Annotated in this window: 46 protein-coding genes, 2 tRNA genes and 1 pseudogene (1 of these 49 running past the window's edge); 19 read left to right on the top strand and 30 right to left on the bottom strand. The window is 59.9% G+C overall.

Going from position 1 to position 57671, the window contains the following annotated elements; genetic code table 11:
- Positions 1 to 485, bottom strand: partial view of a 3-dehydroquinate synthase gene (gene aroB / locus NW862_RS08705; RefSeq protein WP_414334192.1) — the 5' end (the start) only. 640 nt of this gene lie to the left of the window's left edge; the window shows 485 of its 1125 coding nt (coding positions 1-485); its start codon is at positions 483 to 485; the stop codon falls past the left edge of the window.
- A 202-nt stretch (positions 486 to 687) separates the two neighbouring features.
- Between aroB and NW862_RS08700 the strand changes: the two genes are divergently transcribed.
- The 3 genes from NW862_RS08700 (at position 688) to dnaN (ending at position 5427) form a co-directional block, all read left to right on the top strand.
- Positions 688 to 918: a DUF4327 family protein gene (locus tag NW862_RS08700; protein ID WP_414334190.1), complete on the top strand. Its 231-nt coding sequence runs from the start codon at positions 688 to 690 to the stop codon at positions 916 to 918.
- Between the two features lie 150 nt (positions 919 to 1068).
- The gene (locus NW862_RS08695; RefSeq protein ID WP_414334189.1) at positions 1069 to 3351 is read left to right on the top strand and encodes a RelA/SpoT family protein; all 2283 of its coding nucleotides are present in this window, start codon (positions 1069 to 1071) and stop codon (positions 3349 to 3351) included.
- A gap of 717 nt (positions 3352 to 4068) precedes the next feature.
- Positions 4069 to 5427 (top strand): DNA polymerase III subunit beta, encoded by a 1359-nt coding sequence (gene dnaN / locus NW862_RS08690; RefSeq protein ID WP_414348229.1) that lies wholly within the window; start codon positions 4069 to 4071, stop codon positions 5425 to 5427.
- A gap of 67 nt (positions 5428 to 5494) precedes the next feature.
- Here the strand turns inward: dnaN and NW862_RS08685 are convergent, their stop codons facing one another.
- The 5 genes and pseudogenes from NW862_RS08685 to rpsB form a co-directional block, all read right to left on the bottom strand.
- Positions 5495 to 6697 carry an AAA family ATPase gene (locus NW862_RS08685; RefSeq protein WP_414415414.1) on the bottom strand — a complete coding sequence of 401 codons (1203 nt, stop codon included), beginning with the start codon at positions 6695 to 6697 and terminating at the stop codon, positions 5495 to 5497.
- 216 nt (positions 6698 to 6913) lie between these two features.
- A complete protein-coding gene (queG, locus tag NW862_RS08680) occupies positions 6914 to 7915 on the bottom strand; it encodes a tRNA epoxyqueuosine(34) reductase QueG (protein WP_414334183.1) in 1002 nt (333 codons plus the stop codon).
- 8 nt (positions 7916 to 7923) lie between these two features.
- On the bottom strand, positions 7924 to 9339 hold the full coding sequence (locus tag NW862_RS08675; protein ID WP_414427095.1) for an amidohydrolase: 1416 nt from the start codon (positions 9337 to 9339) through the stop codon (positions 7924 to 7926).
- 327 nt (positions 9340 to 9666) lie between these two features.
- Positions 9667 to 10323: pseudogene (gene tsf, locus NW862_RS08670) on the bottom strand (translation elongation factor Ts); the annotation flags it as partial.
- Between the two features lie 158 nt (positions 10324 to 10481).
- On the bottom strand, positions 10482 to 11273 hold the full coding sequence (gene rpsB / locus NW862_RS08665) for a 30S ribosomal protein S2 (protein WP_414334179.1): 792 nt from the start codon (positions 11271 to 11273) through the stop codon (positions 10482 to 10484).
- Between the two features lie 299 nt (positions 11274 to 11572).
- On the opposite strand from rpsB, the gene NW862_RS08660 reads away from it, so the two are divergent.
- A tRNA-Pro gene (locus NW862_RS08660) sits at positions 11573 to 11646 on the top strand.
- Between the two features lie 31 nt (positions 11647 to 11677).
- Here NW862_RS08660 and NW862_RS08655 read toward each other — a convergent pair.
- From NW862_RS08655 to NW862_RS08600, 12 genes are all read right to left on the bottom strand, one after another.
- On the bottom strand, positions 11678 to 12877 hold the full coding sequence (locus NW862_RS08655; RefSeq protein ID WP_414334178.1) for an aldo/keto reductase: 1200 nt from the start codon (positions 12875 to 12877) through the stop codon (positions 11678 to 11680).
- Positions 12878 to 13027: 150 nt separating this feature from the next.
- Positions 13028 to 14107, bottom strand: a complete 1080-nt coding sequence (gene rsgA, locus NW862_RS08650; protein ID WP_414334177.1) for a ribosome small subunit-dependent GTPase A — start codon at positions 14105 to 14107, stop codon at positions 13028 to 13030.
- Positions 14104 to 14367 carry a sulfurtransferase TusA family protein gene (locus NW862_RS08645; protein WP_414334176.1) on the bottom strand — a complete coding sequence of 88 codons (264 nt, stop codon included), beginning with the start codon at positions 14365 to 14367 and terminating at the stop codon, positions 14104 to 14106. Before NW862_RS08645 ends, rsgA begins: the two co-directional genes overlap by 4 nt.
- Complete coding sequence (gene dnaJ / locus NW862_RS08640) at positions 14364 to 15548, bottom strand: molecular chaperone DnaJ (protein WP_414334175.1); 1185 nt, start codon at positions 15546 to 15548, stop codon at positions 14364 to 14366. Before dnaJ ends, NW862_RS08645 begins: the two co-directional genes overlap by 4 nt.
- 126 nt (positions 15549 to 15674) lie before the next feature.
- Entirely contained in the window at positions 15675 to 17483 is a 1809-nt protein-coding gene (gene dnaK, locus NW862_RS08635) for a molecular chaperone DnaK (protein ID WP_414334173.1), read from the bottom strand.
- Between the two features lie 178 nt (positions 17484 to 17661).
- On the bottom strand, positions 17662 to 18390 hold the full coding sequence (gene grpE, locus NW862_RS08630; protein ID WP_414334171.1) for a nucleotide exchange factor GrpE: 729 nt from the start codon (positions 18388 to 18390) through the stop codon (positions 17662 to 17664).
- A gap of 151 nt (positions 18391 to 18541) precedes the next feature.
- Positions 18542 to 20203: a bifunctional metallophosphatase/5'-nucleotidase gene (locus tag NW862_RS08625; protein ID WP_414348216.1), complete on the bottom strand. Its 1662-nt coding sequence runs from the start codon at positions 20201 to 20203 to the stop codon at positions 18542 to 18544.
- Positions 20204 to 20266: 63 nt separating this feature from the next.
- Positions 20267 to 21487: a DUF445 domain-containing protein gene (locus tag NW862_RS08620; protein WP_414334169.1), complete on the bottom strand. Its 1221-nt coding sequence runs from the start codon at positions 21485 to 21487 to the stop codon at positions 20267 to 20269.
- Positions 21488 to 21551: 64 nt separating this feature from the next.
- A complete protein-coding gene (locus NW862_RS08615; RefSeq protein WP_414334167.1) occupies positions 21552 to 22496 on the bottom strand; it encodes a hypothetical protein in 945 nt (314 codons plus the stop codon).
- Between the two features lie 135 nt (positions 22497 to 22631).
- A complete protein-coding gene (locus tag NW862_RS08610; protein WP_414427094.1) occupies positions 22632 to 24188 on the bottom strand; it encodes an S-layer homology domain-containing protein in 1557 nt (518 codons plus the stop codon).
- 146 nt (positions 24189 to 24334) lie between these two features.
- Positions 24335 to 25369, bottom strand: coding sequence for an NADP(H)-dependent aldo-keto reductase (locus NW862_RS08605; RefSeq protein ID WP_414332807.1), 1035 nt, complete (start codon positions 25367 to 25369; stop codon positions 24335 to 24337).
- 83 nt (positions 25370 to 25452) lie between these two features.
- Positions 25453 to 27258: a hypothetical protein gene (locus NW862_RS08600; RefSeq protein WP_414427093.1), complete on the bottom strand. Its 1806-nt coding sequence runs from the start codon at positions 27256 to 27258 to the stop codon at positions 25453 to 25455.
- A gap of 371 nt (positions 27259 to 27629) precedes the next feature.
- On the opposite strand from NW862_RS08600, the gene NW862_RS08595 reads away from it, so the two are divergent.
- A complete protein-coding gene (locus NW862_RS08595) occupies positions 27630 to 28751 on the top strand; it encodes a PP2C family protein-serine/threonine phosphatase (RefSeq protein WP_414332810.1) in 1122 nt (373 codons plus the stop codon).
- Here the strand turns inward: NW862_RS08595 and NW862_RS08590 are convergent.
- Positions 28748 to 30904, bottom strand: a complete 2157-nt coding sequence (locus tag NW862_RS08590) for an NAD(P)H-quinone oxidoreductase subunit 5 (RefSeq protein WP_414332811.1) — start codon at positions 30902 to 30904, stop codon at positions 28748 to 28750. The two genes, NW862_RS08595 and NW862_RS08590, sit on opposite strands and share 4 nt — an antisense overlap.
- A gap of 371 nt (positions 30905 to 31275) precedes the next feature.
- Between NW862_RS08590 and NW862_RS08585 the strand changes: the two genes are divergently transcribed.
- Positions 31276 to 31632, top strand: a complete 357-nt coding sequence (locus tag NW862_RS08585) for a single-stranded DNA-binding protein (protein WP_414332812.1) — start codon at positions 31276 to 31278, stop codon at positions 31630 to 31632.
- Here NW862_RS08585 and NW862_RS08580 read toward each other — a convergent pair.
- Entirely contained in the window at positions 31629 to 32405 is a 777-nt protein-coding gene (locus tag NW862_RS08580; RefSeq protein WP_414332814.1) for a cobalt-precorrin-6A reductase, read from the bottom strand. The genes NW862_RS08585 and NW862_RS08580 overlap by 4 nt on opposite strands.
- 64 nt (positions 32406 to 32469) lie before the next feature.
- On the opposite strand from NW862_RS08580, the gene NW862_RS08575 reads away from it, so the two are divergent.
- On the top strand, positions 32470 to 32985 hold the full coding sequence (locus NW862_RS08575) for a bifunctional nuclease family protein (protein ID WP_414332815.1): 516 nt from the start codon (positions 32470 to 32472) through the stop codon (positions 32983 to 32985).
- Between the two features lie 249 nt (positions 32986 to 33234).
- Complete coding sequence (gene ispG, locus NW862_RS08570) at positions 33235 to 34476, top strand: (E)-4-hydroxy-3-methylbut-2-enyl-diphosphate synthase (protein WP_414332881.1); 1242 nt, start codon at positions 33235 to 33237, stop codon at positions 34474 to 34476.
- A 221-nt stretch (positions 34477 to 34697) separates the two neighbouring features.
- Here ispG and NW862_RS08565 read toward each other — a convergent pair whose 3' ends face one another.
- A complete protein-coding gene (locus NW862_RS08565) occupies positions 34698 to 35090 on the bottom strand; it encodes a hypothetical protein (protein WP_414332816.1) in 393 nt (130 codons plus the stop codon).
- Between the two features lie 106 nt (positions 35091 to 35196).
- Between NW862_RS08565 and NW862_RS08560 the strand changes: the two genes are divergently transcribed.
- Both NW862_RS08560 and NW862_RS08555 read left to right on the top strand, forming a co-directional pair.
- Positions 35197 to 35868 carry a hypothetical protein gene (locus NW862_RS08560; RefSeq protein ID WP_414332817.1) on the top strand — a complete coding sequence of 224 codons (672 nt, stop codon included), beginning with the start codon at positions 35197 to 35199 and terminating at the stop codon, positions 35866 to 35868.
- A gap of 86 nt (positions 35869 to 35954) precedes the next feature.
- Entirely contained in the window at positions 35955 to 36251 is a 297-nt protein-coding gene (locus NW862_RS08555; RefSeq protein WP_414332819.1) for a DUF2470 domain-containing protein, read from the top strand.
- Positions 36252 to 36268: 17 nt separating this feature from the next.
- On the opposite strand, the gene grxC is transcribed toward NW862_RS08555, so the two are convergent.
- The 4 genes from grxC to NW862_RS08535 form a co-directional block, all read right to left on the bottom strand.
- Positions 36269 to 36529, bottom strand: a complete 261-nt coding sequence (grxC, locus tag NW862_RS08550; RefSeq protein WP_414332820.1) for a glutaredoxin 3 — start codon at positions 36527 to 36529, stop codon at positions 36269 to 36271.
- A 71-nt stretch (positions 36530 to 36600) separates the two neighbouring features.
- On the bottom strand, positions 36601 to 39384 hold the full coding sequence (gene polA / locus NW862_RS08545; protein WP_414332822.1) for a DNA polymerase I: 2784 nt from the start codon (positions 39382 to 39384) through the stop codon (positions 36601 to 36603).
- 216 nt (positions 39385 to 39600) lie between these two features.
- Positions 39601 to 40200, bottom strand: coding sequence for a recombination mediator RecR (gene recR, locus NW862_RS08540; RefSeq protein ID WP_414332824.1), 600 nt, complete (start codon positions 40198 to 40200; stop codon positions 39601 to 39603).
- Between the two features lie 13 nt (positions 40201 to 40213).
- Positions 40214 to 40549 carry a YbaB/EbfC family nucleoid-associated protein gene (locus NW862_RS08535; RefSeq protein ID WP_414332825.1) on the bottom strand — a complete coding sequence of 112 codons (336 nt, stop codon included), beginning with the start codon at positions 40547 to 40549 and terminating at the stop codon, positions 40214 to 40216.
- 199 nt (positions 40550 to 40748) lie between these two features.
- On the opposite strand from NW862_RS08535, the gene NW862_RS08530 reads away from it, so the two are divergent.
- Together NW862_RS08530 and NW862_RS08525 are read left to right on the top strand one after the other, a co-directional pair.
- Positions 40749 to 41645, top strand: coding sequence for a carbohydrate ABC transporter permease (locus NW862_RS08530; protein ID WP_414332827.1), 897 nt, complete (start codon positions 40749 to 40751; stop codon positions 41643 to 41645).
- Between the two features lie 49 nt (positions 41646 to 41694).
- Entirely contained in the window at positions 41695 to 43203 is a 1509-nt protein-coding gene (locus tag NW862_RS08525; protein ID WP_414332828.1) for a UbiD family decarboxylase, read from the top strand.
- Here NW862_RS08525 and NW862_RS08520 read toward each other — a convergent pair.
- Both NW862_RS08520 and NW862_RS08515 read right to left on the bottom strand, forming a co-directional pair.
- Positions 43200 to 44411 (bottom strand): ABC transporter permease, encoded by a 1212-nt coding sequence (locus NW862_RS08520; RefSeq protein WP_414332830.1) that lies wholly within the window; start codon positions 44409 to 44411, stop codon positions 43200 to 43202. The genes NW862_RS08525 and NW862_RS08520 overlap by 4 nt on opposite strands.
- Positions 44408 to 45775: an efflux RND transporter periplasmic adaptor subunit gene (locus NW862_RS08515; RefSeq protein ID WP_414332832.1), complete on the bottom strand. Its 1368-nt coding sequence runs from the start codon at positions 45773 to 45775 to the stop codon at positions 44408 to 44410. Before NW862_RS08515 ends, NW862_RS08520 begins: the two co-directional genes overlap by 4 nt.
- A 156-nt stretch (positions 45776 to 45931) precedes the next feature.
- Between NW862_RS08515 and rplS the strand changes: the two genes are divergently transcribed.
- The 4 genes from rplS to NW862_RS08495 all read left to right on the top strand — a co-directional run bounded on the left by rplS (position 45932) and on the right by NW862_RS08495 (position 48151).
- Positions 45932 to 46324 carry a 50S ribosomal protein L19 gene (rplS, locus tag NW862_RS08510; RefSeq protein WP_414332833.1) on the top strand — a complete coding sequence of 131 codons (393 nt, stop codon included), beginning with the start codon at positions 45932 to 45934 and terminating at the stop codon, positions 46322 to 46324.
- Between the two features lie 50 nt (positions 46325 to 46374).
- Positions 46375 to 46447, top strand: a tRNA-Trp gene (locus NW862_RS08505).
- A gap of 68 nt (positions 46448 to 46515) precedes the next feature.
- Positions 46516 to 47328, top strand: a complete 813-nt coding sequence (locus NW862_RS08500; protein ID WP_414332834.1) for a tetratricopeptide repeat protein — start codon at positions 46516 to 46518, stop codon at positions 47326 to 47328.
- A 394-nt stretch (positions 47329 to 47722) separates the two neighbouring features.
- Positions 47723 to 48151 (top strand): hypothetical protein, encoded by a 429-nt coding sequence (locus tag NW862_RS08495; RefSeq protein ID WP_414341552.1) that lies wholly within the window; start codon positions 47723 to 47725, stop codon positions 48149 to 48151.
- A 291-nt stretch (positions 48152 to 48442) separates the two neighbouring features.
- Here NW862_RS08495 and pgl read toward each other — a convergent pair whose 3' ends face one another.
- Together pgl and NW862_RS08485 are read right to left on the bottom strand one after the other, a co-directional pair.
- On the bottom strand, positions 48443 to 49174 hold the full coding sequence (pgl, locus tag NW862_RS08490; RefSeq protein WP_414332837.1) for a 6-phosphogluconolactonase: 732 nt from the start codon (positions 49172 to 49174) through the stop codon (positions 48443 to 48445).
- A 94-nt stretch (positions 49175 to 49268) separates the two neighbouring features.
- Positions 49269 to 50276, bottom strand: coding sequence for a phosphoribulokinase (locus tag NW862_RS08485; RefSeq protein ID WP_414348986.1), 1008 nt, complete (start codon positions 50274 to 50276; stop codon positions 49269 to 49271).
- Between the two features lie 330 nt (positions 50277 to 50606).
- Between NW862_RS08485 and NW862_RS08480 the strand changes: the two genes are divergently transcribed.
- Together NW862_RS08480 and leuS are read left to right on the top strand one after the other, a co-directional pair.
- Complete coding sequence (locus tag NW862_RS08480; protein ID WP_414332840.1) at positions 50607 to 51497, top strand: ferredoxin--NADP(+) reductase; 891 nt, start codon at positions 50607 to 50609, stop codon at positions 51495 to 51497.
- Between the two features lie 58 nt (positions 51498 to 51555).
- On the top strand, positions 51556 to 54177 hold the full coding sequence (gene leuS, locus NW862_RS08475; protein WP_414332842.1) for a leucine--tRNA ligase: 2622 nt from the start codon (positions 51556 to 51558) through the stop codon (positions 54175 to 54177).
- An 88-nt stretch (positions 54178 to 54265) separates the two neighbouring features.
- Here the strand turns inward: leuS and NW862_RS08470 are convergent, their stop codons facing one another.
- Positions 54266 to 55828: a bifunctional orotidine-5'-phosphate decarboxylase/orotate phosphoribosyltransferase gene (locus tag NW862_RS08470; protein WP_414427097.1), complete on the bottom strand. Its 1563-nt coding sequence runs from the start codon at positions 55826 to 55828 to the stop codon at positions 54266 to 54268.
- A 150-nt stretch (positions 55829 to 55978) separates the two neighbouring features.
- On the opposite strand from NW862_RS08470, the gene NW862_RS08465 reads away from it, so the two are divergent.
- A complete protein-coding gene (locus tag NW862_RS08465) occupies positions 55979 to 57370 on the top strand; it encodes a TldD/PmbA family protein (protein WP_414332844.1) in 1392 nt (463 codons plus the stop codon).
- Positions 57371 to 57671 lie beyond the last annotated feature (301 nt).

Genomic DNA, 57671 nt, shown 5'->3' with positions numbered 1-57671 from the left:
AGGTTTTTCCCGCCGGGATGGTTGACGCCGGTCTTGCCGCCGATGGCCGCATCCACCATGGCCAAAAGCGAGGTGGGCACCTGCACCCAAGGGATCCCGCGCAGCCAGGTGGCGGCAGCAAACCCCACCATATCCCCGATTACCCCGCCTCCCAGGGCCACGAGGGTGGAAGAGCGCTCCAGGCCAAAGCTCAAGGCAGCATCGTAGATCTTGGCCACCGAGCGCAGGGTCTTGTAGCGCTCGCCGGCGGGCAACAGAAAAAGATGAGCGGCAAACCCGGCTTGCTGCAACCCTTGCACCAACTTTTCGGCAAAATGCTTGGCAATACCCGGATGGCTCACCACCAGCACCTTGCCGGCTAGCCCCAAAGCTCGCATCTGGGATCCCAACTGGCTGAGGCTGTGGCCGCCGGAACCTGCGGGGGACTGGATGAGAATGTCGTAGGAGCCGTGGGGAAGCTTGACAGGGATCAGACAGGGATCCATAGGTGCTGCTGTTGGAAGGGTTGGGATCCAGTGTGGCATGGTCTTTCAGGCAGGTGCGGGTTATCCCTACAGTTATCTGCACTACAAAGTTGTATCTCTTGCTACGAAACGAGACCCAGTTCTATGATGGAGATGGCCAGGCAAGTCCAGATTCCTTCTGGCCCTCCGGTGCATCCCATTCATCCCACCTGTAGGTTAAGCCATGCCCACTTTACAAGCCACCCACTATGCGGTTGAGGCTATTCAGGAGGAAGCTCGTCGCCTCATCCGGGAGGGGGTTCTGCGCCGCTCTGAAGCCATTTCCCACCTGCAGCCTTTTTTCCCACAGCGGGAGTGGCAGGCAATTGCCCAGGAGTTGGAGCTGCAAGACTACTGCCCCTCGGATCCCCTCTGCGATTTAATCGGCGATTGCGAGGAATGGGGCGAAGACTAATCTCGCTCTGCTGAGGATATCCAGCAGGCAGCGTCGGTGGCTCGCCGGCGCTTCGCTTTTTATCCGGTATTTTTTCTCTCTCCAATCTGTTGGCGGTCGAGCTGGATGAACTATAGTCAGTAATTAAACATCCTGTTTCTCCGGGTTCACATGGGTCAGACTGCTGTCCTTGCCACCTCAGATAGAGGTCTTGACCTAAACAGCCTCGACTTTGAGGTGCCGGGATGGCTGCGCGCTTTGCTTTCCGGTGCTGAGGATCCCGGCGATGGGCTGCGGCCCTACACGGCTGAAGAAGCCGATCTGCTGCGCCGTGCCTTTGAGTTTTCCTATTGTTTGCATCAGGGCCAAAAACGCAAATCAGGGGATCCCTACATTGCCCATCCAGTAGCCGTGGCTACGCTCCTGCGAGAGCTGGGGGGAGATGCGGTGACGGTGGCAGCGGGCCTTTTGCACGATGTTGTCGAAGATACAGAGGTCACCCTAGAGGCGCTGGAAGCCGAATTCGGCTCAGAAGTTCGCCTACTGGTAGAGGGAGTTACCAAACTTTCTAAGTTCAATTTCTCCAGCAAAACCGAGCAGCAGGCCGAAAATTTCCGCCGCATGTTTGTGGCCATGGCCAAAGACATTCGAGTCATCGTGGTCAAGCTGGCGGATCGCTTACACAACATGCGCACGCTGCAGTACCTCTCCCCCAGCAAGCAACGGCAAATTGCGGCCGAAACGATGGAAATTTTTGCCCCTCTGGCCAACCGACTGGGGATCTGGCATTTCAAGTGGGAGCTGGAGGATCTGGCTTTTAAGTATTTGGATTACGAAGCCTACCGAAAGATCCAGGAATTGGTCAACGCCAAGCGCGCTGAGCGAGAGGCGGAGATCCAAGCTTTTATCGAAGAGCTGCGTCAAAACCTCATCCAAGCGGGGCTGGAACATTTTGAGATCAGCGGGCGGCCCAAACATCTGTACAGCATCTACCGCAAGATGCAGCAGCAGCGCAAAGAATTTCACGAGATTTACGATCTCTCGGCAGTGCGGGTAATCGTGCAGACCAACAGCGAGTGCTATCGGGTGCTGGCGGTCGTTCACAACTGCTTCCGCCCTATCCCTGGGCGCTTCAAAGACTACATTGGCTTGCCCAAGGCCAATCGCTACCAATCTTTGCATACGGCGGTGATCGGCCCGCAGGGAAGACCGGTGGAGGTGCAGATCCGCACCGAAGAGATGCACCGCGTGGCCGAGTACGGGATCGCCGCCCACTGGAAGTACAAGGAGGCTGGCAGCACCACCGTTAGGCCGGACGAGGAGCGCTTTACCTGGCTGCGGCAGCTACTGGAGTGGCAAAACGACCTCAAAGACGACAAAGAGTATCTGGAGACCATTCGCGAGAACTTGTTTGAGAGCGAGGTTTACGTTTTCACGCCCAAAGGGGATTTGCTGGCTTTGCCGCAGGGATCCTGTCCGGTGGACTTCGCCTATCGCATCCACTCCGAAGTTGGGGATCACTGTGCGGGGGCGCGGGTCAACAACAAGATCGTGCCTTTGGATACCCGCCTGCGCAATGGGGATATTGTGCAGATCATCACGCACAAAAATGCCCATCCCAGCTTGGACTGGATCAATTTCGTTGCCACCAGCTCGGCCCGCAATCGCATTCGCCAATGGTTTAAGCGCTCGAATCGCGAGCAAAACATCGCCCGGGGTCGGCATTTGCTGGAGCGGGAGCTGGGCAAAACGGGCTTTGATGCCCTGCTCAAATCCGAGCGGATGCAAAAGGTGGCCGAGAAGCTCAACTACGCCAGCGTAGAGGATTTGTTGGCGGCTCTCGGCTATGGCGAGACAACCCCCACGCTGGTGCTCCATCGGCTACAGGAGGTCAGCAAACCGGCAGTCTCTCCCCCCACAGAGGCAGGAGCGATCGAGGGATCCAAGCTGTTGTTGCCGCGGCCTGGGGCGGCTTCTGGCTCCCGCAAATCCCAGTCCCCCATTTTGGGGGTGGAGGGCCTGAAACACCAGTTGGCCAAGTGTTGTAACCCGCTGCCCGGGGATCCGATCTTGGGCGTGGTCACCCGCTTCAAAGGCATTAGCATCCATCATCGGGACTGCCCGCGGGTGGCCCAGGTTTCGGGAGAACGCTTGGTGCCGGTGCGCTGGAATGAAGAGCAACTGCAGCAAAATGCTCAGATTTACCCGGTAGAACTGCATCTGGAAGTCATCGACCGCGTCGGGGTGTTGCGGGATATCCTGTCCCGCCTGTCGGATCAGAGCATCAATGTTCGCAACGCCAAGGTACAAACTTTTGCCAACCGCACTGCCCTAATCGATCTCTGTATCGATGTGCGCGACAAAAAGCAACTGACCCAAATTCAGAATCAACTGCGCCAGCTTTCTGACGTGCTCGTGCTGCGCTCCCGCCATTACCAGAATGGATCCCGTTGACCTACACCTGACCCTCCGCTGCTACGGGTTCTTGACGCCATCCCCTCGCAACTGGATCCCCTGCTCTGGGTCAGGTGTTGTCCCGTCCCGATCCCTACCGCCTTTAGTCTTGGCTGTCCTGCCAAGAGTACCTGCAAGCTCACCGGCAGCCAAGCAGAGCCGATCAAGCCAAAAGGCAAGATCCAGGCTCTCTTCGCCAGCCTGTGGAAAAGCTGTGGAAATCCAGCGAAGCCTGCCCAAGCTCCGGTGGAGTCCCCAGCCATATTTAGGGGGAGGACTCACTACGTTAGGGGATCTCACGCTGATCGTGTGTTAAGTTTTATGAATTTGTCAGGAAATAGCAACATTTGCATCCCTTCAGCCTGTGGAAAACCTGTGGAAAAACCCCAAAAACCTGTGGAAAACCTGTGGAAAAACCCCCCAAGTTATTAACAGGTATAAATACCCTGTGGAAAAACGGCCAAGTTATCCACAGTTTTTCCACAGGTGGGGAATAAGCTCAAAGGCTGATGGCGCAAGGGGTTGGCGATCACTTTCCACAGTTTCCACAGCCCCTACTACTACTAGATCAAAAAATTAAATTAGATAGGGATCGTGGTTTCTAGCTTGATCCCGCGCGCGCGAGAAAATTTTTTTTGCAAAACTCGTCTTGGCAAGGCAGGATCCGATCGGGGCAGTCGGTGTAGGATGTGCCTGTGCAGCCCTCAAGTGCTCCCCATGGTGCAAGCTCAACGTCCTGTGGATCGAGAACTGGAAACCGAGTCGTTCGCGCTGGCCCGGCGCAGCGGCAAGGCTGGCGGCCCCTATGGTGGGGAGAGCCGCTTTGATGAGGCTGCCGACCTGTCCCAAAATGGCTTCAGCTTTACCTGTGAGCAAGCCGATCTCAGCCACCACCTCGCTTCCGTTGGACGAGCGGTTGCCAGCCGCCCTGCCCTGCCGGTTTTGGCCAATGTCTTGGTGGAGGCGAGCGGGGAAACTCAACGGGTTGCCCTGACCGCCTTTGACTTGAACTTGTGTATTCGCAGCGAGTTCGAGGCGCAGGTGAAGGGATCCGGTCGCATCACTCTGCCTGCCAAGTTGCTCGGCGATATCGTCAGCCGTCTGCCCAGCGGCCCGATGAGTCTTAGGGTGAGCAACCAAGCCCAGGAGGGTGCCCCTGTGATTCTCACGTCGGCAGCCGGCCAGTACCAAGTGCGGGGCATGTCGGCTGAAGAATACCCCACCTTGCCGGAGATACCGCTTCGTGCCGCCGCTGCGGATGGCGATCTGGCGGGGCAGGAAGGCGCAGCAGCTCAGGCCCTGGAGCTGCCCATCGAGAGCCTGTTGCAAGGGATCGGCCAAACCCTCTTTGCGGCCTCTGGGGATGAGACCAAGCAGGTGCTTACGGGGGTTCATGTCAAGCTCTTGGCGGGGGATCCCCCTTGCTTAGAGTTTGCGGCCACCGACGGGCATCGTCTGGCCATGGTGCAGGTGGAGGCAGACGGGATCCCGGTGGTGGCCAACCTGGGGTTGGATTTCACCATCCCTGCTCGTACTTTGCGAGAGTTGGAGCGCATCCTCGCCGCACAGACTGCGACATCGACGGTGGAATTGCGGTTTGACCGATCCCAGGTGCAATTTGTTCTGCCCCCTGGCGCCCAGTGCCAACAGCGGATCACCAGCCGCCTGTTGGAAGGCCAATATCCCGACTACAATCGCCTGATCCCGCGGCAGTTTGAGCGGCATGTGACCCTGGAGCGTCGGCCTTTGATCGAGTCCTTGGAGCGGGTGGGGGTGCTGGCTGCCCAGCGGAACGACATCATCAAGTTCAGCCTTTCTGAGGCAACCCAAACCCTACGCATCAGCACCGAGGCGCCCGATGTGGGCAGTGGCGAGGAATCTCTGCCGGTACAGATGTCCGGCCCTGACCTGGAGCTGGCTTTTAATGTGCGCTACCTGCTGGACGCCCTTAAGGTGTTTCAGACCCAGCAGGTGAGCCTGGAGCTGAACGGCGCCACCCAGCCGGCCATCTGGAAGCCGATTGGAGCGACGCGCCTCTGCTATTTGGTCATGCCGGTTCAACTGCGGGCTACCTAGCCCACCCAAGCCCGACCCAAGTCGAAGATTGGCCCCAGCGGCTAAACCAGGTAGATGCCGACACAGCTCAAACAAAGCGGTGGGTAAACTCTTGGATCAAGTCCACCCGCCCTTTGCGCAAAACGGCCGGATCCAGGCGCTCGGTCGTGTTGCAGGTCATCAACACCACCAGCCTCTGCCTGCAGTCGAGATAATCGGGATCGAGCACGCTTTGGTGAAGGGTGCCATCCAGCAGGCTGAGGATGCGTTCGGTTTTGGTGCTCTGCTGGGCCACCTCGCTGGCTCGGTCTTGGGCGAGGTTATCGGCTTCGTTGATGATCAAGCAGACCCGCTCCAGGTAGGGGGGCGCGATGAACTCCTGTACGGCTTCGTGATCCAAGATAAACACCACATAGCCCAGGGGCACCAGCAGCTCGTGGGCCACCGCTTGCGTCCAGGCCGTTTTACCTGTACCTGGGATCCCGTGCACCAAGACCGCCAATCGCTCCTGCTGTAGAATCTGCTGTTGCACTTGATCGGTAAAGGCCTGAATTTCAGCGGGAAAAGAACTGATTGGATAGGGGCTGTAGACTTGCCCGATCCGGCTTTGGTAGCCGCTCACCATCACCGCCAGATTGTAAGTAACCTTGCGAATTAAGGGCCTGAGATCCACGCCCAGCAGGGTGTAGCGGCGACGGTTGTGATAGGCGGTCTGAACTTGCAGCCAAATCTGGTGCTCTGGCCAGAAGGCATAGGTGGTGCCCGGGCTGCTGATTTCCTCCCAACTGCTGAAACGCTCGACCGGATAGTAGAAGTAGCGCTCCATATAGAATTGCACGATCTGCGCCGGTCGCCCCAGATGCGCCAAAACTCTGAGAACGGTCATTTCCTGCAGGCGCCTTAAAACGTAATCGATGGGAATTTGATCGCGGCTCACCTGCTGCCGAATCGGCGTCTCCGTGGAGAGCTGATCTTGAAATACTGTATAGTCGGGGCCGGGCAGAGGTGGGGTGATGCTATTCCAAAACTCTTCGATCTCGTAACGGGTATTCTCTGAAAATAAGTTGAGAAAGTTGGCCAGCGGGCTGTACTCTCTACGTCCTACCGCATTGGCAACATCGCTGCACACATCCAAAAATTTCTCGGCCAACGCCCAGGGATCCCGCATCGCCAGTTGCCAGAAATACTCGGCATCGAAATGGCGGTACAGGGGCTTCCACCCAGATTGCAGTAGGTTGTAGCTGTTGGCCTGCCGGTAGCCGGGGTAATAGTCTTCGTAATCGTTATCCATGCAGGGTTAGGGTCTGAGAAGAGGGAAACCAATAGGAGGTGCTAGGGCGTGGACGCCTGACGCTCTTCAGCCCAGCACTGGGATCCCAAGAAAGAGGGTAAGACGTGTATGCCGGCTTGCGTCCCCGGCCCGGAGACAACAGCCCCACCGTTTTCCGGTGCCGGCTCAGGCCCAAGGGTAGGGATCCCCAGATCCTGTTGGAAAAGGATATCCAAATTAGGTAGAGAGGGCTTCCAAATCGTTGCTGCAGGCTGCAGAGGTGGGATGGGCTCGGAGAGCAGCTTGGGCGTTGCGGCGCAGCCGGTGGGCCTTGAGGCGGCGCAGGGCAGAGGCGGGGAAGCGGCGGTCGAACTCCTCGTCGCCGAGCCGCGCCAGTTCTTGGAGATCGGGGGCAACGTTCCAAGGGTAAGGCTGAAAATCCGGGATCCGGCTGGGGCGGGCAAAGCGCTGGTTCCAAGGGCAGACCTCTTGGCAGATGTCGCAGCCGGCCACCCAATTGTGCAGGTTCTGGGCAATTTCGGCAGGGATCCGCTCAGCATGGCTCTCTAAGGTGTGGTAGGCAATGCAGCGGCGGGAATCCACCACCCCTGGGCTGACGATGGCCTGGGTGGGGCAGGCTTCCAGGCAGCGGCTGCAGGTGCCGCAGTGGGCAGTATGGGGACGGTCGGGAAGCAGGGGGAGAGTTGTCAAGATCACCCCCAGGAAAACCCAGGAGCCGTATTCGCGGGTGAGCAAGAGGCCGTTTTTGCCGATCCAGCCCAAGCCCGCCCGCATGGCCCAGGGCTTTTCCGCCACCGGGCCGGTATCCACATAGAATCGGCCTCGATAATCCGGGAACTGAGTTTGCATCCAGAGGTGGAGCTGCTTCAGCCGCCGCCCCAGCACGCGGTGGTAGTCCCGCCCCCAGGCATAGCGGGATATCTTGCCTTTGGCTGGATCCCGACTGTGGCAGATGGGGGTGTAGTAGTTGAGGGCCACACAGACCAGAGATTGCACCCCCGGCAGCACCCGCTCTGGATCCATTCGCCGGGGATCGGCCATCCAGGCCATGTCGGCGGCCATGCCCGCCGCCAGCCAGGCCCGCAAGCCCGCCAAGTCAGGGGGATCCGCCGCACTGGCGATGCCGACCTTGTCAAAGCCCAGCGCCAGCGCCTGCTGCTTCACCTGCTCGGTAGCTCTGGCCCAGTCGGCTGTTGCTCCCACGGTCGGCCCCGGCAACTCTAGGGCTATTCTGGCAGACCCATCACCTGGCGGTAGCGGGCCTCCAGTTGTGCTGCCTGCTGCGAGCGACGGAAGGGATCCCAGTGGCTGTGCTCGAACAGCTCCTGCCGCAACTGGGCCACGTCCACCGTCGTTACCTCGCCGTTGGCCACCACCCGTTTCCCTCTAACCCAGACGCTGTGCACCACCTGGGTGGGCCGGCCCAGCACCAGCAGCCCGATGGGATCGGTACGGGGCAACAGCGACAGTTGGGTGAGATCGTAAAGCACCAGATCCGCCTGCTTGCCCACCTCCAGGGATCCCAGCTTCTCTCCCAGCCCTAGGCCAATGGCCCCACCGCGGGAGGCCATCTCGACGCTCTCCCGGGGCGAGATCCAGTGGCGGTAGTCGGGATCCGTGATGTTGTGCAGGATGGTGCCGATTTTAATGGCCTCCAAGAGATCCTGGGAGTCATTGCTGGCGGATCCATCGCAGCCAAAGGCCACATTCACCCCCGCCCGCCGGTACTTGAGGATGGGGGCGATGCCGCTGCCCAGGCGCAGGTTGCTCAAGGGGTTGTGGACAACCGTAGAGCCGGTGCGGGCCAAGATCTCGATATCGGCATCGGTAAGCCAGACGCAGTGGGCCAGCGAGGTTCTCCGGTCTAGGTAGCCCAAGCGCTCCAGGTGCTCGACTGCGCTGCAGCCGTACTTTTCCTGGGCCAACCTCTGCTGGGCGCGGGTTTCCAGCAGGTGGGCATGGCGGGGGAGGTCATACTTCTGGCTCAACTCCGCGCAGCCCTCAAACAGCTTGTCAGAACAGAGTTGGATGCCGGTGGGGGCCACCATCAGGGTGATGCCCTCTTCCGGGCGGTGGTACTTCTCAACCGCCTCTTCCACCAGGGCCAGCACCTCTGAGGTGCTCAGGGGATAGGCTGCCGCCCCGCCAGCGAAGGATGAACCGCCGGGCAGGCAGGTGGAGAGGGCCTGATCCTGAAGCAGGGGACCGATGAAGGCGCGGATCCCGACTTCTCGGTAGGCCCGCACCGCCGCCTCGAGGGTGGCCAGCTCCTGGCCGGGGATGAGGATGAGATGATCCACTACCGTCGTGCCGCCGCTGAGCAGGGTCTCTACTGCCGTCGCCAGGGCGCTGAGATAGATCTTTTCCGGATCCGGCGGCGCGTACTCGTGCAGTTGTGCCAGCCACAGCTCCAGCGGGTAGGGCGGGATGATCCCTCTTTGCCACAGCTCGGAAGAGTGGGTGTGGGCATTGACAAAGCCCGGCAGCAAGAGTTGGTTGCCGGCCTCCAGTTCTAGGCTGTCTGTGCCCGTTGCGGGTAGCCCTTTATCGATAGCAGCAATCCGTTCCCCCTCGATGCGCACATCTGTGGTTTCGTAGCCTGTGCCGGTGGGGATCAACGCATTGCGTAGGATACAGCTCATGCCCAAGATCCAAAATGACCGCCTGTCACCCTAGCGTGTTGTAGTTGGCCGTGCCAAGGCAAAAAATAGGGAAACTCCATCCAGAAAGCCTCAACCTGCTCAGCCGGCTTGCCATGGTGGGAGAAGCAGAGTGGCACTGCTGCCGCCCACTGGGGTGAATTCAGGGATCCATCGGCAATAGAGCTATTTTTTCTTCTTGCTGGAGCCTTTTTTGGCTGGCTTGCTCTCGGCAGCCGGTTCAGGAACAACCACCTCAGCAGTAGGCTCGGCAGCAGCTTGGTCAGCGACAGGTTCTGCCCCTTGCGCTGGCTCTGCCGGCTTGAGACCGGCCTGAGCAGCCACTTCAGCGGCAAAATCCGCTTCCTGTTTCTCGATCCCTTCTCCCAAGACAAAGCGCACGAAGCGCCGCACCCGGATGTTTTCCCCTAGCTTGGCAATGTGCTGCTTCACCAGTTCCTCTACGGTAATCGAGGAATCTTTAATAAAGGGCTGATCCAGCAGAGACAACTCCTTCAGGCGCTTCTCGATGCGGCCCTGCACGATCTTCTCGCGTATGTTCTCCGGCTTGTTGGCCAGATCCTCTTTGCCCATTTCGATGGCTTTTTCCCGCTCCACCACCTCGGCAGGGATCTGGTCAACGCTGACGTACTCTACGTTTTGGCAGGCGGCAATTTGCTTGGCGATGTCTTGCACCAGTTTCTTAAAATCTTCGTTGCGGGCCACAAAATCCGTCTCGCAGTTCACCTCCACGAGCACACCAATCCGATTGCCGAAGTGGATGTAGCTATCGACTACTCCCTCTGCCGCGACGCGACCGGCCTTTTTGGCTGCCCCCGCCAACCCTTTCTGTCGCAGCCAGGTGATGGCTTTGTCCATGTCGCCCCCCGACTCTTCCAGGGCTTTTTTGCAGTCCATCATGCCTGCGCCCGTCTTTTCGCGCAGCTCTTTGACCAGCTTGGCGTCAACTTTGGCATCAATACTCATGAGGGTTCCTCGAATGAAAGAACGAGAAGGACGTGGCCGAATGGGAGTGAGAACGAGTAAGCTTGGGCAAAATTGTAAGCCTAGATTCAAGAATACGAGCTTCTGGAGAGAAGACGGGCAGGGAAACGCCCAGAGCGCATGGGATCCCTGCCCCTGCTCTAGTCTTCGTCAGTTTCTCCTTCTTCGTCCTCTGCATCCTCCAGAGTGTCGTCGTCCAGATCCATAGCCCCTTCGTACTCGTACTCATCCTCTTCGACAGTGTCGAGCTGCCCATGCCGCCCTTCGTAGATGGCGTCGGCCAGCTTGCCTACAATCAGCTTAATCGCTCGAATGGCATCGTCGTTAGAGGGGATAAAGATGTCGCTGAGGTCGGGGTCACAGTTGGTGTCCAGCAGAGAGATGATGGGAATGTTAAGCTTGATACACTCCTGAATGGCGTTGGCTTCTCGCCGCTGATCGACAATGATCACCGCATCGGGGAGCTTGCGCATGGTTTTAATGCCGCCCAAGTACTTTTCCAGCCTGGCCAACTCTCGCCGCAGACGGCTGGCCTCTTGTTTGGGCAGGCGATCCAAAAGACCACTGCTTTCCATCTCCTCAATTTCTTTGAGGCGGTCAATGCGGGTTTTGATGGTGGCCCAGTTGGTGAGCATACCCCCCAGCCAGCGCTGGTTGACGTAGTAGCTGCCACAGCGACGAGCTTCTTGAGCGACGATCCCAGCAGCTTGCCGTTTGGTGCCGACGAACAGGAAGCGCCAACCCCTGTCGGCAGCATCCCGCACATACTCGTAGGCTTCGTTCAGATAACGGGCCGTCTGCACCAAATCGATAATGTGGATGCCGTTCCGTTCGGTAAAGATGTAGGGCCGCATCTTCGGGTTCCAACGGCTGGCCTTGTGCCCAAAGTGAACCCCCGCCTCCAACAGTTGAGGCAAACTGACTACGCTCATGAGTTTTTCATCTCCTACGGGTTAGCCTCCGCCCGAACGGATCCCAGCTACGGCCTTCCTGACGGTTCCTGCACATTCACTCCCAGAGCGCTCTGCCCCAATTGGCGAGGAACTCCGGTGCTGTTGCAGCAAACCGCAAAAAGGCTGTAAGGACACCCGGTGGTTCAGGCGTGTGTTTTTTAGCAGCCTAACCAAGCTAGCATGGTTTCCGCAGGATCCCACAGCTTGGGGTTAACTCTGGCCGCGATCCAATGCTAGACTAACTAGGCGCTTCCTGAACTTCCACCTGTTCAGTGCGTCGGGGCGTAGCGCAGCTTGGTAGCGCACCACTTTGGGGTAGTGGGGGTCGTGGGTTCAAATCCCGCCGCTCCGATCAGCTGTTGTCGTTCCAGCGGCCCAGACAGTCAGGATCCCTGGACACGTTGGCTCTGAGATAGCCGCTTCACCTCGGCTCCAGAGAGCAGGCGATGGGCTTCTTGCAACAAGGCCGGGATCCGGTCGCGGTGGGGGCTGTGGATGAGACAGGGCCGTAGGGCCTCCGCATCCACTTGGTCTGCCCGTTGGCCGGGGAGCCAACTGCCGGCATTGCCCAACAGGTTGTAACGGCTTTTGGCATAGTCCACCAAGTCATAGGCCAAGGCCAAATTGCGCAACAGCAGAATAAATGGGATATTCACCTGTCCAGGGGTTTGGTCGTAGCGAGGCAGGCCCTGGTGCCAAGTTTTGGCGTAGTGTTCTCCCACCTGCTCGATCAAAGCTTGCTCTAGGCGGGCCAGGATCGGTGGCAACAGCTCATCAGCCCGATCCAACAGCTCCACCGCCCGCAGGTGCTCATCAAAATCGCTGGGTCGAGCTGCTCCAATGCTGAGGGTGTGAACCTGGGGATGGGACAGGCAGAACAGGTCGTTGAAGACCATTGGGCTGAGAGGTTGGCACAACTGCACCAGCTTGGCGGGCGGATCGTAAAGCTTGCCCCCTTTGTCTGAGGGGCTGATGATGAATACCCCCATGTCTTGCCGGGCGGCAGCCTCAATGGCTGGCCAGTTGGTCTGGTTGACAAAATACCAGTGCAGGTTGACGTAATCAAAGCCCCCCGACTGGATGGCTTCCACAATCAACTCCGTCGGCCCATGGGTGGAGAAGCCGACGAAACGCACCCGCCCCTGTCGCACCAGACGCTGACACACCTCCAGGCACCCTCCTGGACGCAGGCTGTGCTCCAAATCTTCCCAGGTGTTCAATCCGTGGATGGCCAGCAGATCCACATGGTCGAGGTTCAGGTAGCTCATCGATTGTTCGAACTTGGCCAGGAACTGCTTCGGATCGGCGCTGGGGCCAATTTTTGTTTGCACGATCAGATCTTGCCGGGGGAAAAGCGGCAAAATGCGGCCCAACTGCATCTCAGAGGTGCCGTAGCCGCGGGCAGTTTCGATGTGGTTGATGCCCACTTCCAGGGCCCGGCGGATCGTCGCTTCCAGGTTCTGCTGGCTTGCTGCTGGGATCCCTGACCAAGGAGTGTCTTGCCAACTGTGCTGATAACGCATGCCGCCACAGCTCAGTACAGGCATAGACAGCTCGGTACGCCCAAATCTGCGATACTGCATGATTTTTCCCTTCGACTGGCCCCATTTTAGTAACCTTCAACGACCGGGCAGGACGGGCGCCGGAACTGGTGGAAGACCCGCCAACTCTCTCAGGCGAAGAGGTGCTACCTTCGCCCTCTAGGGGAGGGAAGAGCGACGGAACGAACCGTTTCATTGCCATTTGAAACGACTGTAGTTCAAATCAAAGGCACGCCATCCATCAACGGCCTGCTCCTGCTGGCGAGATGGGCCTTTCGCGCAATTCTGGCCAAACTGGGCCTCTTGCAAAAGCTGCAAGTAGAAAGTCCGTCGTTCCCAATCCAGATCTCGGAGCCCGCAGCCCGGCTCTCGATCGTGCAGGCAATCGCGAAACTGACAGGTGCCCAAGCGATCCCTGACTTCTGGAAAGCACCGTATCAGTTGCAAAGGATGAACCGGCGGGATCCCTTCGCCGGCATTGAATCCGGGCGAATCGGCGATCCAACCGCCTTCTGGCAAGGGAAACAGCTCCACATGGCGGGTGGTGTGCCGACCCTGACGCAAGCGCCTGGAGACGGCCTGAGTAGCCAGCCGAACGTCTGGCAACAGCCGATTGAGCAGACTGGATTTGCCCACTCCGGAAGGGCCTACTACCACCGAGATCTGATCTCGACAACACCGTTGCAACTGGGGGATCCCAGCTTGGGTGTGGGCGCTCACCAGCAAAGGCTCATATCCCCACCTCTGCAGGCGATCCACCCAAGTTGCCGCCACCCCCGGATCCACGCGGTCGCATTTGTTCAACACCACTTGAACCCGCAGTTGGCTGGCCTCAGCCTGCACCAGCAGACGGCTGAGGGCGTTGGGCTCGGGATCCGGCTCGGCCAGGGCCACCACCACCAGAACTTGGGTCACATTGGCAATAGCCGGTCGAGGGAGTTGAGTGCGCCGCGGCCAGATCGCCTCGATCACCCCTCGCTCCGGCCAGAGAGAGTCGGCAGCCGGCGGCAAGCCCACCTCTACCCAGTCTCCCACCATCACCGATTGCCCCATTTTTTTGAGCTTGGCCCGAGCTGTGCAGAGGAGCTCCGCCGGCATGGGCTTTTGGGCCGGGAACTGAGCTGGGATCTCCGGAAAAAGGGCGGCCAAGGCCGGATCAATGCGCACACGGTAAAAGTTGGCCTGCGCCGCTCGCACCCAGCCGGTATAGGTGGATCCCTGCTCCCCCTCTTGGGCAGCCTGTCCCGATCCCTTCCGGCTCAGGTGGCTCATGTCAAGTCCCCGCGGCGCACCCAGAGGATGTGATGCCCCTCAGGCGTAGCTTGTTGCCCCTCGATCCGATGCCCGGCCATCGCCAGGCTGTTGGGCACTTGCTCCAGGGGTTCTCCTGCATCCAGCCACAGCTCCAACAGCTCTCCAGGGGCCATGCGTTCCAGCCGCAGCTTCGCCCGTACGTAGTTGAGGGGGCAAGGGATCCCGCGCTGGTCAAGGACGAGCTTGACCTCTTGCAATGAAACAGCCTCTGGCGTCATTCTTCCTCACGCTCCCGGTTGCCGGGCATCTGGGCCAGCCCGCGCAACAACCCGCCCAAGAAACCATCCCGCTTGTTGATGCGTTCTCCGTGCAGCTCAGCCAAGCGCAGCAGCAATTCCCGCTCTTCTGAGCTGATGCGGGTGGGAATTTCCACCACCAGGGTGATTTTGTGGTCGCCCCGCGACATTGGGTTGCCGATGCGAGGCACCCCCTTACCTTCCAGGGTCAGCACCGTGCCCGGCTGGGATCCGGCGGGAATGGTCAGCTCCACCTCTTCCTCCAAGCCAGCCTTTGAGTCCACGGTGGGCACCGAGACTTTGGCCCCCAAAATGGCCTGCAGATAGCTCACCCGCACCTCCGAGAGGATGGTCAGGCCATCGCGCTGAAAGTCCGGATCCGGCTCCACAAACAGGTAGACGTAGAGATCTCCGGGCGGGCCACCGCGCCGACCGGCATCGCCTTCTCCGGAAACCCGCAAGCGGGTGCCACTGTCCACGCCGGCGGGGATGTTGATGCGCAGTTTCTTCGTGGTTTGGGCCAGGCCCTCGCCATTGCAGTTGTAGCAGGGCTCCTCCAACACCTGACCACTGCCACCACAGGTGGGACAAACCGAGACTTGGGTAAAGTTGCCAAACGGGGTGCGGGTGGCCCGCCGCACCTGACCAGCGCCACCACAGGTGGGACAGATTTTGACCTCCGTGCCGGGCTTGGCGCCACTGCCCCCGCAGACATTGCAGACTTCTAGGTGGCTGATGCGAATTTGCTTTTCGCCCCCGAAGATGGCCTCAAGAAACTCCAATTTCAGGTCAAAGCGCAGATCATCCCCCCGTACCGGCCCATTGCGGCTGCGGCCATAGCCGGCTCCCACCCCCGCAAAGTTGGTGAAAAAGCTCTCGAAAATATCGGCAAAGCCACCCATCCCCGCAAAATCCTGGAATCCGCTCGCTGCCGCGGCGGCCCCTCCCAAGCCCGCCTCTCCAAAGCGGTCGTAGCGGGCTTTCAGCTCGCTGTCGGAGAGCACCTCATAGGCACGGTTGATCTCCTTGAAGCGCTCCTCCGCACCTGGCTCTTTGTTGACATCCGGGTGGTACTTGCGAGCCAATCGTCGATAGGCGCGCTTGATCTCCTCTTTGGAGCTGTCGCGGCTAACCCCCAAGATTTCGTAGTAGTCACGAGCCATAGAAGCGCTTCAGAAAAAATTAAAGATGCAAAGATCAAACATGCTTGAGACACAACTTGTCGGGCAACACAACCAAAGCAAGCCTACAAGCCACCGAGGCCAAAGAAGAGCTGTCTCCGAGAATCCCTAGCGAGCTCCGTAGATCTCGCCACCCATCTCCAGAAGAACAGCCCGCAGCTCTTCCATTGCGTTCCGTAAAGTTGCTAAGTCTACGTTATCATTTGCCAGCAATGCCCTCAATCTGCCCGCCACCTGAGCCCCCCGCTGGATTCGAGCTTCGCTGAGGCGATTGCCGTGCTCCTGCAGGGTTTTGTCGTAGTTGTAGAGCAGGCTGTCCGACTGGTTACGGGCTTCCACCAACTGCCGCCGGCGTTGATCTTCTTCGGCATAGGCTTCCGCTTCTCGGCGCATCCGCTCGATCTCGCTGCTGCTCAAGCCGCCGTTGTTGGTGATCTTGACGCTTTGCTCGATTCCCGTCCCCTTTTCACGAGCTGAGACTTTCAAGATCCCGTTGGCATCGATGTCAAACGAGACTTCGATCTGGGGCACCCCACGGGGAGCCGGCGGGATCCCGGTCAGTTGAAAGCGGCCCAAGGTCTTGTTGTCTTTGGCCATGGCCCGCTCCCCCTGCAGGACGTGAATCTCCACCACGCTCTGGCCATCGGTGGCGGTGGAGAAAATTTGGGTTTTGCTGGTGGGGACGGTGGTGTTGCGCTCGATGATGCGGGTGAAGACGCCCCCCAGCGTTTCCACCCCAATCGAGAGGGGGATCACATCCAGCAGCAGCAGATCTTTCACCTCTCCTCCCATCACCCCTGCCTGGATGGCGGCGCCAAGGGCCACTGCCTCGTCCGGGTTGACGGAGCGATCCGGGTTTTTTTTGAAGATCTGCCGAATCTTCTCCTGAACGGCGGGAATGCGAGTAGAGCCACCCACCAGGAGCACACGGTCGATATCCTCAGGGGAGAGGCCGGCATCCCGCAGCGCCTGTTCTGTAGGCTCGACAGTAGCTTCCACCAGATCCCGCACCAACTCCTCGAACTTGGCGCGGGTCAGCTCCACTTCCAGGTGTTTGGGCCCGGAGTCGTCGGCGGTGATAAAGGGCAGGTTGATGAGCGTAACCTGGGTGCTGGACAGCTCAATTTTGGCCTTCTCGGCCGCCTCCCGCATCCGCTGCAAGGCCATACGATCCCGCGAGAGGTCGATCCCTTCCGTCTCCAAAAACTGGCGGGTGAGCCAATCGACAATTCTTTGGTCGAAGTCATCCCCCCCCAGGTGGTTGTTGCCGGCGGTGGCTTGCACCTCGAACACGCCGCTGCCCAGTTGCAGCACCGAGACGTCGAAGGTGCCACCGCCCAAGTCGAAAACCAAGATGCGCAGATCTTGATCTTGTTTGTCCAGCCCGTAGGCCAGGGCGGCTGCCGTCGGCTCGTTAATGATGCGCAGCACCTCCAGCCCGGCAATGGTGCCGGCATCTTTGGTGGCCTGCCGTTGGGCATCGGTAAAGTAGGCAGGAACGGTGATCACGGCCTGGGTCACCGGCTCCCCCAGATAGGCTTCCGCATCGGCCTTCAGCTTCTGCAGGATCATGGCCGAGATCTCCTGGGGAGTGTAGGCGCGGTCTTGCACCGCCACTTCCACCATGTTGTCTCGGCCAGGGATCACTTTGTAGGGAACCCGCTTCCGCTCTTCTTCGGTCTCGGCAAAGGTGCGGCCAATGAAGCGTTTGATGCTGAAGATGGTGTTTTCCGCGTTGGTAACCGCCTGGCGCTTGGCCAGTTGGCCCACCAAGCGGGCGTTGTTTTTGGCAAAGCCGACGATGCTGGGGGTGGTACGCCCTCCCTCGGCGTTGGTGATCACAACGGGCTGGCCGCCTTCCAAAACCGCCACACAACTGTTGGTGGTTCCCAGGTCAATCCCGATGACTTTACCCATAGCCCCCTCTTCCGGTGCCCCAAGTTTTAACCCAAGGACGCAGTTCCACGGATCTTAAAAGCATTCTGCCCAGGATCCCGCAGAAACCTTCAGGCAGTGCTTCTGCATCCGTAGCTTTACTGTAGCCTTTCTGAAGACAGATAGGCTCTACTTGTCAAGGTTCAAGCGAGCAGTTTTGCTAAGAGTTTGCAGCACTTTGGGAAGAGGCAGAGGTATCTTCGGGGCCGGCCCCCTCGCTTTGGGGAGAGGGTGCAGGGTTTGGGCTGCCTGCCGAGACGGCTACCATGGCATGACGGATCACCAAATCCCCCAGCTTATAACCTGGCTGATATTCGACGGCTACCACATCTTCGGGATAGTCGGTGCTGGGTTGACGGGCGATGGCTTCATGTAGGTTGGGGTCGAAGGGATGGCCCACCGACTTCATGCGGGAGACCCCCATCTTTTTGAGAGATTCCACCAGCAGGCGGTAGACGCTCTGGTAGCTGTTGTGCAACTCCCGCTCGCGGTCGGTTTCCAGTTTCAACTGGTGCTGGGCCCGCTCGAAGCTGTCCACAACAGGCAAGATCTCCAGCACAAATTTCTGCCGTTCTTTTTGGCTGAACTCTTCTTTTTCCCGCTGGGTACGCCGCCGGTAGTTTTCAAAATCGGCGTAGAGGCGCAGGTAGGCGTCTTCTTTTTCTTTGAGCTGCTGGCGGACGACTTCCAATTCGTGCTGGAGCTGCTTCAGGGCTTCACCGGGATCTGGAGATGGCTCGGTGCCGGCTTCTGCGGAGGAGGCACCGGCTTCTGCTTCGCTGTCTTCCAAAATCAGCTTCTCCAGTTCTGCCTCCACGTCGATCTCTTCTTCCTGCAGCTCAGGATAGGTATCTTCTGGGGCCATCGGTTGCTTCTCTTCAGCAGTCATGGGTTATGTCGACAAGCGTGAGCAATAAGCAGTAACGTCGGGTGCCCACAGTTTGGCAGTCTCAAAACCATCGCCGCCATTAGCCAAACTGGGCTCTGTGCTGATCGTATTCTACCGACTCCTCTACCAGCCAGTTAAGGTTCCTGTTGTTCTAGCCTACCAGCAAGCTGTCCTGAGGCTGGCCCAAACACTGGGGAAAGTAGATCTCGGCCAAGTTGGGAATGAGGTGCCAGTTGTGGCTGTAGATGGGCTGGATGGGGGAATGGGTGTGAATGTGGCGGGCGAGAAAGTCGCGGATACTGTCGGCGGAGATCCAGAGGGTTTGGGCTTCTTGGAACATGCTGTAGCCCCCCCCACCGCCGGCGCGGTAGTGGTTGATGGCCAGGCGAAAGGTCTGATCCGGCTGCACCGGTTGGCCGCGAAATTGTAAGGTCACCAAGCGCTCGCCTACGGGGCGGGTGAGATCGAAGCAGTAGTCGATGCCGTGGTAAAGGTCGAAGGTGTAGCCTCGTGCTTCGGGGGCCACGACGGCAGCAGGATCGGGGGGAAGATGATCGGGATCCAATTGGCGAAAATACCCAGCCGTCTGCTCAAGAGCGCGTCGCAAGATGTCGCCGGTGATCTCCAAGATGCAGAGGGTGTTGTCGTAAACGGTGAGGCTGTAGGCGTCTTGCAAAAAGATGGGGCCCGCTGCCAGGCCGGCACTGCTGCAGATGTTGACCAGGGAGAGCTCCGCCGAGAGGCTGGCCTCCCGTACCGCCTGCAATTGGGCCTGATGCAGGAGCTCTGCTAGGGGATTGGCCCCCAACCGGGCTGCCAGCCCACCGCGGTAGGCACAACGGGCCTGCCCAATGGGCTGACGGATGTAGCGCAAGGTGGCCTGATGATAGGGCTCTGTCAGGGCCAGGAGTTCGGGATCGGGATGGATCCCTTCTGCAGCCAGCAACTGGGCGGTTTTCCCGACAACTTGCCAGCGTCCGCCGTGGCGCTCCAGCTCCAAAGACACGTGGGAAAGGTGGCTGCCCCAGTAGCCGGGCTGCACCACCAGGGCCTTGGCCCCCCCCAGGCCGGCGATGGTCTGATGGGTATGGCCGGAGAGAATGACGTCAATGCCCTCCAGCTCTGCCAGGGCCAGCAGCTCGTTTTCCCCCCTCAGGCTTTTGTTGCTGGTCCAGCCGGAGCGATCCGGGTTGTGCCAGTGCTCTGGGGTGCGCAAAGGGGGCAATTGGCTGGGGCCGCTGTGCAGAATCAGCACCAACACGTCCACCTGGGGCCGCAGCAGCGACAGGTAGTGCTGGGCAGTTTCCAGCAGGGGGGCAAAGCGCAGCCCCGCGATGTAGTCGGGCCGCTCCCAGGTGTCGATGCGGGGGGTGGTCAGCCCCAGCAGGCCGACACGGATCCCGGCCACTTCTCGGATTAGATAAGGCCGAAACAGGGGATCCCCATTTTGGCGGAGGATGTTAGCGCACAGGGTGGGACAGCGGAGATCGCTCACAAAATCCTGCAGGACCTGGGGCCCAAAGTTAAAGTCGTGGTTGCCCGGCGTGAAGGCGTCGTAGCCGAGGGCGTTGAGGGTATGGGCCATGGGGTGAGGGGAGACCCGCTCCACCTGAGCATAGTAGGTGCCCAAGGGGGATCCCTGGATCGTGTCGCCGCTGTCGATGAGCAACACCGGATCCGCGCTGGCTGCTCGCACGCGCTTGATCAGGGTGGCCAGCTTGGCCAAGCCGTGCTCTGCGGTGCTCCCGGCAAAGTAGTTCCAGGGATGCAGGTTGGCGTGGAGATCGGAAGTGTGGAGAATTGTTAACCGCATTCTAATATCATAACCGAAGCGAAAACTCCCATCCAAGCTCCCGTTTTCTGGGGAAGGGGGCTGTCACCTCAGCAAAAACAGCACCTGCACACAGCCCACCAAAAAACCCAGCAGCCCCCCCAAGTTGACGATGGCCTGCAGTTCTTGGCGCACAATTTGTTGGATGGCCTGCTCCAGGTCGGCGGGGGAGGTGGCGTTCACTTTGTCGGCAATCACCTGATCCAAGTTCAACACCGGGATCACCTGCATCATCAGGGATTCCAGATCCCGCTCCAGGTAGCGCTCCAGGATCAAAGCCAGGTCGGCGCTGATCTGATCGATGGAGGTGATCAACGCCTTGGAGTTGCGCAGGCGACCCAACACCAGGCTGGCCACTTTTTCCCAATCGATGCTCTCCCCCAGCCCTTTGATAACCTCTGGCCCTTGGCTGCGCAGGTAATCTTGGATCCCATCGCGGAGGGCACGACGCAACTGACGTACGGCGGAAACCGGCAGGTTTTGCAGGGAGAGGTTCTGCAGGATCTCGGTCAGGCGGCGGGGGGCGTTGATGTCTTTGAGCAGATCTTCCAAGATGGCTTCTGCCCCTTCCGGCTCCTCCAGGCAATAGGTGCGCAGGCGCAGTAGGGCGTTTTTGAGGCCAAACAAGTTGGCCACCACCCAGTAGGAGCCGGTGGCCCGCTCGCGAAATTCTTCATCCAGAGATTCGATGTTGCGATCGGTGAGAAAGTCCACTAGGTTCTGCCGCAACACCTTGGGGGGCAGCGCCTGCTTCAGGATCCACTCCGAGAGCTGCCGGGCTTGCTCAGCGTTGAGGCGCAGCTCCAGCAGCACCTGGTCGAACAGTTGGTTAATCGGCCCCTCCAAAAAGGTCTCCTGGCGGGCAAGCACCTTCACCAGGCGGGGCAACGACTCGTTAAACAGATCGGCCAAGATGCGCGCCAGCACCTGCGCCGTTTGCTGCTGTTGCTCGGGGTTTTGCAGCCGATCCAGCGCCACCCCCAGCAGCCAGCGGATCCCTGCCTGCATGCGCTCGGTTTGCAGCAGCTTGCGGGCCAAGTTGTGCAGCTCCTCTGGCGTGAGCAGGGATCCCATGATGGTCTTGGCAATCTGCTTGGCCAGGCGGGGCTGGTTCTGCGGGATCAAGCCGGGGGTGAAGGGGATGCGCCAGCCGAAAACCCGGTAGGGGCGATAGGGCCGGAAGAGCATCTTGATGGCGATGTCGTTGGTGAAATAGCCGATCACCAGCCCAGCTAAGGGGGGCACGAAGTAGGTCCAAAGGGCCATGGAGCAAACTTGGGGGGGATCTTCTCTACTCTACCGACCCGCCCCTGCTGGCTTCTTGTCAAGGCTATTGGATGATCAGGCTCTCGCTCAGTTCCAGCTCCACCAGCGTATTGGGCTGCAGCGTCACCACCCGGTCGATGTTGGTACTCCCTGCAGCAGCACCCGCCAGGCCGCCGGCCAAGATGGGCAAAAAGCCCCATCCCCCCGTGAGCACTCCCAAGGCCAATCCGCCCGCCGCCCCATAGCCCGCCCCACGGGCGACGGTAGTGCCCACGTCGGCGTTGCGATCCAATCCGACCGGGAGGGGTGCAGACTGGCCTCTAATGAGATAGGTGGAAGAGCCGATGGTGAGGCGGTTGGCCACAAAGCGGCTGCCGACGACCCGCTCTTGGGGATCGGCGCTCTCCGACTCCCGACCAGAAAACTTGAGTTCTCGGTAGATCGGCTCAAGAGTGCCCCACACCACGCTCCCCGCCGGGATCACCACCTGGCCAAAGCGATCCAGCACCGGCTCCGAAACTTCTAGGTTGCCGTTAATGGCCTGGTAGGGCTGGAAGGTGATGGGGCGGTAGACCGTGAGGAGAATACGGGTGCCGGCGGGCAGCTCGCCCCGCGCGGCCCCGGCCAGATTCCCCCCTGGACTGAGGTCGGGCCGCCGTTGGTAGGAGTAGGCCTCACCTGGCGGAGCCTGTCCACCTGGGGCCGCTTGAACGGGCACCACCGGGATTGGGGCCGGGCTCGGATCCCCCGGTGGTGGGATGGGATCCCCGGTGAGCGGCATTTGCGGCACCTGAGGCACCGGCGGCAGGGCTTGCGGAGCCGTGGAGCCGGGCGGGTTGCTGAGCAGAGGCAGGGTGGGGACGGGATTCGGCTGAGGAGCTTGAGGAGTGAACTCGAACTGCTGGGCAACAACTGCAGCCGCCGCCGCAGCCCACAACATCCCACTCACCAGCCACCCAAAGCCAACCCTTTGCCACGACGGCAAAAACGGCTGCAACGCTGAGCTCATGGATCCCGTCCAGTCACAACTGGCAGTAGCTTAACATCCTGACCAGCTCGTGCCCACTAGATTTAGTAGAGGTTAAGGGGGCGGCGGCCCTTAAAACACTATTGAGACCTGTTGAAGGCCTGGACTGGGTTTTCCCTAGGGGCTAGGGGAAGGAGAGGGGGAAGGCTCCCCGCCAGCCTGTGGACTCGGCGTGGGTGTGGGTTCTGGAGTAGGGGTAGGTGTTGGAGTCAGCGTGGGCGTGGGTTCTGGAGTAGGGGTAGGTGTGGGTGTCGGGGTCGGCGTGGGTGTGGGTGTTGGAGTGGGTGTGGGCTGGGCGGCCCGCACCTGGAAAGACCACTGCTGGATGGCAGTGTTGCCGCTAGTATCGGCAATTTGAACGGCAATCAAGGTCGGTCGATCGGTGGGCAGCGGCTCGGCTGGGGTATAGGCGAAGCCGGTGCGGCTGAGCTGGGCTTGGGCAGTGACATCTACATTGTTCACCAGCAGGGTAAAGCTATTGAGGTCGATCCCCTGCTCATCTTGAAAGCGGGCGGAGATGGCGGGGCGCGGGTTGTCGGTCACCGCTCCGTTGGGCGGGGCCAGGTCGCTGATGGTGGGGAAGGTGGTGTCGGTCACCTGCCCAATGCTGATGGTTTTGTCCGGCAATTGCACCAGGGTCACCAGCCCATTTCGCTCCAGACGGGCGAACACCGGCGCTTCCGAGGCCCGGTCTTGGCTGCGGAAGGTGTAGCTGCCCTCGTATTGGCCAGGGCGGGTTTCCTGCAACGGCAGGTTGTAGGCGATACCGGGGATGGAAAAAGACCCCTGCGCCCCCGGGGATCCCAGCAAATACACCGTCAGGGTGTCCCCCGGTTTGACGGATCCCAGCTCCTCGCGGGCCAAGAAAGTTCTCACTTCCGGCGCGGCGGGCAGCGTTTCCACCAGCGGCTCCACAGGGATATCCGGCGTAGCCAGGGGCTCAGGGGTGGGGGTAACCTGGGCGAGGAGCTCGGTGCGGATCCCTGGCCCGGGGATGGCAGCCCCCACCGGCGGGTCTAGGCTGGGCACCCGGCCCACCTTGGCCAGCGCTTGGTAGGTAAGAGCCGCCACTTCCCCCCGCGTGGCCACCGCCTGGGCATTCAAGCGGGTGGGATCAGGGTAGAGCACCAACAGCCCTTCTTGAACCGCTGTCGCGATGGGGGCGCGGGCAAAGTTGGGAACCAAATTGGCATCGCTGAACCCGGCCAGGATGGCATCAATTTGGCTTGGATCCCCGAGGAGCCTGCCGTTGGTGGCAGCGCGGGTCAGGACAGTAATGGCCTGGGCGCGGGTGAGGACATCGTTGGGACGGAACGTGCCGTCGGGAAAGCCGGAAACATACCCTGCTGCTGCCGCCGCGCCAATAGAGGGAGCTGCCCAACTGGGAATGGGATCGGCAAAGGAGCGTACGGGAACGTTGGTATCCAGCCCAAAAGCTTTGGTAACGATAACGGCAAACTGGGCGCGGGTAATCGACTCATTGGGGCGAAAGGTGCCGTCTGGGAAGCCGCCGATGATCTGCCGCTCGTTCAAGCCGGCGATGTACTGGGCGCCCCAGTAGGTGCCGATATCAGAAAGTTGCGCCCAAGCGGGATCCCCCATCCAAACCAAGCTGCTGCAGCCTACCACCAGAGCTGCCGTCTTCCAACCCTGCCAAAGGAAAAGGTTGCGCATTGTTCACACCTCACGATCTGCTAGGAGAGCCCCTGGGAAGTTTGTGAGTTCAAGAGGGGCCAGCTCGGACCTAGTTATCCAAGCCATAGCCCCAGACGAGGAAAGTTCTCAAAAAGTTCTCCTTGGCGGGCTGTTTTGTCGCCTGCTCAGGGTGCAGGATTGGGGTAGCGCTGGTGCACCGCTTCGATCTCCGCCAAGATCTCAGGCGACAGCTCCAGGCAACTGAGGTTTTCCTTGAGCTGGGCCAGGTTGGTGGCTCCGATGATGGTGCTGGTGACAAACCAGCGGCTGCGCACAAAGGCCAAAGCCAACTGGGCAGGGGTCAGGCCGTGCTGGCGGGCAATGCGTACGTAGGCGGCCACGGCCTCTTCCACATTGGGCTTGCGGTAGCGCTGGCCAAAGCCCTCAAACAGTGCCAAACGGGATCCCGGCGGCTTGGCGCCCCCCAGGTATTTGCCCGTCAGCAGCCCAAAGGCCAGGGGGCTGTAGGCCAGCAACCCCACCTGCTCGTGGTGGCAAACCTCCGCCAGGCCCATCTCAAACGTGCGGTTGAGGAGGCTATAGGCGTTTTGAATCGAGACCACCTTGGGCAGGCCCAACTGCTCGGCCAGGTGGCAGAACTCGCAGACTCCCCAGGGGGTTTCGTTGCTCAGGCCGATGTAGCGCACCAGGCCCTCCTGCACCAGTTCCGCCAAGCCCTGCAGTTGCTCGGCAATGGGAACCGTGGGCCGCTCCTGGCTGGGATCGTAGGCCACCCCCCCAAACAGGGGCACATAGCGATCCGGCCAGTGGATTTGGTAGAGGTCGATGTAGTCGGTCTTCAGGCGTTTGAGGCTGCCGGCCACCGCCTGTTTGAGGTTGTCGCGGCTAATCGAGAGAGACCCACCGCGGATCCAGTGCCAGGGCCGCCCGGGGCCGGTGATCTTGGTGGCGATGATGAGGCGCTCCCGCGGCTGGTGTTGTAGCCACTCGCCGATGTAGCGTTCTGTGGCTCCCTGGGTTTCCGCCCGCGCCGGCACCGGGTACATCTCGGCGGTGTCGATGAAGTTGATCCCGTGCTCCACCGCGTAATCGAGCTGTTCCCAAGCCTCGGCCAAGGTATTCTGCTGTCCAAAGGTCATGGTGCCCAGACAGATTTCCGAGACCTGCAAAGGGCTGTGGCCAAGCTGGCGGTAGCGCATGGAAACTCCCGATCTCCTAACCCGAGACAGCACACCTTAGCCCCATTGTGCCCAACACCTGCCAGCCTATGGGATCCCTGCCCCTACTCTTGCTGCAGCATAGGCATGTACTCGCGGTAGATCTGGTTTAGGATTTCCAGGCCAATGCGGGTGCGACTGTCGGGGGGACGGGCCTCGACGGCTGCCTTTACTTGCAAGATGGTGCCCACTGGGTAAGGAGAACGCAGCTCCTCCCGCTTGCCCAAAAACACATCCGTGAAGTAGTCGATCAGCCGCTTGACCTCTCCCATGTCCTTGCGGGAAATGTCCATATCCAAAACGGTGGTCAATTTGGCCCGCATCGCCTGGAAGCTTTGCTGACTGGCGTTGAGGGCCACCCGCTTGGCCAGGCTATCCACCACAATTTGGCCGATCTTCTCTACATTTTGAGTTACAATCTCGCAGTGGCGGGCAGCAAAGCGCAGTTGCACTTCATGCAAAAATTGTTCGCGCTCCAGGATTTGGATGCCCTGCTGCTCCAGATCCACTCCGTAGCTTTGCAACTGCTTGTACTGGTTTAAAACCCACTGGTTGTAGAACGAATCGGCCAAAACCCGCCAATAGCCGATGATTGTTGCCTCAGCAAAGGGGATGCTAAGCAAATAGGTCTCGCTGGTGATCCAGTGCAAATGCTCGGTCAGCTTGTCCCGCTCTTTCTCGTCCAAGTAGGAGGTGCGCGGCACCCAAACTGCTCCATACTCGCTTTTCACCTCTCCGGGTAGGGATCCGAAGATGGTGTCAAAAAACTGATGAATGCTGAAAAGAAGAAACTTTCCCGGATCCTGCAGGCGGTTGAGCAGCTCTTGTTTTTTCTCTTCTTGATATTGGGTTACCAACTGCTGCGCCTCGGCGGCCTGGCCGCGCGCCGCCTCCGCATCTTGCCGCAGCTTTTCGATCTCTTCTGCGCTCGGCACCTCGGTAGCAGCAGGTTCCCATTCTCCACTGAAATAGCCGCCCCCCGGCCCCGCGCCACCGATGCCCACCAAGGGAGCGTCGCTGTCGTTATCCAGGGTTAAGAGGCGAGAAAGAGCCTGCAAGCGAGCCCGCCGATCGCCAGAGCACAGGGATCCCACCTCCACCGGATCCCGACTTTCCCACCCCTCTAGCCCACCGATGCGGTAGAGCGTGTAAAAATACTTGCTGAGCAGCAAGGCGAGGAGATGTCGGTTTTTGACGTCGTTGTACTCCAGGTAGGCCCGCAGACACAGTTGGAAAGCGATGTTGGGCAGGCTGCGACACACCTCCTTGATCTGGGAGTACACCCTTTGCAGATGCGGTCGAAAGCGACGCGGGATCGCCTCGGGCCGCAGGCCGCGCAGCAGGAACTCCGGCTGGCGCAGATCTTGAGGAGTAAAGTAAAAGCTTTCTTGCCAGAGCAGCTCGTCCAGGTCGCGGGCAAAAATCGGCTTCAACTGATCGATGATCTGCACAACGACCGCTTCGTTAAAAACCGGTATGATTTCTTCAATACGCAGCTCCTCGTAAATAGAATGCAGCCGCTTGCTGCGAAAGTCCTCGATCGAGATCAGCCCCTTCATGGTTCCAATCCGACCGTCGCTCAGCAGGAACTTATAGACAACTTCGGCAGTGGCGCCTGGGGAGAGAACGGGAGTTCCGGTCAAGTCAGGGCAAATTTGCAGGGGGCGTAGCAAGCGGCTGGTTTCACTGATGCTGAAGCAACTCCAAGCTGCCGGGTTGAGCACCACCGACGATAGGCCGGCCAGCAATTGCTTCTCATCCAACTCCTCCAGCCGGATTTCTCCCCTGGGAGCTTGGCGGGGTGCCGTGGGTGAAGCCGCCTGCGAATCCCGAACGGACGGCGGAGATAAGGATAGAGGAGACGCGCTCATGCAGCAAAGGCCGTTTAACCTCAAAGTTCACTCTAGACCGGCAAAGGATGGATAAGATGTGATCCGTATCTCTGTGTCCAATGGAAGTCTCTAAAGCAAAATCTGCCCAAAAACCCCCCCGCTGTTATCTATTCCCACCAGTATCTTGAAACGGTCAGCTTTTGGGTAGCGTGCAACCACGGTTTTAGGGATCCACTAAGGGATACGCAACTTTAGCTCTGGTGGATGAGGTTGCTGAGGCTTTTCCCCTAACTGCCCTCCAAACCGGCTTTTCTGCCGCAACCCCTGGGCTAGGATAAAGGGTCCGCCTACCAGTACGGGCCAGAGTTGCATTTTAATTCGGGTTGATTCGGGATTGAGGTGCAGTGGTCATGACGGCCATTTTGATTGTGGACGACGATCCCACCATTCGGCTGGTGTTGAAGCGATCCCTGGAGCGACAGGGCTATACCGTGGAGATGGCTAGCAATGGCTCAGAGGGGCTGGAGCAAGCCCAGCTGCTGGTGCCGGGGCTGATCATCTGCGATTGGATGATGCCGGACATGGATGGGCTGGAAGTCTGCCGGCGCATCAAGGCGGATCCCAAGTTTTCCACGACGTTTTTTATTTTGCTCACTGCGCGCACAGAAGTCGAAGACCGTATTCAGGGCCTGGATGCCGGGGCAGACGAGTTCCTCAGCAAGCCCATCGACCCCAACGAGCTGCGGGCGCGCGTGCGGGCTGGGCTGCGCTTGCATCAGCTCAGCTACGACTTGCAACAGCAAACCGCCAGGTTGCGGGCAGAACTGGCCGAGGCGGCCAGCTATGTGCGTTCTCTTTTGCCCAAGCCGGCCTCTTTCCCCGATCACCGAATAGCCATCGAGTGGTGCTTTTTGCCTTCGCAGGAGTTGGGGGGGGATTCATTTAACTACCACTGGCTAGACGAGGATCATCTGGCCATCTACCTGCTAGATGTGTCGGGGCATGGGGTGGGATCCGCTCTACTGTCGGTATCGGTGATGAACCAGTTGCGCTCTCAGGGCTTACCCGACACCGACCCGCGACAGCCGGATGCGGTCTTGCGCGCCCTCAACCACTCTTTCCAGATGGGATCCCACCACGACATGTACTTCACCCTTTGGTATGGGGTCTATCAGCCGCGATCCCGTCTGCTCTCTTTTGCCAGTGCTGGCCATCCGCCTGCTCTGCTCATCCAGGCTCAGGAGTTGCGCCTGCTGAAGACCGCCAACGTGCCCATCGGGGTTTTGCCCGACCAGAATTTTCAAAGGGATCAAGTGCAGATCCCTGAGAACAGCCACCTCTACCTGTTCAGCGACGGAGTTTACGAAGTCATGAACCCGCAGAGAGAAATCTGGGGGCTAGACAATCTGATGGCTCTGCTGAGCAAGAGCGCCGACGGCAGCCTGGATCAGGTGATCCAGCACGCCCAATCTTTCCAGGGGCAAACAGATTTTGAAGATGATTTCTCCTTGCTTCGTGTCAGCTTTCGCTAAACCCCCACGCCGGAAAGCACCACCATCACCACCACCGCTGCAAAGATGATCAAAGCATAAAACTGCGCCTTGCCGTTCTCCAGGTATTTCATCACTTCGCCGCCGACCATTGCCACCAGGCCCGTCAAGTTGACCACCCCATCCACAATGCGGCTGTCCACCTCCAGCGCCTCCCGCGCCACAAAGCGGGTGCCCCGCACAAAGACCCGCTCGTAGAGGTCATCAATGTACCACTTGTTGAGGGAGAAGTAGTACAGGGGTTGCAGGCTTTGGGGGAAGGTGCCGGGATCGATGCGCTTCTGCCAGTAGATCAAGCCGGCCAAGGTGATGCCGATCAGCCCAATGCCCACCGAGCTGCCCGCCATGATCAGAAACTCCCGCCAGTCAAAGTGACCCGCCAGCACCCCTTGCCACTCGGCTGCCACCTGGGCCCAGAGGGAAACGGCCTCTGTAGCCGATTCGCCAGGCGCATGGATGAACGCCTCGAAGAAGTTGGCAAAGGGAGTGCCCACCAAGCCGATCAGCACCGAAGGAACCGCCAGCGCCACCAACGGCATCGTCATCGACAGGGGAGACTCATGCGGCTCGGCGGCGTGGCCATGCCCATCGTGCCCGTCTTCCACAGCTTCGGGATGGCTGCTGGGCTGGGGCCTTTCGTAAAGGTTCATGGCTCCGGGGCCGTAGGCCGCCTCTTTCCCGGCAAACGCATAGGCAAAAGCCGGCACCGGTCGGCCCTGGCTGACGGCCACCTCCTGCCGCAGCTTCAGGTTGGTGCCGCGAAACTCCCCTTCAAAAGTAAGAAAGTAGATGCGGAACATGTAGAAGGCGGTGATCCCCGCGGTGAGGAAGCCCACACCCCAGAGAGCTGGGTTGTGTTCAAACACCGCGGCCAAGATCTCGTCCTTGGACCAGAAGCCGGCAAAGGGCGGGATCCCACAGATGGCCAGCGTGCCAATCAAAAAAGTAATGGCCGTAACCGGCATGTATTTGCGCAGCCCTCCCATCAGGCGCATATCCTGAGCTAAGGCGGGGTCATGGCCAACCACGGCTTCCATGCCATGGATGACCGAGCCGGATCCCAAAAAGAGCAGCGCCTTAAAGTAAGCATGGGTTGTCAGGTGAAACAGGCCGGCCCCATAGGCACCGCACCCCATGGCCATGACCATATAGCCCAGTTGGGAGATGGTGGAGTAGGCCAAGCCCTTTTTGATGTCGTTTTGGGTGATGGCGATGCTGGCCCCCAAAAAAGCCGTACCTGCCCCTGTCCAGGCGATGAGATCCATGACTGCTGGGATCCCTTCCAGCAGCGGGAACATACGCGCCAACAGGAAGACCCCGGCAGCCACCATCGTGGCCGCGTGGATGAGGGCGGAAATGGGCGTGGGACCTTCCATGGCATCCGGCAGCCACACGTGCAGCGGGAACTGGGCCGACTTGGCCACTGGCCCCAAGAACACCAACACCGCAAACAGGGCAACCAAGCTGCTGCTCACCGCGCCGTTGGCCACCATCTGCTCCACATTGCGGGCCAGTTCCTCAAACCCAAAAGTGCCGGAAATCCAGTAGAAGCCCAAAATGCCCAGCAACAGGCCAAAGTCCCCCACACGGTTGACCACAAACGCCTTCTGGGCTGCTTCCGCCGCCGCCTGCCGCTCGTACCAAAAGCCGATCAGCAGGTAGGAGCACATCCCCACCAGCTCCCAGAAGATGTAGATCTGCACCAGGTTGGGGCTGACCACCAGGCCCAGCATCGAGGAGGTGAACAGGCTCAGGTAGGCGTAGAAACGCACATAGCCGGGGTCGTGGGCCATGTAGCCATCGGAGTAGATCTGCACCAGAAAGGCCACCGTGGTTACCACCACCAGCATCATGGCGCTCAGGTGATCCACCACAAACCCCATGTCCACCAAGAAAGATCCCGCCTGAGCCCAGGTGATGGTTTTGAGAACGGTCTCATGGCCCTGCACTTGGCTGACCAAAAGGGCAAAGGCGTGAACCATCGCCGTTCCCGTCGCGAACACGCTCAAGAAGGCGGCCAGAGAGCGGTTGGATCTTGTCCAGGCATTGAACACCAAAATGCCCAAGCCGAGTAAAAAAGCCGCCACCAACGGATAAACGGGGATCAACCAGGCGTATGCGTAGATGAATTCCATGGGAAATGGTGCTGAATGCGTCCTCTTGCGGTAGTCAACCCTCCCTGCTGGCCGGTGAAAATCTATCTCCAGGGATCAGGGGTCTGGGCCGGCAGGTGCTCTGGGGCTTCTGACATTGTAAATCTTTGCAACACGATCAGCGCCCCCCTTGTGGCTGCCCAATCCATGAGAGCAGAGATTTTTCTTTCTGAGCAACCGGGATCCCCGCAGGACAATCGGGAGATATTCTAAAGACTCTCCCCGAGCCTCGATCCGCAAGGCCTACGGCCCGCTGACGCGATCAGCCGAGGCCGTCGCCGCGAAGATGACAGGGATCGCTTGCAAGCGCTACAACAAAAGCCTAGGGGCCGTAAACGATCTGGAGAAAACCCATGAGCCTGAACTTGGTGACCTTGGTGGGGCGAGCCGGCATGGATCCGGAGGTGCGCTACTTCGAGTCGGGCAAGGTGGTGTGTACCTTTAGCTTGGCGGTCAACCGCTTCCGCAAAGGCGAAGACAAGCCCGATTGGTTCAACTTGGAGCTGTGGGGGCGCACGGCTGAGGTGGCCGGAGAATACGTGCGCAAGGGCAGCCTCATCGGGGTAACGGGCAGCCTCAAGTTCGATCGCTGGAAAGACAAATCCACGGGTGAGGAGCGCCAGCGGCCTGTCATCGCTGTAGATCGTCTCGAGTTGCTGGGATCCCGTCAAGATCGCGAGCCTGACCTGGCTGCAGAGGAGCGGTTCTAAATCTGCCCCAGCCGACGTTGGCACTCCCGCACCACCTCGGCCAAATCCTGACTACACCAGGGGTAGCTCAAGAGTGGTCGTCGGACTACCCACAGCGGGATCCCCAGGGTTTTGGCCACGGCCTGTTTAACGACCAGCCCACCCGCTTCTCCCGAGTCCTTGCTGATGACTCCCTGAAGATCTAGCCTCTGCCAAAGCCGCAGCTCCTGCTCAAAGCTGAGGGGCAGGCGCATCCCAATCACCCGCTCAGCAGGGATCCCGGCTTGCACCGCTTGGGGAACCGACTGCGGCAGTACCCGCGCGTACAACTGGCAGCGATCCTGCCAGGGTACAAACAAGGGCAACGCCTTCACCCCCACCGTCAAGAGCAGCCGCCGCCCCGCCAGCACGGCCTCGGTGAGCACCCCCTGCCAGTCCGGCACCACCTGCACCCAGGGATCCAACGCCACCGGGGGGCGCTCGTAGCGCAGGTAGGGGATCCCCAGTTGGGCCGACACCTGCATAGCCAATTGTGAGATCTCCTGGGCAAAGGGATGGGAGGCATCCACTACCACGCGGATCTGGCGCTCCTGCAGGAACTGTTCCAAAGAGGGCAGCGAAAATCGCGTCACCACCACCTGGCCGGGCAGATCCCGATACAGGCTTCTGCCGCCCTCGCTGGTGACGCTGGCTATCCAAGGGATCCCCTGGCGGCTGAGGGCCTTGGCCAAGCTGCGGCTCTCGCTGGTGCCCCCGATCAAGGTCACTTTCGCCAGATCACCGACTGAGCTCATGGTGTGTTGCCAAACTTTGGCACCCGTAGATACGATCAAGATCAACGGCTGGAGGCAGTTGCTCATGATCGAGATGCATGTGGCTGGGATCGCGGTCGATGCCGTTAACCAGAACCCCATCGTCATCCTGCGCGATAGCAGTGAGCGGCGTGCCCTGCCCATTTGGGTGGGGAAAGCAGAAGCCAATGCCATTTTGCAGGCGCTGGACGACCAAAAGCCACTGCGCCCTATGACCCATGATCTAATCCTCAACTCCTGGAAGACGTGGGGGATCAGGCTGGAGCGAGTTATCATTCACGCCCTGCTGGACAACACCTTCTACGCGGTGCTTGTCACCTTCTGCGGCGATAAAAAGCAAGAGATCGACTGCCGCCCCAGCGATGCCATTGCCCTTGCCCTGCGAGCCCACGTTCCCATCTGGACGGTGGAAGAGGTGATCGCGGAAGCCTCGATCCCGATGAACCAGGATGCCGACGAAGCGGAGCGGGAAGCCTTTCGCAAGTTTGTGGAAAACGTGACGCCCAAAGACTTTATTCGCAGCCGCCCCTTCACCGACCACCCCACGGAAGCAGACAGTTGAAGTTGCTGCCCTGCTGAGCTATCCGCTGCTAGAGGATCCGAGTGATTGACCAGTCTCTGCCCCCTGTGGCCGTCTAAGGCTCTGCTCATTTTCTCGATAAGGTGTCCCATCCTGAGTTAATCAGGAGGCGGGGATCGCGCCCGGCTGCCGGAGGGTGAGCCCCTCAGTACCTACCCTGAGCTCCCGGTCTTGCCGGCATTTCAGCCTACAATCAAGCTAGAGTAGCCCTCTCAGCTTAACCAAGCTATGATGCAAACCCTAGATCGGCCCAGCGCCCCCCCTCAGCAGCCCTACCCAGAACCGGTCTATCCTCGTCGCCCCACCCGCACCGTGGCCGTAGCCGACGTGTTGATCGGCAGCCAGCACCCGGTGGTGGTGCAGTCGATGATTAACGAAGACACCCTCGACATCGAGGCGGCGGTGGCGGCCATCCGTCGTCTGCACGAGGCGGGCTCGGAAATTGTGCGCGTCACCGTTCCCAGCATGGCCCACGCCAAGGCGATGGAGGCGATTCGGGACAAGCTGATCCAAACCTACAGGCCGGTGCCCCTGGTGGCCGATGTGCACCACAACGGCATCAAGATCGCCCTGGAAGTGGCCCAATACGTGGATAAGGTGCGCATTAACCCAGGGTTGTTTGTCTTTGAAAAACCCCAGCCCGGTCGTACCGAATATACCCAAGCGGAATTTGAGGCCATCCGCAACAAAATCCGGGAAACCTTCACCCCCCTTGTCCAGACCCTCAAAGCCCAGAACAAAGCCCTGCGCATTGGGGTCAACCACGGATCCCTGGCAGAGCGGATGCTCTTCACCTACGGGGATACGCCTGAGGGCATGGTGGAGTCGGCCCTGGAATTTGCCCAAATTTGCGCCGAGCAGGATTTCCACAATGTGGTTCTCTCCTTCAAGGCTTCCCGTCCTCAGGTGATGTTGGCGGCCTACCGGCTGGCGGCCCGCCGCTTCGATGCCTTGGGCCTGAATTATCCCTTTCACTTGGGCGTAACCGAGGCCGGCGATGGAGAATATGGCCGCATCAAGTCGGCCGTCGGGATCGGGACGCTGCTGGCCGAAGGGATCGGCGACACCATTCGGGTGTCTCTCACGGAAGCGCCGGAAAAGGAGATCCCGGTGGCCTACGGCATCTTGCAGGCCCTCAACCTGCGCAAGACCATGGTGGAATATGTGGCCTGTCCTTCCTGTGGCCGTACCCTCTTCAACTTGGAGGAAGTGCTGCAGAAGGTGCGCGCCGCAACTCAGCACCTGGTGGGCCTCGACATTGCCGTCATGGGCTGCATCGTCAATGGGCCAGGAGAAATGGCCGACGCCGATTACGGCTATGTGGGTAAGACGCCAGGGGTGATCTCCCTCTACCGCGGCAAAGAAGAAGTGAAAAAGGTGCCGGAATCCGAGGGCGTCCAAGCGCTGATCGATCTGATCAAAGCCGATGGCCGTTGGGTGGATCCGCCTTCTTCCCCCGGGACCCCAGCCTGAGTTGAAATCACTACGTCCAGAGCAACTGTAGATTTCAACGGCCATTTATAGTCGTTAGATTAAGACACTTTGCCGCCGGCCCGCCCAAGCGCTCCGCGCCGCTAGCGCGACCACCCCCGGCCCCTCTCCCTCAGGGAAAGGAGAGTGAGAGCGTTGCGTAGCCATAACGACGTAGCGAGCCGTTTCATTGCTATTTGATTTGAAATGACTATAGAAACCGGCTAGCGGCGTCGGCTACGCAGGGCTTTGGCGCGGTTGTTGACCTGCCTCACAAACAGAGGCAGCAGGTGCTCCTGGATGTAGGCAAAGGCCGCTTGTAGACCTTCTTTTTCGTAAAGCAGGCCGATTTCTGCCTCCACCTGTGTGGGATCCCTGAGGGCCGACAAAAATTGATTGGAGGTCAGCCAGGTGAACAGTTCTGCCCGATTCAAATCACAACGGGGAGGGGAAGGCACCTGCCAGTCCTGAGGTGGGCCCAGCAGCCACTGCCGGGCAAACAAGCCTAACACGGCATCCCCCAACCAGGCCTTGTCTCGACGGGATCCCTCGTCCAACTGGGCCACTTGCTGTCTGAGGGTCTGGCCGGTCGGGGAGAAGTGGGATCCTGTCGGCATGGAGATAGAAAGCGAGCAAGGACTGGCAGCGAAGCGCCTCTGCCTCATTCTAAGATAGGGTCTGGCCCCCGGCAGACAGATTGTGGCATTGTGAGGATCCCTGAGCATGTTGTTGGAGCTCACCCCAGAAGAATGCGAATTGGTGATTCCGGTGGTGCCCACCCGCCTTCAGTATGCAGCTTACTGGAGCGATGCCCTCAAGAGCACGGGCCGCATCATCACGGCCATCCTGGTGGGTGTGGCGCTGCTGGTGCTTTCTCGTGCCTTTGGCGAGGGATCCTTTCTGGGGGCGCTCTCCTTTTTGGCCGGGTTTCTCGCGTTGCTCTATCCCTTCCTGTGGGGGCCCCTGTACACCATCTCCCGGCGCCAGATAGCCTTTCGCGAGATTCCCTATGGGGGATTGTTTTTTGGGCAGGTGTTGCGCACCCGCCGCTTCGAGGTGGTGGTGGAAGAACGGGAAAAGCTGGACGAAGAGGGTGAGCTCTATATCGAAGAGGTGCGAGAGCGCCAGTTTGAGATGGAGATCGGCGATGAGACCGGAGTCGTCTATCGTGTCCGCGCCAAGGACGATCCCCGCTACCGGCGAATTGTTAAAAAGCAATCGGTGCTGGCGTTGGTGAAAGCCTACTCGCGGGATTTGCAGCGCCGCCCCACCTTGAGCGAGGTCTACGTGGTCAAGCTGGGGGAATGGGTGGGAGATGTCTCTTACCTGGATCGGGAGGCTTTTTTGGAGATGGCAGACGAGTTGTTGGAGCTGCAAGCCCAAGGACGAGCCTGAGCTGCTGGATCCCTGATTTTCTGCTTATCTTAGGTGCGCCGGGTAATTTACTCTAAACTGAGAGCTAAGAGCAAAAAACGACTGCCATGGCCGATCCCCTCACCCCAGAAGTCAGCGAGCGCATCTGCAAGCATATGAACGAAGATCACGCCGATGCAGTGGCGCTCTACGCCAGGGTCTTTGGCCGCCTGGAAGGCGTCACCCAAGCCCGTATGCAGGCCATCGATCCAGAAGGGATGGACTTGCAGGTGCAGGTGGATGGGATGGCACAAACGCTGCGGATTGGCTTCGACCACCCCCTGCGGGACTCCGAGGACGCCCATCACACCCTAATTGCCATGTTGAAGCAGGCCCGCGCTCAGCTTAAACAAGCGGCAGAGTGACCCCCAGACGGTGAGGCTTAGCTGGCCTGTTGCAGGAGCGGATCCAACTGACCGCGGGCCTCGAGCGCGTAAAGATCGTCGCAGCCGCCAATGTGCTGGTTGTTGATGAAAATTTGCGGCACCGAACGGCGACCATTGGCCCGCTTGGCCATTTCCGCCCGCGCCACCTCGTCTCCATCAATCGCGTATTCGATGTATTGCACGCCTTTGCGCTCCAGCAGTTGCTTGGCCCGGATGCAGAAAGGACAAAAACGCCAGGTGTAAATCTCGACGGCCATAGGAAAACAACAAACACTTTTACAAAGTTTAACATTTCCACAGGGCTGGGATCCCTGGTCTGTCCCACGGTCTAGTTGGCTTCCTTCCAGTTGTGGCCGATTTGGATATCCACCACCAGGGGTATGGAAAGGGGCACCGCTCCTTCCATTTCTGTTTGGATCAGGGGTTGTAGGGCCTGCCATTCCGAGGGATCCACCTCAAACACCAGCTCGTCATGGACTTGCAGGAGCAAGCGGGAGCGAAAGTTCTGCAGCTTTTGCTGCAGGCGTACCATCGCCACTTTGATGATGTCTGAGGCGGATCCCTGGATGGGGGCATTTACAGCCGCCCGCAACTCGGCCAGTTTGCGATGGCCTGTCAGGCGGGACAGGTTGGGGAAATAGCGACGGCGGCCCAAGATCGTTTCTACGTAGCCGTGTTCTTCCACAAAGGCTTCGGTGGAGCGCAAATAGGCGAAAATGCCGGCGTAGCGCTCGTTAAATCGCTGCAAAAATTGCTTGGCCTCGGATAAAGAAACCCCCGCGGTGCGGGCAAAGCGCTGCGCTCCCATGCCGTAGATCACCCCATAGTTGATCGTCTTGGCTAGGCGGCGTTCTTCGCTGGTGATGTCTTGTTTTTCAAAGAGCAAACGAGCTGTAAGAGTATGCACATCTTCTCCTGAGCGAAAGCCCTCCACCAACGTGGGCTCCTGGCTGAGGTGAGCCAAAATGCGCAGCTCAATTTGGGAGTAGTCAGCCGAGGCCAATAGCCACCCCTCTTGGGGAATAAAAGCCTGGCGAATGCGGCGGCTGAACTCGGTGCGAATGGGGATATTCTGTAGGTTGGGGTTTGAGGAGCTGAGCCTGCCGGTGGCGGTGACGGTTTGGTTGAAGTCGGTGTGGACTCTGCCGGTGTCGCTTCTCACCAGGGCAGGCAGAGCATCCACATAGGTCGATTTCAGCTTGGCCAAAGTGCGGTAGCGCAGAATGGTCTCGATGAGGGGATGATCCCCCTCTAGCTTTTCTAAAACAGAGGCGTCGGTGGAATATCCGGTGGCCGTTTTGCGGGTTTTGCGAATATCCAGTTTTAGCTTCTCAAAGAGCAGGGATCCCAGTTGTTTGGGAGAATTGAGGTTGAAGGTCTCGCCGGCTTGGGCATAGGCTTGTTGTTCCAAACTTTGCAATTCTTGTTCCAGCTCTTGGGAGAATTGCCTCAAAAATTCGGTATCAATGCGAATGCCGACCCACTCCATTTCTTCCAAAACTTGGGCCAAGGGCAGCTCCACCTGAATGAAAAGATCCCACAGGCGCGGATCGGTCTGTTGGAGTTTTTCGGTGAGGATGGGCACCAAGCGATAGGCGCAGTAGGCATCGGTTCCGCAGTATTCTGCAACTTGAGGAATTGGAATATCGGCGATGGATTGTGCTTTGCCCAGCAACTTTTCGTAGCTGGTGGTCGGCAAATTCAAGTGGGTGGCTGCCAAATCGGCCAAGTTGTGGCCGGCTTCTGGATCCAAGACATAGCTGGCCAACATGGGATCAAATTGGATCCCTTGCAGGTGGATGCCGTGGGCGCGGAAAATGCTCAGGTCATACTTGCAGTTTTGTAGGCTTTTGGGTCGGTTGGGATCTTCCCAAAGGGGCTGCAGGTTTCGTTTCACCAGCTCCCAATCCAGGTTGGCTCCCTGGCGGTGGCCGATGGGCAGGTAGGCAATGTCCTGCTCTGACCAACAACAGCCGATCCCCACCAATTGGGCATCTCGGGGCTCCAAACTAGTGGTTTCGGTGTCCCAAGCTATGATCCCTGGACAGGCCAGCAGGTCTTGTCGCAAACGCTCCAATTGCTCCGGCGTATCGACGATGCGCACTGTCGGCAGAGAAGGGGCGGGATCCAGGGCAAAATCAAACCAAAGGGCTTCGTCCTTCTCTTGAGCATCTGGGGAATCGGCGGTGGAACTGGGGGTGGCCGGGATCCCGCCCAAAATGGCTTGAATATTGCGTACTTGGGCGATGAGACTGTGAAACTCCAATCTTTCCAGCAGCGGCAGCAGTTCTTCTTGGTTAAACCCGGTTAATTTCATGCTTTCCCAGTCGGGGGAGAGGGGGACAGCGCAGTTGATCCGGGCCATAAATTGTGAGTGTCGGGCTGCCGGGATCCCTTCTTTGAGGTATTGTTGAACTTTTCCTTTGATCTCATCAAGGTGATTAAAAATCTCCTCCAAACTGCCGTAGCGTTCCAACAGCTCCGCCGCTCGCTTAGGTCCGATCCCTTTGACTCCGGGAATGTTATCGGAAGTGTCGCCGCAGAGGGCCTTGTAGTCCACCACTTGCCAAGGCCAAATGCCCAATTTTTCTTTAACCTGTTCGGGGCCGAATTCGCTGATGCGATCTTTGCTGTTGAGGTGCAAAACCCGGACTCTCCCATCGGCGTCGATCAACTGAAACAGATCTTGATCCCCGCTTAAAATCTGCACCCGGTAATCTGGGGGGGCCATCCTGCTGAGGGTACCCAAAATGTCATCGGCCTCAAAGCCAGGCACCACCAAAATGGGGATGCGCAGCGCCGTCAACACCTGCTTGAGGTTCTCCACGTCTTCGATAAACTCCGGCGGGGTTTCCGGTCGGCCTGATTTGTAGGTTTCGTCGGCCTCGTGGCGAAAAGTGGGCTGCCGGGTATCGAAGGCAACGGCTACGTGGGTGGGCGGGTATTTCTCTAGGACGTCCAGCAGCGATCTCAAAAAGCCAAAGCTGACGCTGGTGGGGATCCCGGTGGAAGTGCGCAACCCCCCCTCACGGCTGTAAGCAAAGGCGTAGAAGGAGCGGTAGGCCAGAGAGTGCCCGTCCACCAGCAGCAGTGTTGGAGTTTGCCAAGCCATCGCCCAGTACCACGAAGGTGAATCCAGCCTATCGGATCTGGGCTGGGCGCAAAAGGGATCCCCCATCCCTCAGGGCCGCCAAGACTCAGCCGGCTGCTGACAGGCCGGGCGCCCGAGAGTTGGGGTGGAATGACAACCAATGACAACTTCTGAACCCGACTGCCGTTTTGCTGGCTCCACTGCTTAGGTTGTTTTCTCAACCCCTGGTGGCGCGGTTTACAATTCCTGCCGGGCTTCTAGGGCACGGGCCAGGGTGACCTCGTCGGCATACTCCAGCTCGGATCCCATGGGTAGGCCGAAGGCCAGGCGGGTCATGCGCAAGGTGGGGGCAATCGGCTTCAGGTAATCCTTGACCACATGCATGGTCACCTCTCCCTCCACGCTGGGGCTGATGGCGAAGATCAGCTCCTGCGGCTTTTCCTGCGCCACCCGGGCCACCAGCTCGCGGATGTGCAGTTGATCCGCCCCGATCCCGTTCATGGGGGAGATCAGGCCCCCCAAAACGTGGTAAAGCCCCTTGAACTCGCGGGTGCGTTCCATGGCGATGAGATCCTTGACATCGGCCACCACGCACCACAGCGAGCGGTCTCGCTGCGGCGAACGGCAGATCTCACAGGGATCTTCCGCCGACCAGTTGAAGCAGATGGAGCAATGCTTGACGGTTTGCTTGGCCTCCAACAGGGCCTGGGCCAGGGCCTCGATCTCGCCGGCAGGCCGGTTGATCAGATGCAGGGCCAGGCGCTGAGCCGTTTTGGAGCCAATGCCGGGCAGCCGCTGCAGCTCCTCGATCAGGCGAGCCAAAGGGCGAGTGTACATAGAAAAGAGCGGCTCAGCCCAACCCCAGCCCCGGCAGATTGATGTTTCCGGTCAGCTCCTCCATGCGTTTGCGCATCGTCTCGGCAGACTGGGTGTAGGCGTTCACCATCGCCGTCAAGAGCAAGTCCTCTACCACATCCGCGGATTCTTTGAGAACCTCGGGATCCAAAGACACCTTGAGGGGTTCTTGGTTGCCGTTCACCGTCACTTTCACCAGCCCATTGCCGGCTTCGCCGACGATCTCCATCTCTTCCAGCTCTTTTTGCAGCCTTTGAGCGCCATCCCGCACCTCTTGGGCCTTCTTGAGCGCTTCTTGGATTTTGCCGAAGGGACCAAAGCCTCGGGTCATGGGATCCTCTCCTTAGTTATCCAGACACTGCTGTTCTACTCTACCCGTTTCCTCTTGCCGGTAAAAGCACCCGAAAATGGAGCCAGACCTGCCTTCCTTAGGTTGCCCTTAACTCTGGCGGATTATCCTCACAACAGAACCAGCAGAAGAGAAACCCCAAAGCCCGTCTGCTCGTCGGTGTTCGCCGTTTGGAGGTGCCATGGCTCAACTGTTGCAGGATCCGCAATCGCCCTTAGCCCAGCCCATACCCTTATCCCAGAAGCCCTCTCCCCTGCCCTGGGGGCGCTGGATCCCGGAGCGTTGGTACGTGCATTTGGGCCTGGTGCTGGCCTGTTTGGCGTTGGGGTTTCCGGTGTTGTATGCCCTGATCGTGAGCACCCAAAACAACGCCGAGGTGTTCCGCTACCAATTGACCTTTGGCTCTTCGTTGGCCTTCAACTGGCAGCAGGTGATGGTGGCGCGCCACTTGGGCCACTACATGGTCAACAGCGCCATCATGGCCGCGGCCATCACGGTGGGCAAGACGGTTTTGTCCCTGCTGGCGGGGCTGGCCTTCGTCTACTTTCGCTTTCCGGGCAAAGGGCTGGCCTTCGGCTTTGTGCTCATGACCTTGATGATGCCCACAGAAATCTTGATCATCGCCCTGCTGCGGCTGGTCACCAACTTGGGCTGGGGATCCACCTACTACGCCTTGATCGTGCCTTTTCTGGCCAGCGCCACGGCCACGTTTTTGTTTCGCCAACATTTTTCCAACATCCCCCGCGAGTTGGCGGAGGCGGCCCAACTGGACGGGGCAAACCCCTTGCAGTTTCTCACCCAAGTGCTGATCCCCCTGAGCTGGAATGCCATCGGGGCCCAGGCGGTGATTCACTTCGTCTACGCTTGGAATATGTACCTGTGGCCCCGCTTGATCGTGCAAGGCCGGGAGCGGCAGGTGGTGCAGGTGGGGCTGCAATCCTTGCTGAACTTGGATAGCTCCGCCTCCTATGGCCCCATGATGCTGGGGGCGATCATCGCCAGCATTCCGCCGCTGGTGGTGTTTATTGCCCTGCAAAAGCCTTTCATGAGCGGCCTAGCCCTCAGCCGCGACAAATAAATCAAATAAGTTAAGTTAGCGAGACCCTCACCCTGCGAGTACTCCCTTCATGCCCAGAGATCTGCGCCGTTTCGTTGCCCTGCTGGAGTCCCGTGGCCAGCTTCGCCGCGTTTCAGCCGAAGTGGATCCCGACTTAGAAATTGCCGAGATCGCCGATCGCCTTTTGGCTTGTGGGGGGCCGGCGCTGCTGTTTGAACGGGTGAAGGGATCCGCGATGCCGCTGCTGATCAACGTTTTGGGCACGCTGGAGCGCATCTGCTGGGCCTTGGGGATGGAGGAGCCGCGGGAGCTGGAGGAGCTGGGGAAAAAATTGGCCTTGCTCTACCAGCCGCGCCCGCCAAAAAGTTTTGCCCAGGCGGTGGAGCTGGGGCAGGCGCTGTTCAGCGTCTTCAAGGCTAGGCCCAGCCGGGATCTGCTCCCCCCCTGTCAGCAGGTGGTGCTGCGGGGAGAGGAGGTGGATCTCACCCAATTGCCCCTGCTGCGGGTCTATCCCGGCGATGCCGGGCGGGTGCTGACGTTGGGCCTGATGGTTACCAAAGACCCGGAAAATGGGATCCCCAATGTGGGGGTGTACCGCCTGCAACTGCAAAGCCGCAACACCATGACGGTGCAATGGCTGTCGGTGCGGGGGGCCACCCGGCATCTGCGCAAGGCGGCGGCCCTGGGGCGGAAGTTGGAAGTGGCAGTGGCCATCGGGGTGGATCCCGCCGTGATCCTGGCAGCGGCCACGCCCCTGCCGGTGGATCTCTCGGAGTGGCTGTTTGCCGGCCTCTACAGCGGCGAAGGGTTACACCTGGCCCGCTGTAAGACGGTGGATCTGGAGGTGCCGGCCCAGGCCGAGATCGTCTTGGAGGGCACCATCACCCCTGGGGAGGTGGCCCCCGACGGCCCCGCCGGGGATCACATCGGCTACTACGGCCCCCGCAACGAGCAGGCTCCTCTCATCCGCTTCCACTGCCTCAGCCACCGCCGCGATCCCCTCTACCTCACCACCTTCAGCGGCAAGCCCCCCAAAGAAAACGACCTGATGGCGCTGGCCCTCAACCGCATCTATACCCCCATCCTCAGGCAGCAGGTGCCGGAGATCGTGGATTTCTTTTTGCCCATGGAGGCCCTGGGCTACAAGGCGGCCATCTTGTCCATCGACAAAGCCTATCCCGGCCAAGCGCGGCGGGCGGCCTTGGCTTTTTGGAGCGCCCTGCCCCAGTTCAGCTACACCAAGTTCGTTATTGTGGTGGACAAAGATATCAACGTGCGGGATCCACGGCAGGTGCTCTGGTGCCTGTGTTCCCGAGTAGACCCGCAGCGGGATGTGTTTATTTTGCCGGACAATCCCTTCGACGCCCTGGACTTTGCCACCGAAAAACGGGGTCTGGGGGGCAAGATGGGGATCGATGCCACCACCAAGATCCCCCCGGAAACCGATGCTCCCTGGCGGGCTCCCCTTGCCCCGGATCCGCAAGTGGCCCGCCTGGTGGATCGCCGTTGGGCCGAATACGGCCTGGCGGATCTGGACTTACAGCCGGCGGATCCCCGTCTGTTTGGCTACGAGCTCTAAGCCCGTAGGGCCTCGATGGGATCCAGTTGCGCCGCTTTGCGGGCCGGGAAAATGCCGAAGACCAGCCCAATCCCCGTCGAAAGCGTGAAGGAAACCGCCACCGCCACCAGATCGATCCGGGTGGCCAAGGGGGTGAATACCTGCACAATCACCAAAACCCCGCTGCTGAAGAGGATCCCGAGCACCCCCCCGGTCACGGCAATGAAGATCGCCTCGGCGGCAAACTGTTGTAAGATCTGCCGGCTATCGGCTCCGATCGCCTTGCGCAGCCCGATCTCCGGGGTGCGTTCTGCCACCGAGATCAGCATCACATTCATGATCCCCACCCCGCCCACCAGCAGGGAGAGAGCCGCCGTACCCGTCAGCAGCACCCGCAGCAACGTCAAAATCCTGGCCGAGCCATCCAGGAGCACCTTCTGGTTGCGGATGATGAAGTCGTCTTCTCCCACCAGTTGGTGCCGCTGCCGCAGCAGGTTGCGGATCTGGAACTCGGCAGCCGGCAGATCGGCTTCGGAGCGGGCGGAGACAAAAATGGCTGTCAGCTCCAGGCCATAAGGGGATCGCCGCCCGACAAAGCGGTTGGCCACCACATCCACCGGCAAAAACAGCCCGGCATCGCTGTTGCCAAACACCGTCGGCTTGGAGCGCAAGGTGCCGATGACCTCGAAGGGCAAGTTGTTCAACAGGACGGTCTCCCCGATGGCAGCAGCAGGATCCAGGCCGAACAACTGGCCAGCGGCCTCGCTCCCCAGCACCACCACCGGTCGCTGTTCCTCGATATCCGCCGGCAAGAGGAAGCGGCCCTGCTCGATCTCCAAATTGAGCACCGACAAATACTCCGGCCAGGTGCCGGTGGCTTCATAGCGGCGATCCACCCCGCCCCGCACGGCCCGCACGTTGGTTCCAAGGCTGGGGACGGCTGCCGATACGGCAGGCACTTCCGCAACAATCGCCCGCAGATCTTCGAGGGTAATGGGGCGGGTGTTGCTCGCATCCGCCAGGCCCAAGCTGGAAGAAAAGACAATGAGCAAATTGGTGCCCAAAGAGCGAAACTGATCCACTGCCAGCTCCTGGGCAGCATGGCCAAACCCGGCAATGGCCACCACGGCGGCGTTGCCGATGAGGATCCCCAGCATGCTCAGCCCGGTGCGCAAGCGATGCCGTCGCACCATTTGCCAGGCCATTTTGGCCGCAGTTGCCAGGCTCATGGCTGTTGCTCCACTTCCTTGATCAGGGTTCCTATGCTCACTCCTGGCGGCAGGGCCGTAAAGACTCGATCCCCTGCCTGCAGACCGGAGCGGATCTGGGTAACGCCACCCTGGGTGATGCCCGTTTCCACGCGGCGATAGACAGGTCGCCGGGTTCGCGGATCCAGTAGGATCACGCCTTCCTGGCCTTCCTCGCGCAGGATGGCCACCGAGGGCACCGTCAAAGCCTGCGGCTGGGGATCCCCGATGAAATCCACCGAAACATTCATGCCGGTGCGCAAAAAGTCGGCTCCGGGCTCCGGCTCGACGAAGACCCGAAAGACCGTTACCTCCCGCACCACCACCGTAGCGGGGGCAATTCGCTTCACCCGACCCTGTACCACGCGGTCGGGATAGGCCAGAGACCGGATCTCCACCGGCTGGCCCAGCCGCACTTGGGCAATTTGGGCTTCCGGCACTTCTGCTCGCACCTCAATTCCCTGGGCCAGCGCCAAAATCGAGCTGGAAGAAGCGGCAGTGGCATCGGAAGCGGCGGTTGTCGGGGCTACAAAGGATCCCACTTCGGCAAAGCGCTGCACCACCACACCGGAAAAGGGGGCACGGACTTCGGCCTCGGCCAGCCGGGATTGCCGTTGGGCCAGCTCGGCTTGCGCCTGAGCAATCTGAGCTTGAATTTGCTGCAGGGTTTCCGGGCGGCTCCCCAGTTGCAATCGCTGCAGCTCCTGTTGGGCCGCCCGCAAATCCGCCTGCGCCTGTTCCAGGCGGGCCAGACGTTGATCCAGCTCGCTGCGGGCTACTGCCCCCGCCTGTGCCAGGGCCTGAATGCGCTCCAGCTCTTTTTGGGCCAGACCCACCTGCGACCGGGCTGCATCCACCCTAGCCTGGGCCGCCGCGATCACTGGGGGGCGCTCGCCGGCCTGTTGCTCCGCTAGACGGGCTTGCAGCTCTTGGATGCGGGCCTGCGCTTGCCGAATGCCGCTGGCCAGATCCCCGTAGTCCATCCGGGCCAACAACTGCCCTGCCACCACTTCATCCCCCTGATCCACCAACAGTTCTGCCAGGCGACCCGACTCGCGGGGGCTAACATTCACCTGTCGGATCGGCTGCACCTGGCCGCTTACCCGCAGACGTTGGGTGAGATCCACCACCTGAACCGGTACCGTTAATCGTTCCAGCCGTTCTGCCCGCTGCTGCTGAAGCTGACGCTGGATCAGGAGACCGCTGCCCCCTAAGCCAGCCAACAGCAGGCCCAAAAGCATCCAGCCAAAGGGAAATCGCTTGCGGCTGCTCTGTGGCAGGGGCTGATCTACAGGCTTGGGAGAAGACAGGGATCCCGTCTCAGTCTTGTCCGTGTGCAGGATCACAGAAAATCTCCCATTCTTAAAAAAGCTTTGTCTTTGTCTAGACTATTGGAAAAAGGCGGGGGGCGTAAACACGGTTTCCCGCATCCCTCGGCCAGCTCTGTACAGAAAACAGGAACGATTGCTACCATAGTTAACTGCCGGTAGCGCGGGAAGGCCATGAACGTTCGCATCAACGCTGAAGAGATCATCCGCTCCATCGAGGCGGCGCACCTGAAAAGGGATCTGCCTGAGATCCGGGTTGGCGATCAGGTACGGGTGGGAGTTCGCATTCAAGAGGGGGGCAAGGAGCGGGTGCAGGCTTTTGAGGGCACGGTCATTGCCATGCGCCACTCCGGCATCAACCGCACCATTACGGTACGCAAGGTTTTCCAGGGGATCGGCGTGGAGCGAGTTTTTCTCATTCATTCCCCGCGCATTGAGTCGATCCAGGTGCTGCGGCGGGGTAAAGTGCGCCGGGCCAAGCTGTTCTACTTGCGGGATCGGGTGGGCAAAGCCACTCGCATCAAGGCCAAGACAGAGAATATGGATAATCGGGAACAGCCCCTCTGAGGTTTGGGTTGTACCTGCTACACTGAGTAAGCGGGTGTGTCCCTGCCAATGCGTCCTTAGTTCAGTTGGTAGAACGTCGGTCTCCAAAACCGGATGTCGGGGGTTCGAGTCCTCCAGGGCGCGTTGATGTCAGACCCCTTGCGGTGACGGCTTGGGACGGGGACGCCCCACCCAAGGGAACTGTTGAAGCCATGAAGTTCGTTCCTGTACCCAACCTACTCTCTGCCCTCTTGCTGGGGTTGCTGCTTTGGCTAGGGATCCCTATCTGGCCCCCAGTTACGGCGGCAAACGCCAAGATAGATCCCGAGATCGATCGGCTGTTTGAGGAGGCTTTTGCTGCTACCGGGCGGGGGGATCTTGCCCAGGCGGAAGCCTTGTGGACTCAACTGTTGCAGATCCAGCCGCACAATCCGGCCTTGTGGAGCAATCGGGGCAATGCTCGTGTTGGCCAGCACCAATTCCAGGCAGCTCTGGAGGACTACGCTGAGGCCATTCGTTTGGCTCCTGAGGCGCCGGATCCCTATCTGAATCGAGGGGCTGCTTTGGAGGGATTGGGGCGGTGGCAGGAGGCGATTGCGGATTACGAACGGGTGTTGCAGTTGGATCCCAACGATGCGGCGGCCTACAACAACCGCGGCAATGCTGAAGCGGGGCTGGGCAACTGGCAGCAGGCTTTGGCCGACTACCGCCGCGCCACGGAGCTGGCTCCCGATTACGCTTTTGCCCAGGCCAACTATGCCCTCAGCCTCTACCAGATGGGCGAAACAGAGGCTGCGCTGCGCTTGATGCGGGCTTTGGTGCGCAAGTACCCGAGGTTTCCAGATATGCGGGCCGCTCTCAGTGCCATTCTCTGGGTGCAGGGTCGCCAGGGAGAAGCCGAAAGTCACTGGGTAGCCGTGCAAGGGCTGGATCCCCGCTACGCCGACCTGGAATGGGTGAGATCTGTCCGCCGTTGGCCACCGGCGATGGTGGCAGCTCTGGAGCGTTTCCTTGCTCTCAAATAGTCTCTCAAGCTTCAGTAGTAATAAATAGTGGGAAGGATCGCCTAGAAAATACCTGCAGACCCACCTCTGCGCATTGGCGAAACAGTTGCTGGGGATCCCCGCAGCCAGAGCCTCAGGTTACATCCTGTCTGGGGGGATGGGGGTTGCTAGATTGGGATCAAGCCGAGAGAGGATGCTGGCAGCAGGCTCAGCTCAGAGCCAAAGGAGGGATCCTGAGTGCTGCCGGCAGACTGCGAAAAAGACTGTGTAAAGGACTGCTTCATTTTTTGTCTGTTTTAGACTTATCGCGACGTGTGGTATCAACGTGGGTGCAATGGCTTTTTTCTCTCGCTCTTCTTTCTTCCTCTCTGATGGGAGAGGGGGACGGCGAAGCCACCGGAGCTGGGCAGGGCTGTTGCTCGTGGTTTTGCAGCTTGGGCAGCCCGCTGTGGCCCAGACAGAAACCCGGGTTTGGAGCGGAACCGGCCAAATTTTGAGTGGCCAGGGGCAGGGGGCAACGGTGCAATTGGTCTTGGAAACGGGTGGAGGACGTATCTGGACCCAATCGGGGCCGGTTTTGGATGCACCGTTTTCCGGCGGCCATATTTCGGTCAATAGCGGCGATGGCACTTGGCAAATCCAGTCGCAGGGGGATCAGTTGCTGGTTACTTTTTACCGCGGCGATCAGATCATCCGCTGGCAACTGCGGCCCATTGGCGAGCTCCCAAGCTCTTCCCCTGCGGTGCCATCCAGTTCTCTGAGCAGCGACTCCGCTCAGCCTGTGGCCCTGCCCGTCCAAGAGCTGGTCATCCCAGTACTGAAGAATTTGCCCGGCACCCCCTGAGGGATCCCTGCCCCGCCGGTTTTCAACTCCCCTCTCCCTCTGGGAGAGGGGCCGGGGGTGAGGGGCTGGGGGTGAGGGAAGCGCTTGAGGAGTGGCTTAATCGCGTTTAGCCAACCCGCCCTCTGTCGGCAGGACGGCCGCGGCAGCAAGGGCCGGGAGTTTCTGTGCTGGAACCGAGGTGGTTGCACAAAACGGCGTTGCCGGAATCTGGACGCGGTGGGGTTCCCACAATCGCTCCCTGTTGAAACGAGCAGCTTGCCCTCTATGCATCAGCATGAGGGCGGGGGTACGTCACCTGAGCAGCGCGACGGCTGGCAGGGGCAGTTGAGCTGCCGCCGCCGCATCCAGCAACCAGAGCAGCCGTCCGTTGGGGTTGACGCGCTGGCAGGGTAGGTGGGCCTCGGTGGTCAGCGCCTCTTTCACAATGGCAGCTTTGTTCGCTCCGGTTACCAAGAACACCACCTGGGCTGCCCGATTGAGGACAGGGTAGGTCAAGGTTAGACGCGGCTCCGGCCCTTTCTGCCCCACTGTTACCCAGCGGTGTTGCACCTGCAGGGCGGCGGTGTCGGGAAATAAAGAGGCTGTGTGGCCGTCCTCCCCTACCCCCAGCCAGATCAGGTCGAGAGAAGGGCACTCCGCGCCGAAAAGCCGCCGCAGGGTCGCCTCATAGTCGGCAGCATCGCGAAGCGGATCCCCCGCTTGGGTGGGCATGGGAAACACCTGATCGGCCGGGATCCCGATCCACTTCAGCAGGGTTTCTTGCACCATGCGGTAGTTGCTCTCGGGATGCTCCGGGGGGACGTAGCGCTCATCTCCCCAGAACAGCCAGGTTTGTTGCCAAGGGATCCCTTGGGTTTGGGCGAGAGCAGCATACAACTGCTTGGGGGTGCTTCCCCCCGCCAGGACCACGGTAAAACGTCCCCGCTCCCGGATGGCAGCCGCTGCCCGGCTTTGCCAAACCTCGATGGCCCGCTGAATGAGGACGGATCCCTCTGGAAAGATCTCCAACTGGAATCCCTGCATAGACCCAAACCTTGACGCTGACTCCCACCGGGTCAGCCTACCTGCAGCAACACTCTACCGGCAATCCCTCTTGAGCCGCTTGGGCGGGCAAAGGTTAGGAAGCCACCGCCAACTCTTTGGCTTCGGCCTGGATTTGCTCGTAAAGGGCGCGCAGCTTTAGGCCCACGATAACCTGAATCAGGCCAGAGCCATTGCGGGATCCCGGGTATTCTGGGTGCTTGCGCAACAGTTCCGTCAGCTCGCCGTAGTAGCGGGTGGACAGGTTGCTCAAGTGGTTCTCGATGTAGACGACTTCCTCCAGTTTTTCAAAGGTGCCGTCGATCTCCAAAATCGAAACCGGGTGATCGAAGTAGGTGGAAGGGCCGTAGTGGAGGCGGATGCCCGGATAGGAACAGGTCAGCTTTTTGCCGCAAGGGATCCAATCGATGGTGGAGCCTTCGTCGAAGAGGTAAACGGGGTCGAAGTACTTGACCCCTTCCCGCTGAATCAGCCGTACCCGCAACACCTTGTGCTCCGGATCCAGCTCTGGCAGCAACTGGGTGGGCAGAACCTCGATGACGGCATCGGCATACTGCTTCTGCACATCGACATAAGCCTCAAAATCGGGACGGCGAGCCTCGATCGAGCGCAACACATCTTCGTAAGTGTGGCCCCGCTCGGCCATGTCCCGCTTCACCTTCCAGGCAATCTTGATCTCCGGCGCCAAATCCAAGTACACCTTGAAGTCCAGCAGCTCGCGCACCCGCTCGTCGTACATGGGATGCAGCCCTTCCAGGACGATGATGCGGTTGGGATCCACCCGCTCCGGCGGGTCGATGAGGCCGGTCTCGTGGTTGTAAATCGGCTTCATCACGCTTTGGCCATTCTTGAGCGCCTTGGCCTGCTCGTACATCAGGTCGAAGTTGTTGGCGCGGGGATCCAGTGCCGTGATGCCCTTCTCTTTGCGCTGGTAGCGATCCAAGGAGTGATAGTCGTCCAGACAAATGGTGGTGATCAGATCCCGGCCAAACAGATCCCCCAGCCGACGTAAAAACGTGGATTTGCCACAGCCAGAATCTCCGGCGACACCAATCATCACAATACGATCAGGACTGCTTGCCATGGGAACTCCTTGGGGACGGGCAGGGCAAAACTGAGAAAAAGCTGCTAGGAAAGTTACCAACTGTTACGGCTCTGCATGATACCACAACAGAGCCACTACCTCACAACCCGCTTGCAGGCCAGAGATATCAGCACCTTAAGGAACAATTTAACAAAAAATGCATATTCTTGGCCGCTGAGCTCGGCTGGGAGCAGTTTTTTGGGGGTGTCGCTCTCGGCATCAGCTCGAAAGGGCTGCCGGCTTCTCTGCTGGCAAGTTCCATTTGGCCAGCCGGGCTGCTATGGTGTTTGCTATCCATTTTCTCTCCAGTGCCAGGAGCAGATCGCAGTTATGGTTGCCAGCGCAGAAAAGCGAGAGGTTGTCGTCAATCTGTATCGTCCCAACGCGCCTCTGATCGGACAATGTGTGGAGACCTACTCCATTGTCGGCGAGGGGGCGCCCGGGCTGACCAAGCACATCGTGCTCAGCTTGCCGGATCCCAACTACCGCTACCTAGAAGGGCAAAGCGTTGGCATTATCCCCCCTGGCGAAGATGCCAAAGGCAAGCCCCACAAGCCCCGCCTCTACTCCATTGCGTCCACCCGCTACGGCGATGATGGCGAGGGGCGCACCGTTTCGTTGAGCGTGAAGCGGGCCGAATACGTGGATAAAGAGACGGGCCAGCCGGGGGTGGGGGTCTGCTCCGGCTTCCTCACCGATCTCAAACCCGGCGACGAGGTGATGATCACCGGGCCCTCGGGGAAAACCTTCCTACTGCCCGAAGATGAGAACGCCAACCTGATTTTGATCGCCACCGGCACCGGCATCGCCCCTTTTCGCGCCTTCATCAAGCATCTGTTTGAGGAGGATCCCAACTATCAGGGCAGGATCTGGCTGTTTTTTGGGGTACCTACCACTTCCACCTTGCTCTACCACGGGGATCTAGAGGCCTGGAAAGCCCAGTACGGGGATCGCTTCCGCGTCGATTACGCCATCAGCCGCGAACAGCAAACCCCCGACGGCAAAAAGATGTACGTGCAAAACCGCATGGCGGAGTACGGCGCTGAGCTGTGGGAGATGCTGCAAAAGCCCAACACCTACACCTACATCTGCGGCCTCAAGGGGATGGAAGACGGGATCAACAACGTCATGGGGCCCTTGGCCGAACAAGCCGGTCAGGATTGGAGCAAGTTCCAGAAGGAGCTGAAGAAAGCAGATAGGTGGCACGAAGAAACCTACTGATTTTAAAACTTGCGTAGCATGTAAAGGGTGAGCGCTTTTTCCCCAGGAGCATCAAACCGTGGACGCGCGCTACAATCCCCGGGCCATCGAGAGCAAGTGGCAGGCCCACTGGCGTGAAATGGGGCTGGATCGCACCCCAGAGTTGAAGGACGGGATCCGCAAGTTTTATGCTTTGTCGATGTTCCCCTACCCCAGCGGCAACCTGCACATGGGGCATGTCCGCAACTACACCATCACCGATGTGATTGCCCGCCACAAGCGCATGCAAGGGTACGCGGTGCTGCACCCGATGGGCTGGGATGCCTTTGGTCTGCCGGCGGAGAATGCCGCCATCGACCGGGGGATCCCGCCGGCCAAGTGGACCTACCAGAACATCGCCCAGATGCGGGATCAACTGCAACGGCTGGGGCTTTCCTACGACTGGGAGCGGGAGATAGCCAGTTGTTCGCCAGACTACTACAAATGGACGCAGTGGATCTTCCTGCAATTTTTGAAGGCGGGCCTGGCCTACCAAAAAGAGGCGGCGGTGAACTGGGATCCCGTGGATCAGACGGTGCTGGCCAACGAGCAGGTGGATGCGGAGGGGCGCTCCTGGCGATCCGGCGCTCTGGTGGAAAAGCGCCTGCTCAAGCAGTGGTTTTTCAAAATCACCGCCTATGCTGACCAACTGCTGGCCGACCTAGAACAGCTCTCCGGCTGGCCGGAGCGGGTGCGCATTATGCAGGAGAACTGGATCGGCCGGTCGGTGGGGGCTAGGGTTGTCTTCAAAGCGGAGACAGGGGAGGAGCTGCCGGTGTTCACCACGCGGCCCGATACCCTCTGGGGGGCCACCTTCATGGTCATGTCGCCGGAGCACCCCTTGGTGGACAAGCTCACCACCCCTGAGCAACAGCCCGTCGTCAAGGCTTACCAGGCCGAGGCTGCCGCCCGCAGCGAGATCGAGCGCAGCGCCGAAGACCGGGAAAAAACGGGCGTCTGGACGGGATCCTACGCCATCAACCCCGTCAACCAAGAGCGGATCCCCATCTGGATTGCCGACTATGTGCTGATGGGCTACGGTACGGGGGCCATCATGGCCGTGCCCGCCCACGACCAGCGGGACTTCGAGTTTGCCCGCAAGTTTGGCCTGCCCATCAAGCAGGTGGTGCAGCCGCCCGGCGAGGCAGGGGAGACGGCTGCAGATCTGCAGTCGGCCTGGACAGGGGAAGGGGTGATGATCAACTCCGGCCCCTTGGACGGGATCCCGGTGGGCAAAGGCCCAGGGCAGAGCGTAGAAAGAGCCATCGCCTGGTTAGAGAGTCAGGGCTTGGGGGAACGGCAGGTGAACTACCGCCTGCGGGATTGGCTCATCTCGCGGCAGCGCTACTGGGGCTGCCCCATCCCCGTAATTCATTGCCCCCACTGCGGGATTGTGCCGGTGCCGGAGGAGGATCTGCCGGTGCTGTTGCCGGAGGATGTGGAGCTGAGCGGACGAGGTGGCTCTCCCTTGGCCCACTTGGAGGACTGGGTGAAGGTAAAATGCCCCACCTGTGGCGCCGATGCCCGCCGCGAGACCGACACCATGGACACCTTCATCTGCTCGTCCTGGTATTTCCTGCGCTTCAGCGATCCCCGCAACGACCGCGAGATCTTCCGCAGAGACCTGGTCAACGCCTGGCTGCCGGTAGATCAGTACGTGGGCGGTATCGAGCACGCCATCTTGCACCTGCTCTATTCCCGCTTTTTCACCAAGGTGCTGCGAGATCAGGGGCTGCTGAATTTTGACGAGCCGTTCTTGCGTCTGCTCACCCAGGGGATGGTGCAGGGGCGCACCTACTACAACCCCAACAAGTCCGGCAAGGATCGCTGGATCCCGGCGGCTCTGGTCAAGGATCCCAACAACCCCACAGATCCAGAGACCGGCGAGCCCCTGCAAGTTATCTACGCCACCATGTCCAAATCCAAAGGCAACGGCGTGGATCCGGAGGAGGTGCTGGCCCACTACGGAGCGGACACAGCCCGCATGTTTATCCTCTTCAAGGCGCCCCCCGAGAAAGATCTGGAGTGGGACGACGCCGATGTGGAAGGCCAGTTTCGCTTTCTCAACCGCGTCTGGCGGCAGGTGTACGAGTTTGTCGTTCGCGGTAGCGGGACGGAGTCCTTGCGGGGCAAAGCCGCCGAGCTGCTGCAGGCCCAGGTCGAGGCGGGATCCCTGACCAAGGCCGAAAAAGATCTGCGCCGCGCCGTCCACACGGCCATCCAGGCAGTCAGTGAGGATCTGGAGGAATACCAGCTCAACACCGCCATCGCCGAGCTGATGAAGCTGAGCAACGCCCTGGCCGAGGCCGGGATCCCGGATTCGCCGGTCTATGCGGAGGGGATGCGCACCCTGGTGTTGCTCTTGGCCCCCTTTGCCCCCCACATTGCCGAGGAGTTGTGGCAGGCGCTGGGCGGCCCGGACTCAGTCCATCGTCAATCTTGGCCCAGCCATGATCCGGCGGCTCTGGTGGCCGACACGGTAACCATTGTGATTCAGGTGAACGGCAAATTGCGCGGCTCATTTGAGGCACCGGCGGACGTGACGCCAGAGGAGCAGGAACGCTTGGCCCTTCAGTCTGAGGCGGCGCAAAAGTATCTGGAAGGGGCGACGCCCAAAAAAGTGGTGGTGGTGCCGAAAAAGCTGGTTAACTTGGTTCTCTAGCTGCGTCTGGCCATCGGGTTTGGGGTCGGCATGGCAGCCCTACCGGCTTTCCGTAACCGAACCATGTCGTTGTAGCTTTCGCGCCGCTCTAACTCCCCTCTCCCTCAGGGAGAGGGGCTGGGGGTGAGAGCTGGGAGAGATGATTAAACTGGGCTTCGTCAATGCGGCCGGCGCGGAAAAGAGTGGTTTTGATTTCCGAGAGGGTGAGAACGGCATGGCCGCGGTACCCCTGCTCTTGCAAACGCTCTCGCGCCCCCTGCTCGTGATCGATCAGCACCACAATGTCTTCCACCTTTAGCCCTGCCGAGCGCAGTTTCTCGGCTCCTTCCATGGCGCTGCGCCCTGTAATCAAAACGTCATCCACTACAACCACCGTTTCCCCCGGTTGGTAGGATCCCTCGATTTGCCGGCGAGTTCCGTGGGCTTTTACCTCTTTGCGGGGATAGATCATCGGCTTATTTAAGCGCAAGGATAATCCGGTTGCCGTCGGCAGAGATCCATAGGGGATCCCGGCAATCCGCTCGAAGGAAAGGGTTTCTAAAATCTCTGCGTAAGCCTTGAGAACGCGATGGAAGATTTGCGGCTTGGAAATAATGGTACGCAGATCAATGTAATAGGGCAAAGTTTGCCCAGAAGCCTGGACATAATCTCCAAATAGAATACAGCCGATGTCGTACAGCTCTAGGATCAAATCCGTATGAGGATTGGGCTGCAACAGACAGACATCCGGCACCCACAAGGTGCAAGCCGACCCAGATCCCGACTGTCCCTTCTGAGAGCGAGCTGTTTCCACGGTTTCTCGCAACTGGCTTACAGCCTCTTTCAAATCCTGGCGAGCCAACCAGTCCTGGGGTACCGGCAGCAACAGGCCCTCTCCATGGGCGTTCAACCCCGCCTGCAGACAAGCCTGCCAGTCCACGCCCTCTCCCCAGAGGCTGCGGGCCAAGATCAGCCGTTCGGGAGCAGCGGCGCGGATGCGACCCATCACTGAGGGATGCGCGGATCCCACTTCCAGCGCTACCTGTTCGGGTGTGCCCCAATGGCGGCACTGTTTCACCAGATTTAGGTGAAGGGGTTCCACGCTCTCTATTCCTTCCTGCTGCCCGGCGATGGCTTCGGCAGGGTAGTCCTGGATGGCGTTGGCCCCCGGATTGCTGGTACGGCAGAGCAGAAACACAGCTTTGTGAGGATAGAGCAAAAACGGAGCCACCAGATCCTGGCCTGCATAAGGATTGAGGGTGAGGGCATCCACATTCCAAACTTCAAAAGCCTGCCGAGCCAGAACAGAGGCGCTGTTCAAATCGGCGTACTTGGCATCGAGAATGACCGGGATCCCTGTGGGCACTCGGCGCAGCACCGCTTCCAGCAACTCCAGGCCGCCAGATCCCAGGGCCAAATAAAACCCCAGCGTCGGCTTGTAGGCGCACACGTGATCCTGCGTCTGCTCGATCACCCAGCCCAGCCAGTCCAGCAAGGCGGCCATCATTTGCGGTGTTGCAGAGGCAACCAGGTTGGAATCGGGCTCTCCCTTTGGCCTGAGGTGGGCAGGTAACAGCTCTGGATTGGGATCCAAGCCCAGCCAGAGACAGCTTTGGTTCTGCCGGCTTGCAGCCACCCACTTGTCGCTGAAACTCACCCCATATCTTTTCACCTGCAACGGTCGGCTCCTTGGCTTTTCTCATTGTGCGTCGTTCTCCATCCTCTCCTTTGGGATCCCTTCCCGTCAGGCCAAGGTTCGACCCCGATTAAGCCCACAATGAGGCTATGCTGAATTGAGCACCGCATCTATCCCCCTGTTGCCATGCGAGACCTTCTGCGCGACATCCTTCGAGATTGCTCTGGCTTTGTGGAACTGCGCTACCACAGCAAGGTGTTTCGCAGTGTCACCGCCGAGAAAGGCCGCCTTGAGCGCACCGCGGTTCGCCGCCGTTCCGGCGTGGGGGTGCGGGTGCTAGAGGCCGGCACCTGGGGCTTTGCCGCCACCGGGGATCCCTCGCCGGCTGCCATTCGAGAGGCCATTGCCGAGGCGCAGCAGGCTGCCCGCGCCAGCGCCGACTACCGCAAACACAAGTTGCAGGCTTTGCCCAGCGTGCGGTTGGCCCAAGGGGAGTTTTGCGAGCCCGGCGTGGGAGAGGTGCTCAACAAGCCTCTAGAGGCGAAGATCCAGTTGGTTTTGGAAACGGAAGCCCAAGCCCAGAAGTCTTCCGCTCGTATTAGCTCCGCCAGTTGCACCTACAACGAGATCTACGAGGAAAAAGCCATTGTCACCACCGATGGGGCGGATGTGGCCTTTCGCCTGGTGCGCCCCGAATTGCGGGTACAAGCGGTGGCCGAGGCCGATGGCCAACTGAGCAGCGGCGCCGAGTCCATCGGGGTAACGGGGGGGTGGGACTGTCTGTTCCGCTCGGATCCCTTGCAGATGGCGGAAAAGGCGGCTGCTACTGCGGTCGATCTCCTCTCCGCAGGCTACGCCGAGGGAGGATGGGCCACGGTCATTTTGTCTCCTTCCATCGTGGGTCTGCTGGTGCACGAGGCCATTGGCCACACCGTCGAGGCGGATTTTGTCTTGGCCGGCTCGGTGGCTGCCGGCAAGCTGGGCCAGCGGGTGGCCAGCGAACTGGTTACGCTCAAGGATTCAGGCCGCTCCGAATTTATGCCGGGGGCAGGGGGGACGCTGCCGGTGGACGACGAAGGCGTTCCCACCCAAACCACCACCATCATCCAAAACGGCATTTTGGTGAGCTACCTGCACAACCGCGAAACGGCTGCCCACTTCGGCGTCGAGCCTACCGGCAACGCCCGCGCCTGGGAATATGCCGATGAGCCCCTCATCCGCATGCGCAACACCTACCTCGAGCCGGGATCCCAGACTTTGGAGGAGATCATCGCCAGCACTCCCGACGGCTACTTCCTGGATGGGGCCAGAAACGGGCAAGCCGACTCCACCGGCGAGTTTATGTTTGGCGTGGAGCGGGCCTACCGCATTCGCAACGGCAAGCTGGCGGAGCTGCTGCGAGGGGTCACCATCACGGGCAATGCCTTTGAAGTGTTGCAATCGGTGGATGCCGTCTCGCGGGATTTTCTCTGGGACCTGGGATCTGGCCATTGCGGCAAGGGGCAGCCGGCCAAGGTGGATGCAGGCGGTCCCTACATTCGCTGCCGGGCCATTGTAGGCGGACAACAGACTGCTTAGCTGCTTCGGCGGGACTCTACCCGTAGGGTCGTTGCCACTCCCACCACTTAAGTCGGGGGATCCTTACGCAGCCCATGGACAGGCTCGTAAAGGGGTTGTCAATGCGCCCCTAGACAGTTCCCTATAGCCAAGCCGCAAAGTTCTGCTTACTTAGTCATCATCAAATAGCAATGAAACGTTATTGCCACGTAACGCTGTCACGAACGCGCTGGCCGCGCGGAGCCCTATCCCTAACTCCCCACTCCCTCTGGGAGAGGGGCCGGGGGTAAGGGAGTACTCCCTCTGGGAGAGGGGCCGGGGG

Source organism: Synechococcus sp. H55.8, assembly GCF_047462375.1.
Classification (GTDB): domain Bacteria; phylum Cyanobacteriota; class Cyanobacteriia; order Thermostichales; family Thermostichaceae; genus Thermostichus.
The sequence above is the reverse complement of the archived record's forward strand: the minus strand, read 5'-3'. Positions and strand labels throughout refer to the sequence as shown.

Coding starts and splice junctions, on each gene's coding strand:
- NW862_RS08700 (WP_414334190.1), top strand. CDS start 688: ATGCCCACTTTACAAGCCACCCACTATGCGGTTGAGGCTATTCAGGAG.
- NW862_RS08695 (WP_414334189.1), top strand. CDS start 1,069: ATGGGTCAGACTGCTGTCCTTGCCACCTCAGATAGAGGTCTTGACCTA.
- dnaN (WP_414348229.1), top strand. CDS start 4,069: ATGGTGCAAGCTCAACGTCCTGTGGATCGAGAACTGGAAACCGAGTCG.
- NW862_RS08685 (WP_414415414.1), bottom strand. CDS start 6,697: ATGGATAACGATTACGAAGACTATTACCCCGGCTACCGGCAGGCCAAC.
- NW862_RS08675 (WP_414427095.1), bottom strand. CDS start 9,339: ATGAGCTGTATCCTACGCAATGCGTTGATCCCCACCGGCACAGGCTAC.
- rpsB (WP_414334179.1), bottom strand. CDS start 11,273: ATGAGCGTAGTCAGTTTGCCTCAACTGTTGGAGGCGGGGGTTCACTTT.
- NW862_RS08655 (WP_414334178.1), bottom strand. CDS start 12,877: ATGCAGTATCGCAGATTTGGGCGTACCGAGCTGTCTATGCCTGTACTG.
- rsgA (WP_414334177.1), bottom strand. CDS start 14,107: ATGAGCCACCTGAGCCGGAAGGGATCGGGACAGGCTGCCCAAGAGGGG.
- NW862_RS08645 (WP_414334176.1), bottom strand. CDS start 14,367: ATGACGCCAGAGGCTGTTTCATTGCAAGAGGTCAAGCTCGTCCTTGAC.
- dnaJ (WP_414334175.1), bottom strand. CDS start 15,548: ATGGCTCGTGACTACTACGAAATCTTGGGGGTTAGCCGCGACAGCTCC.
- dnaK (WP_414334173.1), bottom strand. CDS start 17,483: ATGGGTAAAGTCATCGGGATTGACCTGGGAACCACCAACAGTTGTGTG.
- grpE (WP_414334171.1), bottom strand. CDS start 18,390: ATGACTGCTGAAGAGAAGCAACCGATGGCCCCAGAAGATACCTATCCT.
- NW862_RS08625 (WP_414348216.1), bottom strand. CDS start 20,203: ATGCGGTTAACAATTCTCCACACTTCCGATCTCCACGCCAACCTGCAT.
- NW862_RS08620 (WP_414334169.1), bottom strand. CDS start 21,487: ATGGCCCTTTGGACCTACTTCGTGCCCCCCTTAGCTGGGCTGGTGATC.
- NW862_RS08615 (WP_414334167.1), bottom strand. CDS start 22,496: ATGAGCTCAGCGTTGCAGCCGTTTTTGCCGTCGTGGCAAAGGGTTGGC.
- NW862_RS08610 (WP_414427094.1), bottom strand. CDS start 24,188: ATGCGCAACCTTTTCCTTTGGCAGGGTTGGAAGACGGCAGCTCTGGTG.
- NW862_RS08605 (WP_414332807.1), bottom strand. CDS start 25,369: ATGCGCTACCGCCAGCTTGGCCACAGCCCTTTGCAGGTCTCGGAAATC.
- NW862_RS08600 (WP_414427093.1), bottom strand. CDS start 27,258: ATGAGCGCGTCTCCTCTATCCTTATCTCCGCCGTCCGTTCGGGATTCG.
- NW862_RS08595 (WP_414332810.1), top strand. CDS start 27,630: ATGACGGCCATTTTGATTGTGGACGACGATCCCACCATTCGGCTGGTG.
- NW862_RS08590 (WP_414332811.1), bottom strand. CDS start 30,904: ATGGAATTCATCTACGCATACGCCTGGTTGATCCCCGTTTATCCGTTG.
- NW862_RS08585 (WP_414332812.1), top strand. CDS start 31,276: ATGAGCCTGAACTTGGTGACCTTGGTGGGGCGAGCCGGCATGGATCCG.
- NW862_RS08580 (WP_414332814.1), bottom strand. CDS start 32,405: ATGAGCTCAGTCGGTGATCTGGCGAAAGTGACCTTGATCGGGGGCACC.
- NW862_RS08575 (WP_414332815.1), top strand. CDS start 32,470: ATGATCGAGATGCATGTGGCTGGGATCGCGGTCGATGCCGTTAACCAG.
- ispG (WP_414332881.1), top strand. CDS start 33,235: ATGCAAACCCTAGATCGGCCCAGCGCCCCCCCTCAGCAGCCCTACCCA.
- NW862_RS08565 (WP_414332816.1), bottom strand. CDS start 35,090: ATGCCGACAGGATCCCACTTCTCCCCGACCGGCCAGACCCTCAGACAG.
- NW862_RS08560 (WP_414332817.1), top strand. CDS start 35,197: ATGTTGTTGGAGCTCACCCCAGAAGAATGCGAATTGGTGATTCCGGTG.
- NW862_RS08555 (WP_414332819.1), top strand. CDS start 35,955: ATGGCCGATCCCCTCACCCCAGAAGTCAGCGAGCGCATCTGCAAGCAT.
- grxC (WP_414332820.1), bottom strand. CDS start 36,529: ATGGCCGTCGAGATTTACACCTGGCGTTTTTGTCCTTTCTGCATCCGG.
- polA (WP_414332822.1), bottom strand. CDS start 39,384: ATGGCTTGGCAAACTCCAACACTGCTGCTGGTGGACGGGCACTCTCTG.
- recR (WP_414332824.1), bottom strand. CDS start 40,200: ATGTACACTCGCCCTTTGGCTCGCCTGATCGAGGAGCTGCAGCGGCTG.
- NW862_RS08535 (WP_414332825.1), bottom strand. CDS start 40,549: ATGACCCGAGGCTTTGGTCCCTTCGGCAAAATCCAAGAAGCGCTCAAG.
- NW862_RS08530 (WP_414332827.1), top strand. CDS start 40,749: ATGGCTCAACTGTTGCAGGATCCGCAATCGCCCTTAGCCCAGCCCATA.
- NW862_RS08525 (WP_414332828.1), top strand. CDS start 41,695: ATGCCCAGAGATCTGCGCCGTTTCGTTGCCCTGCTGGAGTCCCGTGGC.
- NW862_RS08520 (WP_414332830.1), bottom strand. CDS start 44,411: ATGAGCCTGGCAACTGCGGCCAAAATGGCCTGGCAAATGGTGCGACGG.
- rplS (WP_414332833.1), top strand. CDS start 45,932: ATGAACGTTCGCATCAACGCTGAAGAGATCATCCGCTCCATCGAGGCG.
- NW862_RS08500 (WP_414332834.1), top strand. CDS start 46,516: ATGAAGTTCGTTCCTGTACCCAACCTACTCTCTGCCCTCTTGCTGGGG.
- pgl (WP_414332837.1), bottom strand. CDS start 49,174: ATGCAGGGATTCCAGTTGGAGATCTTTCCAGAGGGATCCGTCCTCATT.
- NW862_RS08485 (WP_414348986.1), bottom strand. CDS start 50,276: ATGGCAAGCAGTCCTGATCGTATTGTGATGATTGGTGTCGCCGGAGAT.
- NW862_RS08480 (WP_414332840.1), top strand. CDS start 50,607: ATGGTTGCCAGCGCAGAAAAGCGAGAGGTTGTCGTCAATCTGTATCGT.
- NW862_RS08465 (WP_414332844.1), top strand. CDS start 55,979: ATGCGAGACCTTCTGCGCGACATCCTTCGAGATTGCTCTGGCTTTGTG.